Origin of the sequence: Halomonas sp. I1 (assembly GCF_032334135.1) — a bacterium.
Taxonomy (GTDB): domain Bacteria; phylum Pseudomonadota; class Gammaproteobacteria; order Pseudomonadales; family Halomonadaceae; genus Halomonas.
Window position 1 is genome coordinate 228,534 of the sequence record NZ_JAVXUS010000001.1, and the last position, 56,161, is coordinate 284,694.

General features: G+C 65.8%; 56 protein-coding genes, 1 tRNA gene and 1 pseudogene (2 of these 58 only partly in view). 28 read left to right on the top strand and 30 right to left on the bottom strand.

Annotated elements, in window-relative coordinates; genetic code table 11:
* The 3 genes in view from fliP to fliR are tightly spaced (at most 22 nt apart) and all read left to right on the top strand, a layout consistent with a single transcriptional unit that may run on beyond the window.
* Nucleotides 1-147, top strand: the 3' portion of a protein-coding gene (gene fliP, locus RSO41_RS01035; protein ID WP_315616915.1) for a flagellar type III secretion system pore protein FliP. 636 nt of this gene lie to the left of the window's left edge; only the last 147 of its 783 coding nucleotides appear in the window; the start codon falls outside the window, past its left edge; it ends in the stop codon at nt 145-147.
* A gap of 22 nt (nt 148-169) precedes the next feature.
* On the top strand, nt 170-439 hold the full coding sequence (fliQ, locus tag RSO41_RS01040; RefSeq protein WP_141319985.1) for a flagellar biosynthesis protein FliQ: 270 nt from the start codon (nt 170-172) through the stop codon (nt 437-439).
* A gap of 15 nt (nt 440-454) precedes the next feature.
* Complete coding sequence (fliR, locus tag RSO41_RS01045) at nt 455-1,255, top strand: flagellar biosynthetic protein FliR (RefSeq protein WP_315616920.1); 801 nt, start codon at nt 455-457, stop codon at nt 1,253-1,255.
* Between the two features lie 107 nt (nt 1,256-1,362).
* Here fliR and flgL read toward each other — a convergent pair whose 3' ends face one another.
* The 11 genes from flgL to flgB all read right to left on the bottom strand — a co-directional run bounded on the left by flgL (nt 1,363) and on the right by flgB (nt 11,690).
* Nucleotides 1,363-2,580, bottom strand: coding sequence for a flagellar hook-associated protein FlgL (gene flgL / locus RSO41_RS01050; RefSeq protein WP_315616922.1), 1,218 nt, complete (start codon nt 2,578-2,580; stop codon nt 1,363-1,365).
* 18 nt (nt 2,581-2,598) lie between these two features.
* Entirely contained in the window at nt 2,599-4,266 is a 1,668-nt protein-coding gene (gene flgK / locus RSO41_RS01055; protein ID WP_315616924.1) for a flagellar hook-associated protein FlgK, read from the bottom strand.
* 120 nt (nt 4,267-4,386) lie between these two features.
* Nucleotides 4,387-5,370 (bottom strand): flagellar assembly peptidoglycan hydrolase FlgJ, encoded by a 984-nt coding sequence (flgJ, locus tag RSO41_RS01060; RefSeq protein ID WP_315616926.1) that lies wholly within the window; start codon nt 5,368-5,370, stop codon nt 4,387-4,389.
* The gene (locus RSO41_RS01065; protein ID WP_315616928.1) at nt 5,370-6,500 is read right to left on the bottom strand and encodes a flagellar basal body P-ring protein FlgI; all 1,131 of its coding nucleotides are present in this window, start codon (nt 6,498-6,500) and stop codon (nt 5,370-5,372) included. The genes flgJ and RSO41_RS01065 overlap by 1 nt, the downstream gene beginning before the upstream one ends.
* A gap of 10 nt (nt 6,501-6,510) precedes the next feature.
* Nucleotides 6,511-7,200, bottom strand: a complete 690-nt coding sequence (locus RSO41_RS01070) for a flagellar basal body L-ring protein FlgH (protein WP_315616931.1) — start codon at nt 7,198-7,200, stop codon at nt 6,511-6,513.
* A gap of 49 nt (nt 7,201-7,249) precedes the next feature.
* Complete coding sequence (gene flgG, locus RSO41_RS01075) at nt 7,250-8,032, bottom strand: flagellar basal-body rod protein FlgG (protein ID WP_315616933.1); 783 nt, start codon at nt 8,030-8,032, stop codon at nt 7,250-7,252.
* Nucleotides 8,033-8,058: 26 nt separating this feature from the next.
* Nucleotides 8,059-8,820 carry a flagellar basal body rod protein FlgF gene (locus tag RSO41_RS01080; protein ID WP_315616934.1) on the bottom strand — a complete coding sequence of 254 codons (762 nt, stop codon included), beginning with the start codon at nt 8,818-8,820 and terminating at the stop codon, nt 8,059-8,061.
* A gap of 17 nt (nt 8,821-8,837) precedes the next feature.
* Complete coding sequence (flgE, locus tag RSO41_RS01085) at nt 8,838-10,106, bottom strand: flagellar hook protein FlgE (RefSeq protein WP_315616936.1); 1,269 nt, start codon at nt 10,104-10,106, stop codon at nt 8,838-8,840.
* Between the two features lie 44 nt (nt 10,107-10,150).
* Entirely contained in the window at nt 10,151-10,849 is a 699-nt protein-coding gene (flgD, locus tag RSO41_RS01090) for a flagellar hook assembly protein FlgD (protein ID WP_315616938.1), read from the bottom strand.
* A 4-nt stretch (nt 10,850-10,853) separates the two neighbouring features.
* On the bottom strand, nt 10,854-11,261 hold the full coding sequence (gene flgC / locus RSO41_RS01095; protein ID WP_315616940.1) for a flagellar basal body rod protein FlgC: 408 nt from the start codon (nt 11,259-11,261) through the stop codon (nt 10,854-10,856).
* A gap of 15 nt (nt 11,262-11,276) precedes the next feature.
* Nucleotides 11,277-11,690, bottom strand: coding sequence for a flagellar basal body rod protein FlgB (flgB, locus tag RSO41_RS01100; RefSeq protein WP_315616942.1), 414 nt, complete (start codon nt 11,688-11,690; stop codon nt 11,277-11,279).
* Nucleotides 11,691-11,822: 132 nt separating this feature from the next.
* Here flgB and flgA point away from each other — a divergent pair, with 132 nt between their 5' ends.
* The 3 genes from flgA (at nt 11,823) to RSO41_RS01115 (ending at nt 13,439) form a co-directional block, all read left to right on the top strand.
* Entirely contained in the window at nt 11,823-12,560 is a 738-nt protein-coding gene (flgA, locus tag RSO41_RS01105) for a flagellar basal body P-ring formation chaperone FlgA (RefSeq protein ID WP_315616944.1), read from the top strand.
* A 142-nt stretch (nt 12,561-12,702) separates the two neighbouring features.
* Nucleotides 12,703-12,993 carry a flagellar biosynthesis anti-sigma factor FlgM gene (flgM, locus tag RSO41_RS01110; protein ID WP_315616946.1) on the top strand — a complete coding sequence of 97 codons (291 nt, stop codon included), beginning with the start codon at nt 12,703-12,705 and terminating at the stop codon, nt 12,991-12,993.
* Nucleotides 12,990-13,439 (top strand): flagellar protein FlgN, encoded by a 450-nt coding sequence (locus RSO41_RS01115; RefSeq protein ID WP_315616948.1) that lies wholly within the window; start codon nt 12,990-12,992, stop codon nt 13,437-13,439. Before flgM ends, RSO41_RS01115 begins: the two co-directional genes overlap by 4 nt.
* Here RSO41_RS01115 and RSO41_RS01120 read toward each other — a convergent pair whose 3' ends face one another.
* From RSO41_RS01120 to RSO41_RS01140, 5 genes are all read right to left on the bottom strand, one after another.
* A complete protein-coding gene (locus tag RSO41_RS01120) occupies nt 13,440-15,179 on the bottom strand; it encodes a GGDEF domain-containing phosphodiesterase (protein WP_315616950.1) in 1,740 nt (579 codons plus the stop codon). It abuts the gene before it with no gap.
* A 102-nt stretch (nt 15,180-15,281) separates the two neighbouring features.
* The gene (locus tag RSO41_RS01125; protein WP_315616952.1) at nt 15,282-15,713 is read right to left on the bottom strand and encodes a hypothetical protein; all 432 of its coding nucleotides are present in this window, start codon (nt 15,711-15,713) and stop codon (nt 15,282-15,284) included.
* Between the two features lie 135 nt (nt 15,714-15,848).
* Nucleotides 15,849-16,565: an anti-sigma factor domain-containing protein gene (locus RSO41_RS01130; protein WP_315616954.1), complete on the bottom strand. Its 717-nt coding sequence runs from the start codon at nt 16,563-16,565 to the stop codon at nt 15,849-15,851.
* Nucleotides 16,562-17,161 (bottom strand): sigma-70 family RNA polymerase sigma factor, encoded by a 600-nt coding sequence (locus tag RSO41_RS01135; RefSeq protein WP_315616956.1) that lies wholly within the window; start codon nt 17,159-17,161, stop codon nt 16,562-16,564. Before RSO41_RS01135 ends, RSO41_RS01130 begins: the two co-directional genes overlap by 4 nt.
* Nucleotides 17,162-17,406: 245 nt before the next feature.
* Nucleotides 17,407-17,550, bottom strand: a complete 144-nt coding sequence (locus RSO41_RS01140) for a hypothetical protein (RefSeq protein WP_315616957.1) — start codon at nt 17,548-17,550, stop codon at nt 17,407-17,409.
* A 255-nt stretch (nt 17,551-17,805) separates the two neighbouring features.
* Between RSO41_RS01140 and RSO41_RS01145 the strand changes: the two genes are divergently transcribed.
* Nucleotides 17,806-18,648 carry a LysR substrate-binding domain-containing protein gene (locus RSO41_RS01145; RefSeq protein ID WP_315616959.1) on the top strand — a complete coding sequence of 281 codons (843 nt, stop codon included), beginning with the start codon at nt 17,806-17,808 and terminating at the stop codon, nt 18,646-18,648.
* Nucleotides 18,649-19,091: 443 nt separating this feature from the next.
* On the opposite strand, the gene RSO41_RS01150 is transcribed toward RSO41_RS01145, so the two are convergent.
* Nucleotides 19,092-20,759: an alkaline phosphatase gene (locus RSO41_RS01150; RefSeq protein WP_315616961.1), complete on the bottom strand. Its 1,668-nt coding sequence runs from the start codon at nt 20,757-20,759 to the stop codon at nt 19,092-19,094.
* Nucleotides 20,760-20,839: 80 nt separating this feature from the next.
* Here RSO41_RS01150 and RSO41_RS01155 point away from each other — a divergent pair, with 80 nt between their 5' ends.
* Nucleotides 20,840-21,640 carry a creatininase family protein gene (locus tag RSO41_RS01155; protein ID WP_315616962.1) on the top strand — a complete coding sequence of 267 codons (801 nt, stop codon included), beginning with the start codon at nt 20,840-20,842 and terminating at the stop codon, nt 21,638-21,640.
* Here RSO41_RS01155 and ribA read toward each other — a convergent pair.
* Complete coding sequence (gene ribA / locus RSO41_RS01160) at nt 21,622-22,710, bottom strand: GTP cyclohydrolase II RibA (RefSeq protein ID WP_315616964.1); 1,089 nt, start codon at nt 22,708-22,710, stop codon at nt 21,622-21,624. The genes RSO41_RS01155 and ribA overlap by 19 nt on opposite strands.
* A gap of 202 nt (nt 22,711-22,912) precedes the next feature.
* Here ribA and RSO41_RS18450 point away from each other — a divergent pair, with 202 nt between their 5' ends.
* Entirely contained in the window at nt 22,913-23,659 is a 747-nt protein-coding gene (locus RSO41_RS18450) for a RibD family protein (protein WP_410000307.1), read from the top strand.
* Nucleotides 23,660-23,749: 90 nt separating this feature from the next.
* On the opposite strand, the pseudogene RSO41_RS18455 reads toward RSO41_RS18450, so the two are convergent.
* The 5 genes and pseudogenes from RSO41_RS18455 to RSO41_RS01185 all read right to left on the bottom strand — a co-directional run.
* Nucleotides 23,750-24,661, bottom strand: a pseudogene (locus RSO41_RS18455) (lysylphosphatidylglycerol synthase transmembrane domain-containing protein); the annotation flags it as partial.
* Nucleotides 24,658-25,545 carry a class I SAM-dependent methyltransferase gene (locus RSO41_RS01170; protein ID WP_315616968.1) on the bottom strand — a complete coding sequence of 296 codons (888 nt, stop codon included), beginning with the start codon at nt 25,543-25,545 and terminating at the stop codon, nt 24,658-24,660. The pseudogene RSO41_RS18455 and the gene RSO41_RS01170, both read right to left, overlap by 4 nt.
* Nucleotides 25,535-26,635 carry a glycosyltransferase family 4 protein gene (locus RSO41_RS01175; RefSeq protein WP_315616970.1) on the bottom strand — a complete coding sequence of 367 codons (1,101 nt, stop codon included), beginning with the start codon at nt 26,633-26,635 and terminating at the stop codon, nt 25,535-25,537. Before RSO41_RS01175 ends, RSO41_RS01170 begins: the two co-directional genes overlap by 11 nt.
* On the bottom strand, nt 26,632-27,042 hold the full coding sequence (locus RSO41_RS01180; RefSeq protein WP_315616972.1) for a 6-carboxytetrahydropterin synthase: 411 nt from the start codon (nt 27,040-27,042) through the stop codon (nt 26,632-26,634). Before RSO41_RS01180 ends, RSO41_RS01175 begins: the two co-directional genes overlap by 4 nt.
* The gene (locus RSO41_RS01185; RefSeq protein ID WP_315616974.1) at nt 27,042-28,058 is read right to left on the bottom strand and encodes a zinc-binding alcohol dehydrogenase; all 1,017 of its coding nucleotides are present in this window, start codon (nt 28,056-28,058) and stop codon (nt 27,042-27,044) included. Before RSO41_RS01185 ends, RSO41_RS01180 begins: the two co-directional genes overlap by 1 nt.
* Nucleotides 28,059-28,238: 180 nt before the next feature.
* Between RSO41_RS01185 and RSO41_RS01190 the strand changes: the two genes are divergently transcribed.
* From RSO41_RS01190 to RSO41_RS01200, 3 genes are all read left to right on the top strand, one after another.
* Nucleotides 28,239-29,030, top strand: coding sequence for a CDP-alcohol phosphatidyltransferase family protein (locus RSO41_RS01190; protein ID WP_315616976.1), 792 nt, complete (start codon nt 28,239-28,241; stop codon nt 29,028-29,030).
* A gap of 22 nt (nt 29,031-29,052) precedes the next feature.
* Nucleotides 29,053-29,694, top strand: coding sequence for a YceI family protein (locus RSO41_RS01195; RefSeq protein ID WP_315616978.1), 642 nt, complete (start codon nt 29,053-29,055; stop codon nt 29,692-29,694).
* A 124-nt stretch (nt 29,695-29,818) separates the two neighbouring features.
* Entirely contained in the window at nt 29,819-31,258 is a 1,440-nt protein-coding gene (locus RSO41_RS01200) for a mannose-1-phosphate guanylyltransferase/mannose-6-phosphate isomerase (protein WP_315616980.1), read from the top strand.
* 52 nt (nt 31,259-31,310) lie between these two features.
* On the opposite strand, the gene RSO41_RS01205 is transcribed toward RSO41_RS01200, so the two are convergent.
* Nucleotides 31,311-31,387 (bottom strand) — tRNA-Arg (locus RSO41_RS01205).
* Between the two features lie 438 nt (nt 31,388-31,825).
* Between RSO41_RS01205 and RSO41_RS01210 the strand changes: the two genes are divergently transcribed.
* Nucleotides 31,826-32,269: a c-type cytochrome gene (locus RSO41_RS01210; RefSeq protein WP_315616982.1), complete on the top strand. Its 444-nt coding sequence runs from the start codon at nt 31,826-31,828 to the stop codon at nt 32,267-32,269.
* 93 nt (nt 32,270-32,362) lie between these two features.
* Here the strand turns inward: RSO41_RS01210 and rep are convergent, their stop codons facing one another.
* The 3 genes from rep to pyrE are packed head-to-tail and all read right to left on the bottom strand — an operon-like array spanning nt 32,363 to nt 35,643.
* The gene (gene rep / locus RSO41_RS01215) at nt 32,363-34,420 is read right to left on the bottom strand and encodes a DNA helicase Rep (protein WP_315616983.1); all 2,058 of its coding nucleotides are present in this window, start codon (nt 34,418-34,420) and stop codon (nt 32,363-32,365) included.
* A complete protein-coding gene (trmL, locus tag RSO41_RS01220; RefSeq protein ID WP_315616985.1) occupies nt 34,417-34,905 on the bottom strand; it encodes a tRNA (uridine(34)/cytosine(34)/5-carboxymethylaminomethyluridine(34)-2'-O)-methyltransferase TrmL in 489 nt (162 codons plus the stop codon). Before trmL ends, rep begins: the two co-directional genes overlap by 4 nt.
* A gap of 45 nt (nt 34,906-34,950) precedes the next feature.
* Entirely contained in the window at nt 34,951-35,643 is a 693-nt protein-coding gene (gene pyrE / locus RSO41_RS01225) for an orotate phosphoribosyltransferase (protein ID WP_315616987.1), read from the bottom strand.
* 91 nt (nt 35,644-35,734) lie between these two features.
* Between pyrE and RSO41_RS01230 the strand changes: the two genes are divergently transcribed.
* Nucleotides 35,735-36,502 (top strand): exodeoxyribonuclease III, encoded by a 768-nt coding sequence (locus RSO41_RS01230; RefSeq protein ID WP_275287365.1) that lies wholly within the window; start codon nt 35,735-35,737, stop codon nt 36,500-36,502.
* Nucleotides 36,503-36,763: 261 nt separating this feature from the next.
* Here the strand turns inward: RSO41_RS01230 and rph are convergent, their stop codons facing one another.
* Entirely contained in the window at nt 36,764-37,501 is a 738-nt protein-coding gene (gene rph, locus RSO41_RS01235) for a ribonuclease PH (protein ID WP_315616990.1), read from the bottom strand.
* Between the two features lie 201 nt (nt 37,502-37,702).
* Here rph and RSO41_RS01240 point away from each other — a divergent pair, with 201 nt between their 5' ends.
* The 11 genes from RSO41_RS01240 to thpR all read left to right on the top strand — a co-directional run bounded on the left by RSO41_RS01240 (nt 37,703) and on the right by thpR (nt 50,330).
* Nucleotides 37,703-38,566, top strand: coding sequence for a YicC/YloC family endoribonuclease (locus tag RSO41_RS01240; RefSeq protein ID WP_315617581.1), 864 nt, complete (start codon nt 37,703-37,705; stop codon nt 38,564-38,566).
* 52 nt (nt 38,567-38,618) lie between these two features.
* Nucleotides 38,619-40,331: a transporter substrate-binding domain-containing protein gene (locus tag RSO41_RS01245; RefSeq protein WP_315616992.1), complete on the top strand. Its 1,713-nt coding sequence runs from the start codon at nt 38,619-38,621 to the stop codon at nt 40,329-40,331.
* Nucleotides 40,328-41,758: a sigma-54 dependent transcriptional regulator gene (locus RSO41_RS01250; protein ID WP_315616994.1), complete on the top strand. Its 1,431-nt coding sequence runs from the start codon at nt 40,328-40,330 to the stop codon at nt 41,756-41,758. Before RSO41_RS01245 ends, RSO41_RS01250 begins: the two co-directional genes overlap by 4 nt.
* A 334-nt stretch (nt 41,759-42,092) precedes the next feature.
* Nucleotides 42,093-43,559: an alanine/glycine:cation symporter family protein gene (locus RSO41_RS01255; RefSeq protein WP_315616996.1), complete on the top strand. Its 1,467-nt coding sequence runs from the start codon at nt 42,093-42,095 to the stop codon at nt 43,557-43,559.
* A 53-nt stretch (nt 43,560-43,612) separates the two neighbouring features.
* On the top strand, nt 43,613-44,620 hold the full coding sequence (gene glsB / locus RSO41_RS01260) for a glutaminase B (protein ID WP_315616998.1): 1,008 nt from the start codon (nt 43,613-43,615) through the stop codon (nt 44,618-44,620).
* Nucleotides 44,621-44,746: 126 nt separating this feature from the next.
* Nucleotides 44,747-45,937, top strand: coding sequence for an MFS transporter (locus RSO41_RS01265; protein WP_315617000.1), 1,191 nt, complete (start codon nt 44,747-44,749; stop codon nt 45,935-45,937).
* Between the two features lie 80 nt (nt 45,938-46,017).
* Nucleotides 46,018-46,650 carry a guanylate kinase gene (gmk, locus tag RSO41_RS01270; RefSeq protein ID WP_315617002.1) on the top strand — a complete coding sequence of 211 codons (633 nt, stop codon included), beginning with the start codon at nt 46,018-46,020 and terminating at the stop codon, nt 46,648-46,650.
* 82 nt (nt 46,651-46,732) lie between these two features.
* Nucleotides 46,733-46,999: a DNA-directed RNA polymerase subunit omega gene (gene rpoZ / locus RSO41_RS01275; RefSeq protein WP_315617004.1), complete on the top strand. Its 267-nt coding sequence runs from the start codon at nt 46,733-46,735 to the stop codon at nt 46,997-46,999.
* 66 nt (nt 47,000-47,065) lie between these two features.
* Entirely contained in the window at nt 47,066-49,201 is a 2,136-nt protein-coding gene (locus tag RSO41_RS01280; protein ID WP_315617006.1) for a bifunctional (p)ppGpp synthetase/guanosine-3',5'-bis(diphosphate) 3'-pyrophosphohydrolase, read from the top strand.
* 105 nt (nt 49,202-49,306) lie between these two features.
* Nucleotides 49,307-49,696, top strand: coding sequence for a RidA family protein (locus RSO41_RS01285; RefSeq protein ID WP_315617008.1), 390 nt, complete (start codon nt 49,307-49,309; stop codon nt 49,694-49,696).
* Between the two features lie 124 nt (nt 49,697-49,820).
* Entirely contained in the window at nt 49,821-50,330 is a 510-nt protein-coding gene (gene thpR, locus RSO41_RS01290) for an RNA 2',3'-cyclic phosphodiesterase (RefSeq protein WP_315617009.1), read from the top strand.
* A 33-nt stretch (nt 50,331-50,363) separates the two neighbouring features.
* Here the strand turns inward: thpR and RSO41_RS01295 are convergent, their stop codons facing one another.
* Nucleotides 50,364-51,242 carry an SDR family oxidoreductase gene (locus tag RSO41_RS01295; RefSeq protein ID WP_315617011.1) on the bottom strand — a complete coding sequence of 293 codons (879 nt, stop codon included), beginning with the start codon at nt 51,240-51,242 and terminating at the stop codon, nt 50,364-50,366.
* Between the two features lie 93 nt (nt 51,243-51,335).
* On the opposite strand from RSO41_RS01295, the gene RSO41_RS01300 reads away from it, so the two are divergent.
* Nucleotides 51,336-52,253, top strand: coding sequence for a hydrogen peroxide-inducible genes activator (locus tag RSO41_RS01300; RefSeq protein WP_315617013.1), 918 nt, complete (start codon nt 51,336-51,338; stop codon nt 52,251-52,253).
* A complete protein-coding gene (gene recG, locus RSO41_RS01305) occupies nt 52,223-54,331 on the top strand; it encodes an ATP-dependent DNA helicase RecG (protein WP_315617582.1) in 2,109 nt (702 codons plus the stop codon). Before RSO41_RS01300 ends, recG begins: the two co-directional genes overlap by 31 nt.
* A gap of 161 nt (nt 54,332-54,492) precedes the next feature.
* Here recG and RSO41_RS01310 read toward each other — a convergent pair whose 3' ends face one another.
* The gene (locus tag RSO41_RS01310; protein WP_315617015.1) at nt 54,493-55,374 is read right to left on the bottom strand and encodes a LysR family transcriptional regulator; all 882 of its coding nucleotides are present in this window, start codon (nt 55,372-55,374) and stop codon (nt 54,493-54,495) included.
* Between the two features lie 87 nt (nt 55,375-55,461).
* Between RSO41_RS01310 and RSO41_RS01315 the strand changes: the two genes are divergently transcribed.
* Nucleotides 55,462-56,161 carry the 5' portion of an NAD(P)H-dependent oxidoreductase gene (locus tag RSO41_RS01315; protein WP_315617017.1) on the top strand. The gene runs 110 nt beyond the window's last position, so 700 of the gene's 810 nt are visible here — the first part of the coding sequence; it begins with the start codon at nt 55,462-55,464; its stop codon lies off the right edge, out of view.

The following is a 56,161-nucleotide window of genomic DNA, read 5'->3' on the forward strand; positions in this document are numbered from 1 at the left end:
CTGGTGGTGGCCAGCACCTTGATGTCGCTGGGCATGATGATGGTGCCGCCGATCACCATCTCGTTGCCGTTCAAGCTGATGCTGTTCGTGCTGGTCGATGGCTGGCAGTTGCTGATCGGCTCGCTGGCGGAAAGCTTCTATCTCTGACGCCCGACCCGAGGAGGCACGCATGACACCCGAGACGGTTATGACCATTGCCTACCAGGGCATGCGCGTCACCCTCCTGCTGGCCGGCCCCTTGCTGCTGACGGCACTGCTCACCGGCCTGCTGGTGAGCCTGTTCCAGGCGGCCACCCAGATCAACGAAATGACGCTGTCGTTCATCCCCAAGATCCTGGCGGTCTTCGCCGTGCTGGTGCTGGCCGGTCCCTGGCTGCTCAAGCTGATCACCAACTTCACCCGGGAGCTGTTCAGCAACATCCCGACGCTCATTTCCTGACAGCGGACGCCCGGCATGGTCGAGGTCACCTTCGCCCAACTGCACGGCTGGCTGGTCGCCTTCCTGTGGCCCTTCGCCAGGATCACGGGCCTGATGCTCAGCTCGCCGTTGTGGGGGCACTCCGGCGTACCGCGCCAGGTCAAGATTGCGCTGGCCGGCGCGCTGACGGTGGTGATCGCGCCCATTCTGCCGCCGATGCCGGACGTGCCGATCGTCTCCTGGGAGGGGCTTGGCATCCTGGCGGAGCAGCTGTTGATCGGCGCGGCCATGGGCCTGGTCATGCGCGTGACCCTGGCGGTGGTGCAGGCCACCGGCGAGTTCATCGGCCTGCAGATGGGGCTGGCCTTCGCCACCTTCTTCGACCCTTCCAGCGGCACCAACATGATGGTGCTCTCGCGACTGCTCTACATGATCACGTTGCTGATGTTCCTGGCCTTCGACGTGCATCTGGTGGTGCTCGAGGTCCTGGCCAACAGCTTTCGCACCCTGCCCATCGGCATGGGGCGCTTCGACCCCGACGCCTTCATGATGCTGGCCCGCTACGGCGGCACCATCTTCACCTCGGGCATGCTGCTGGCCCTGCCGCTGGTGGCCTCGCTACTGATCATCAACCTCTCGCTGGGCATTCTCAATCGTGCGGCACCGCAGCTCACGGTGTTCAATATCGGCTTTCCCACCTCCCTGACGGTGGGCATCATCCTGTTGATGGTGCTGATGACCGACCTCGACCGTTTCCTCGAGCGACTCTTCGGCCAGGGCATCGATGCCTTGCGGGGGCTGCTCGATATCCTGGCGTCCCTCCCGCCGGCCGGCTGAGCCGGCATAAAAAAACCCAGGCCGGGAGGCCTGGGCGGGACAAGGGGCCATGGAGTCAAAACGTTCCACCATGGCCGACAGGGAAACTCCCCCTTAGGGATACTGGCTTAGAGATACTGGAACAACGACATCCCCTTCAGATCCGCGAACGTCTTCTGGGAGGCCTGCATGCCGACCTGGCGCATGCTGTACTCGGATATCGCCTCGGCGTAGTCCAGGTCGACCAGGTCCGAGAGGGTCTGCTCGTAGTTGAGCATGCGGTTGTCGCTCACCGAGTCGACCACATCGAGCTCGTTGAGTCGCGCGCCCATGGAGGCACGCACGGTCAGAACGTTGTCGAGGCTGTTGTCGAGCTCGCGCATCGAGGTATTCAGGGTGTTGCGGCGCGCCGCCTGTTCCTGAGAGGTCTCGGCGGGATTTTCCAGTACGCCGATCGCGTTCTCGAGGGTCTTGAAGAGATCGGTGTTCATGGTGTCGGCGGGGCCGACCGAGAGGCTGTCACCGTCCTCGGGTTCGCCCTGCAGCTCCATGCTCAGTCCGCCGAACTTCAGGGGCTCGCCTGACGAGTAGGCGACATCCTGCATGCCCGTCACGGGCTCGCCGTCGGCGCTGACCGAATAGGTCATGGCGTCGCCGTCCTCGGCAAAGCTGATCTCGAAACGCTTGCCGTAGTCGTCGGCCTCGGCATCGAGGATTTCCGGCCCGCTGAAGGTCAGGTCACCGGCATTGTCGGCGTCGGCCTCGGCCACGTAGCCGGCGCCGCTCGGCACGCTCTGGAAGATGTCCTGGCCACTGTCGCTCACTTCCATCAGGCGCGAGGCGTCGATGCGCTGTTGCCGCACCTCGGTACTGCCGACGTATTCGATATGGCCGTCGCCGTTCTCGACGAAGGGCTTGCTGCCGTCCTCATGACCGCCGAACAGATAACGTCCGTTGCCGTCGGTGGCGTTGGCCTGACCGACCAGGGTTTCATAGACCCCGCGCAGTTCACTGGCCACGGATTCGCGATCGGCATCGCTCAGGGTGTCGCTGGAGGCCTGGACCAGCAGCGTCTTGGCGCTGGTCACGGCATCGCTGACGCTGTTGAGCACGCTCTCGCCCTGGGAAAGCGCATTGCGCGCGCTGACTCGCGAGTCGGTGTACTGCTGGGTGATGGCCATGGACTGGTCGACCCCCACCGCCCGCGAGGCCGCCTGGGGGTCATCGGAGGGATTGACCACCCGACGACCGCTGGCGATCTGCTGACTGACATCGAGAAAGCCGCTCTGCTGCTGGTTCAGGGAGGAGACGCTCTGCTCGAACATGGTGACGGTGCTGATACGCATGTGAGATGACTCCCGAAATCAGGCGCGCAGGCCGAGAATGGTATCGATCATCGTCTTGCCGGTTTCGATGACCTTGGCGTTGGCCTGGTAGTACTGCTGGTAGCGGATCAGGTCGGCGGCCTCCTCGTCCAGGTTGACGCCGGACTCGGACTGCCGGGTGGCCTCCAGCTGTTCGGTGAGCCCCTGCCGGGCCTCCAGATTAACCTGGACGACATTGGTGCGATTGCCGACATCGCTGACCATGGCACCATAGGCCCCACTGAGCGAGGCCGAACCGCCGACCACGCTGGCGTCCTGCAGGTCCTGCATGGCCAGGGCGTTCTCGTTGTTGCCGGAACCCCCCGAGGCGCTCGCCGCGGCGATCCGATCCAGATCACCGATCGCCGTCTCCAGGCCACCCGCTGCATTACGCACCGGCTGGACCTCGAAGCTGTCATGCTCGGCCAGCTTGCCGGCGTCATCGAAGGTCAGGGTCACCCCACCGAAACTCAGGGTGGCATCGCGGCCGTCATTATTGGGGTCGTTGAAGGTCACCTCGTCGGCGCCCAGCACCTGGCCGGTGTCACGCCGCCTGACCTCGAAGGCGGGCGGATTGCTCTCGCTGTCGGTGACCTTGACGGTGTAATCGCTGGCACGCAGGCGGTCGATGTTCTCGGTATCGAAACTCGCACCGGTGATTTCGGCCCCGCCCGGATTGTCGGCGGCGGCATAGGTGCGCGGCTGCCCGATCTCGAAGAAGTCGCCGCCGGCCTCGCCATCCAGGTCGACGCCCTCGGCATGCTGCTCGTTGAAGGCCGTCGCCAGCGACACCGCCATCTGGCCGATCTGGTTCTGGGTCTTGTCCAGGGTCTCGGAGCGAAAGCTCATCAGGCCCCCCAGGCTGCCGCCGGTCACGGCGTCCTCTTCCATGGGCACGACATCGCCGCCCGAATTGCGGTACCCGAGCACGGTACGCTGCGGGTCATCGGGTGAGTCGATGGCCTGCAGCTCGAACGACTCGCTCCCGGCCACCAGGGGCTGGCCGTTGGGCAGGCTGACGTTATAGGCCTTGCCGTCCTGGATATCGAGGCGCACGCCCAGCCGCTCGTTGAGCTCGTTGACCAGCTGATCGCGCTGGTTGAGCAGACCATTGGCGGCCTCGCCATCGCGCGCTCGGGCCAGGGAAATTTCGCGATTGATCCCGGCCAGTTGCTCGGTAGTGTTATTGATCTGGGTGACCTCGTCACGGATCTGGCCGTTGACCCCTTCCTGCATGTCACGCAGATAACCGTCGAAGGAACGGAACTGGGCACTCAGGGTATCCGCGCTGCCCAGCACGCCCTGACGGGCGGCAGGGTCGGCGGGGGAACTGGCAAGATCCTCCAGCGAGGAGAAGAATCCCTGCATCAGGGGGGCCAGCCCCGCCTCGCGATCGGCCAGCAGGCTGTCGATCTGCTCCACCTGGTTGCGATAAGTATCCAGGGCACTGGACTCGGAGGTCGCCGCGTTGAGCTGGTCGGCGACATAGCGGTCGAACTGGCGCTGGATGTCGTTGACCTGTACCCCGCCCCCGGTGGACCTCTCGCCGAGGATCACTTCCTCGCGGTTGTAGCCCGGCGTGAAGACGTTGCTGATGTTGTTGCTGGTGGTGCTCAGGGCGTTCTGCGCGGCGTTGAGCCCACTGAGTCCGGTGGAGAAGATGCTCATGTCGGAGATTCCTTGTGCCGATGACACCCTTATCGGCCGATGGGCGTCCGGCTTGAGGCCTGTCTCGGCGTAAAAAGCCGGCTCGTCGTGGCAATCAGGTTCGGCGTGAACGTTGGGCGATCAGCGTTGTGCCAGTCGCGAGCCCCCCAGGGGCCCCAACGTATCCATCACCGCGACCAGCTTGTCGGCATAGGCCGGGTCGGTGGCATAGCCGCCACGCTGCAAGGCGTGGGCGGCCTGGTCAGCCGAGGCGGCCTCGGTGACCCCGGCATAGCGCGGGTTGTCGCCGATCAACCGGGCATAGTCGGTGAAGGCCGCCTCGAAGGAGTCGTAGACGCGGAAGCGATCACGCACCGCCCGGCGTTCGCCGTCGATGACTTCATGGGTGGCGATCTCGGTGGTATCGCCCTGCCAGCCCTCTCCCGCCTTGATGCCGAAGAGGTTATGGCTATTGCCGCCGTCATGCGTGGCGATCTCATGGCGACCCCAGCCGGTCTCCAGGGCGGCCTGGGCGAGGATGAGTTCGGCCGGCACGCCGGAAGCCTCGCTGGCCGCCTGTGCCGGTGCCGCCAGGCGGCCGACGAAATCACGCACATGGGCGGGGCGGTCATCGGCGACGGCGGGCGCCCTGTCCCCGGCGGAAACGGCCTTGACTTCATCGAGGAAGGTCTCGGGCATGCTGACCTCGGGGTCATCCTCCGGCACCAGCGCATCCTCCAGGGGACGCGGTGTGCCGCGTGGAATGCCGGCAATCAGTGCTTCGATGTCCTCGCCCTGGCGCGAGCGAGCGTTGTCGAGCCGGTCGCCCAGCTGGGCGAAGAGCTGCTCGGCCAGCCCGGTGCCACGCTCGGCGATATGCTGGGAGAGCTGCTTGTCCAGCATGGAGGTATAGAAGTCGGTGTCCCGGTCATCGAGCAGCCCCGAGCTCGGCACGGTATCGCGCATGCTCTTCATCATCATCTGCACGAACATCGCCTCGAACTTCCTGGCCGCCCCTTCCAGGCCCTCTTCCGGGGCACGACGAGCGGTATGCTTGAGCCGCTCCAGCCCCTGCACGTCCATGGCGAGGTGTTCGCCGATGTCTTGTCCACCACCCAGGCTCATCAGATGATCTCCAGTTCGGCACGCAACGACCCTGCCGACTTCAGGGCCTCGAGGATCGACATCAGGTCATTGGGCGTGGCGCCCAGGGAATTGAGGGCATCCACCACATCGAGCAGGTTGGCCCCTTCCACGACCTTGAGGGTGCCGGGCTGCTGCTCGATGCTGACCTCGGTATCCTGCACCACCACGGTCTCGCCCTCGGTGAAGGGATTCGGCTGGCTGACGCCATAGTCACTATCGATGACGATGGACAGGTTGCCATGGGCCACCGCGGCCTGATGCAGGGTAACGGCACCATTGAGCACGACGGCCCCGGTGCGCGAATTGAGCACCACCTTGGCCGGCGCCTCGGTGGGGGTGACTTCGAGGTTCTCGACCCGCGCCATGAAGTTGACCCGAGCGTTGGCGTCACCGGGACCGTCCAGGGAGATGATCCGGCCATTCTGCGCCGACGCCACCGAGTAGCCGAATGATCGGTTGATGGCCTCGACCACTCGCTGGGCCGTGCCGAAATCGCTCTGGTCGAGCTGCAGCTCCAGGCGGCCACCGTTGCGGCCCAATGCCAGCGGCACTTCCTTTTCCACCGTGGCGCCATTGGCGATGCGGCCGCCGGCCTGCTGGTTGATCTGTACGCTCGAGCCACCGGCGGAGGCGCCGGCACCACCGACCAGCAGATTGCCCTGGGCGATGGCATAGGTATCGCCATCGGCCCCCTTGAGCGGCGTCATCAACAAGGTGCCGCCACGCAGGCTGTCGGCGTTGCCCACCGAGGAGACCACCACGTCGAAGCGCTGCCCCTGCCGCGCGAAGGCCGGCAGATCGGCGGTCACCATCACCGCCGCCACGTTGCGCAATTGCATGTTGGTGCCGGCGGGCACGGTGATACCCAACTGCGAGAGCATGTTGGTCAGGCTCTGGCCGGTGAAGGGCGCCTGCATGGTCCGATCACCACTGCCATCCAGGCCGACCACCAGCCCATAGCCCACCAGGGCGTTGTCCCGCACGCCGGCGAAACTGGCGATCTCGCGAATGCGCTCCGCCTGGGCCGGCAGGGCGATCAGGCAGGTCAGCACCAGCACTCCCAGTCGGCGCCAACCGAAGAACGTCTTGCGCATGCTACCGAAGCTCATTCTGCCACCACTAGAAAGGCGAAATATTGAGGAAGAAGCGCTGCAACCAGCCCATGTGCTGCGCCTCGTTGATATAGCCATCGCCGACATATTCGATGCGGGCATCGGCCACCGAGGTGGATGGCACGGTATTGTTACCGGTGATCGAGCGCGGATTGACCACACCGCCGAAGCGAATGAACTCGGTGCCCTGATTGATGGCGATCTGTTTCTCGCCTCGGACCCGCAGGTTGCCGTTGGCCATCACCTCGATGACCGTCACCGTGATGGTGCCGGTGAAGGAATTGGTCGCCTCGGCACCACCGCCTCCCTCGAAATCGTTCTCGCCTTCGATGTCGAAGCCGTACTCGGCGAGGGTGTCGAGGGCATCGGGCAGCTCCTCCAGAGACAGGCTGGAGGAGCCGTTGCGGTCAGCGTTGGAACGGGCGTTCTTGCTGGCACTGACCTCCTCGTCCAGAACGATGGTCAGCACGTCACCGACCTGGCGTGGGCGACGGTCCTCGAACAGCGGCTGACTGCCACGGTGGGCCTGGTAGATGGAGCCGTTGGGTATCGGCTGCCGACTCTCGGGGATGTCGACCTTTTCCTGCTCGCCGACCACCGAGGCCCGGGGAATCTGGGCGCAACCGCCCAGCAGCAACGCCACCAACAGCGCCGCGCCCAGCAGCCGACATCCGGCACCCGCCTTCGTCCCCTTCATGTTCGCGCCTCCCGGCCATCGTGCCGCCTGGTCATGGTGTCGTTCTCCGTCACAGCTGGGTGAGACGCGCCAGCATTTCGTCGCTGGTCTGCACTGCCTTGCTGTTGATCTCGTAGGCACGCTGGGTCTGGATCATGCCGACCATTTCCTCGACCACATTGACGTTGGAGGTCTCGACATAGCCCTGGGAGAGACGTCCCGCACCATTCATGCCGGGAATGCCCTCGTTGCGCGGCCCCGAGGCGGTCGTCTCGCGGTAGAGATTGCCGCCGATGCTTTCGAGACCGGTGGGATTGACGAAGCTGGACACGGTGATCTGGCCGACCTCGTTGGTCTCGCTGCTGCCCGGTTCGGTGACCGAGACGATGCCATCCTCGCCGATGCTGACCGACAGGGCGTTCTGGGGAATGATGATCGCCGGCTCCAGCGGATAGCCGTTGGCGGTGACCATCTGGCCGTTTTCGTCCAGTTGAAAGCTGCCGTCGCGGGTATAGGCCGTGGTGCCATCCGGCATGCGAACCTGAAAGAAGCCCTTGCCGTTGATGGCCAGGTCACGGGAGTTCTCGGTGTTCTCGAGCCCGCCCTGGGTGTGCAGTCGCTCGGTGGCTACCGGGCGCACCCCGGTGCCGACCTGCATGCCGGAAGGCAGGCGGTTCTGCACGTCGTTCTGGGCTCCCGGCTGGCGCAGGTTCTGGTAGAGCAGGTCCTCGAACACCGCCCTCGAGCGCTTGAAGCCGTTGGTGTTGACGTTGGCCAGGTTGTTGGAAATGACATCCAGCTTGACCTGCTGGGATTCCAGGCCGGTCTTGGCCGTCCACAATGAGTTGATCATCTCGGGTTCCTCGTGATCCTGTCGCGTCAGCCCTGCAGGGCGAGCAGACTATTGGCGCGTTGGGCGTTCTCGTCGGCGGTTTCGATGGCCTTGGTCTGCAACTCGTAGCGGCGCGCCACGTCGATCATCGACACCATGGCGTCCACGGCACTGACATTGCTGCCCTCCAGGGCACCGCTGACCACACGGGCGCCCTCGTCGGCGGGCAGTGCCGCCACTGCCCCGTCCGCCCCGGGCGGCGTCCGGAAGAGACCATCGACGCCACGCGTCAGCCCATCGTCACCGGGCGTGACCAGCTTGATGCGCCCCACCGCCGCCAGGGCATCGGCCTGCTGCCCGGGCGCGATGGCACTGATCGTGCCGTCGCTGCCCATGGAAAGTTCCGAGCCGAGAGGCACCTGGATCGGGCCGCCGTTCTCGCCGATCACCGGGCGGCCGGCACTGCGCAGCAAGCCGTCACCATCCACCTGCAGGTCGCCGCGCCGCGTGTAGGCCTCGCTGCCATCCGATGCCTGGACGGCCAGCCAGGCATCATCCTGCATGGCGACATCCAGGGTGCGTCCGGTGCGGTTCATCGGCCCCGGCGAGAAGTCCGAGCCGGGGGTGGACGCCGCCACCGAGACCCGGGTGTCCAGTTGGCCATCGCCCTGAACCGGTACCGCGCGCATGGCGTGCAGCTGGGCGCGAAAGCCGGTGGTGGAAACATTCGACAGGTTGTGGCTGACCACCCCCTGCTGTTCCATGCTTTGCCGGGCCCCGCTCATGGCGGTATAGAGCATGCGATCCATGTGTCACTCCGGCGCGATCAGCGCAGGTTGATGGCGGTCTGGAGGACTTCGTCCTGGGTCTTGATGGTCTGGGAGTTGGCCTGATAGGAGCGCTGGGTGACGATCATGTCCACCAGTTCCTGGGCCATGTCCACGTTGGAACTCTCCACGGCACCGGACTGGATGCCGCCCAGCTGGCCGGTACCCGGTGCGCCGATCAGCTCCTGACCGGACGCCGCGGTGGCGGTCCAGGCGTTGTCGCCCACCGGGTCGAGGCCTTCGGGATTGCGGAAGCTGGCCAGGGAAATCTGGCCCGCCGGGCGCGACTGCTCGTTGGTGTAGTTGCGCACGATGGTGCCGTCATCCTCGATGCTGATCCCCACCAGGGAACCGGAGGTGTAGCCGTCCTGGGTCAGATCGCTGGCCCGGGAGGTATTGCCGAACTGGGTGGAGCCGGCAATATCGAGGCTGAAGGCCAACTCTTCGGGCTCACCACCCAGCGGGGTCGACTCTTCGCTTGGCACGGTAATGGTCGGCATGTTGGCCGGATCGCCGGCATCGTTGCCCTCGATGGTGGCGAGCTGCCCGCTATTGTTGAAGGTGAGGGTGAAATCGTTGGCGTCGTCGTAATGGCCGTCCATCGTCACCCGTCCGGTCCAGCTGTTGGCACCGGTCTTCTCATAGTAGACGGTGGCATTGCGCGGGTTGCCGAGGGAATCGTAGGCCGTGAAGTTGTTGGCGTAGTGGTAGTCCAGGGTCTGCTGGTTGTTGGCCGGGTCCGTCACGTCGGTGGTCACGTCGACCTGGTCGAGCTCCTCGCCGGCCGCTTCACGGGAGTCCAGGTTGAGGGTGGTGGCGACGTCCGTGGTGGCATTGGCTGCCATTTCCTCGGCCGACACCTGCAGCACCCCGGGCTGGCCGCCGGTCTGCACCTGGCCTGCGTCATTGACGCCGAAGCCCATCAGGCGCGCGCCCTGGGCATTCTGCAGGTATCCATCCGCGGTCATGGAAAGCTGACCGTTGCGCGAGTAGACCACCTCGCCATTCTGCTGAAAGCGCAGGAATCCCTCGCCGCTGATGCCCAGGTCAAGGTCGCGGCCGGTGGATTCCAGGTTGCCCTCGCCGAAGTCCTGAAGTACTCGAGAGACCTTGGTGCCGAGACCGACCCGAGAGTTGGCATAGACATCCGAGAACAGGGTATCGCTGCCCTTGAAGCCCACGGTCTGGGAGTTGGCGATGTTGTTGCCCAGCACGTCAAGGCTGGAAGAGGCCGCGTTGAGGCCGCTGAGTGCTTGTGAAAAGCCCATGTATGGTTCCCCTTGTCGCTCGCTTGCCGTTATAGAATCTGTCGTTACAGGATCTGCTTGATATCGGACAGGCCGACCCGACCGTAGACGGCCCCCAGGTCGAGCTGGATGTCGCCGTTGTCACCGGACGGCGTGACGCTGTTGACCACGGCATAATTGAGCGTCTCGACCGGTACCGACTCACCCTCGCGGCTGGCCTCGACCGAGACGTTGTAGGCTCCCTCGGCCGCGGTCTCGCCATCGCTGGTCTTGCCGTTCCAGCTGAAGGAATCCACGCCGCTGTCCACCGCACCGACGTCATAGCGATTGATGACCTGGCCGTCGCCGTTGGTAATGGTGACGGTGACGTTGTCGGCGGGGCTCTCCAGCTCGACACCGAAGGGCGTGGTGTTCGCCTCGCCTTCTTCGCCCTGGCTCAGCAGGACGCGGTCACCCGGCACCAGCACGCCCTTGCCGATCAGGCCGGACGCCTGCAGGGACTGGCCAGCGTCGATCTGGCCATTGATCTCGGAGAGGGAGTCGTTGAGCTTCTCGATCCCGCTGACGGTGTTGATCTGGGCAAGCTGGGAGGTGGTCTGATGGTTTTCCATCGGGTTGAGCGGGTCCTGATTCTGCAACTGCGTCACCAGCAGCGTCATGAAATTCTCGCGCAGTTCACCGGACTGGCTGTCGCTCAAGCCCCCGACGCCGGAGCCGCCACTATTGAGCGTATTGATCACGCCCGAGTCTATGGTATTGGCCATGCCGTCAGCCCTCGCCCATGCTCAGTGTCTTGAGCAGCAGTTGCTTGTTGGTATCCATGACCTCGACGTTGGCCTGGTAGGAGCGCGAAGCAGAGATCATGTTGACCATCTCCGCCGCCGGGTCGACGTTGGGCATGTCCACATAGCCCTGATCGTCGGCCAGCGGGTGCTCGGGACGATATTCGCGGCGCAGCGGCGAAGGGTCCTCGACCACCTCCCGCACGCCGACGCCGCCGACACCGGAGCGCGACTGGGCGCGTGTCTCGAACAGCACCTGCTTGGCGTGATAGGCCTCACCCTCGGGGCCGGCCACGCTGTCGGCATTGGCCAGGTTGCTGGCCGTCACGTTCATGCGTTGCGACTGGGCGCTCATCGCCGAGCCGGAAATATCAAATACGGAAAACATCGACATAATGGCCGCTCCTGGTCATTCGGGCTGCATGGCCGATTTCAGGCCCTGGATTCGGCGTCCGATAAAGGTCAGTGCCGCCTGGTAGCGCACGGAGTTGTCGGCGAACTGGGCACGCTCACGATCCATGTCCACGGTATTGCCATCGAGGCTGGGTTGATCGGGCACGCGATACAGCAGATCCCCGCGGGGCAGCGCCGACGCCTGGCCGGCCAGGTGCCGTGACGATGTCTGCTCCAGGGCAAGCCCTTCGCCGCTTCCACCACCCCGTTGCATGGCTCGCTCGAGTGCACTGGTGAAATCCATGTCGCGGGCCTTGTAGCCCGGCGTGTCGGCGTTGGCGATATTGCTGGCCAGGACCTGCTGGCGCTCATGGCGCAACGACAAGGCCTGCTGATGGAAGTTGAAGGCGGCATCGAGCTGATCGATCATCCGGCACTCTCCGGAAAAAGGAATTCGTCGACGTTGGAGAATAGCGACTCCCTTGTCTCTCCAAAGGCGTGAACAACCGACGTTACCGAGGCCATTTCCGCGATTCCCCCGGCGTGCCCGGCGCTAGACTCGATGACCAGGCTCACCGATCCCGACGACGACATGACCCGAACGACACCGGCGACAATGCATGCCTCGATAGCCCTGGCCATCGTCCTGATGGTCGCGAGCCTCGGCGTTCCCCAGGCGCGGGCCGCCGATGAGGCGATGCTGGACAGCGTCCGGCAATTCCTCGAGGCCCAGGCCGCCTCCCTGGGCGATGACATCGAGGTGACGCTGCACCCTCCCGCTGCCAGGTTTCCGGCCTGCCCCTCGCCGAGCCCTTTCCTGCCCAATGCGTCCCGTCCGCCGATCGGCCGTGTCTCGGTGGGCGTCAAGTGCGGCGAGCAGGGGCGACGCACCCGCTTCCTGCAGGCCGAGGTCTCGGTGATCGGCACGCACCTCGAGACCGCCCGGGGCATCGCCGCCGGCGAAACCATCACGCGCGACCACCTGGTGATTCGTCATGGCGACCTGGCACGCCTGCCGCGCCAGGCCCTGCGGGATGCCGAACAGGCCATCGGGCGCGTCGCCATGCGACCGCTGTCCGAGGGGCAGGTACTGCGGGGCTATCAGCTCCGCAAACCACGACTGGTGAATCGAGGGGAGGAGGTCACGCTCGAGGCCCGCGGCAGCGGCTTCCGCGTGACCCGATCGGCCGAAGCACTGGCGCCGGGCGGGCGCGGCGACCGCATCCGCGTACGCCTCGACAACCGCGAGGTCATCGATGCCCGGGTGATCGGCAAACGCCGCCTGGTCGTGGACAACTGATACTGACTTGCCCAGACTGAACGGCATCATCGAGGATGCGCTGAACACATCGGCGAGCGCAGACCGTTTTCAGTTAACGCCTAAAGTTCACGACTCACGCGCCGATAGCCTCCCTATCAGCACCGGTCACGAGGCAACCAGAGTGAAAGTCGACAACCACCAGCCACTGCGCCCCGATCAAACGACGCAGGGCGAACCGGCTCGCAAGGCACAGGATACGCCGCCCGCCCAACGCGCCGGCGACGATCCGGCCACCATGACGCACCTGCGCCATGCCGGCACCGATACGAGTCAGGACATCGATGCCGCCCGCGTGGACGAATTGCGCGATGCCATCCGCGAAGGCCGCCTCGAGATTCGCCCCGAGCGCATCGCCGATGGCCTGATCGCCAGCGTGCAGGATCTGCTGGTCGATGGAGACTCGGAGGCATGAGCCTGACCCGCCTGCTCGACGACCAGCGTGCGCGGCTCGAGACGCTCGCCACCTTTCTGGAAGAGGAACGCGCGCTGTTGCTGGACGGTCAGCCCGATGGCCGCGCCCTGCAGCGCCTGGCCGACGACAAGGCGCGCCTGCATGACACCCTCGAATCGACGGAGGCCAGGCGCGCCGAGGTACAGCAGCGGCTGGGCTATGTGGCGGGTCCCGCGGGGGCTCGGCAGGCCGCCGAGGATGCCGGCTGCCTGCCGCAGTGGGAGGCAACGCTTGACGCGGCGAGGCGGGTCTCACGCCTCAATACCGGTAACGGCCACCTGCTGTCGGTGCGCATGACGCACAACCAGCACACCCTGGATTATATCCACCGCCTCGCCGACCCCGACGTCTATGCCGCCGACGGCCGCGCCGGCTTGCAGACACGCCGCCTGAACGCGCAGGCCTGATCAGGCACGCGCCGCCAACCAGGCCTCCAGTGCCTCGGCCGCCAGCGCTTCACACACCCAATCCCCCTGAACCAGGCCGTTCGCCAGACAACCGGCGACCTCGCATTGCGTCTCGGTCGAAACGCCTGTCACCACGCCTTCGATTCCCAATGTTTCCAGACAGCGTGCCAGCGCTTCGAAGCCACGAGCGGCCGGGGTGTCATGCCGGCGGAGGGCGGCCGCGACGCTCGGCCCGAACGTCACGCGGGACACCGGCAAACTGGCGAGCCGCATGATATCCACAGCCCCCTGACCGACATGACCCACGGCCAGACGCACGCCCAGGGCCGACAGGCGGCGAAAGAGATGCGCGTGTTCGGCGGCCTGGTCGATGAAGGCCCGCTCCTCCAGCTCGAGGCTCAGCCAGCCAAGGTCTGTGGATAAATCACGCAGGGCGACATCCAGCGGGCGATGATCGGTCACCGATTGGTCCAGCGTGGCCGCATCGACGTCGAGCGATACACCGAGGGCCGCCAGCTCGCCCCCCTGGGCTTGCCAGGCCGTGCGCTGCGCCGCCAGGCGATCGAGGGTCCAGCGATCCAGCCATACCGCCTGCCCCATTTCCGCCACGACCGGCAGGAATTCACTCGGCAGCAGCTCGCCCCACTCGGGATGCAGGAGGCGCAACTGGGCCTCGACATCCCGACAGCGGCCCTCATGGGGGGTCAGGCGTGGCTGATAGACGATCCGGAAATACTGCGTCGGCTGGAGAAGAGCGTCCTGCACGAATTCCCGAAACGTCAGGCGTCGTGCCAGCACCGCCCTGAGGGAAGGGTCGAAGAAGGTGTGACTCGCCGGCATCGCGCGCAGCAGCGCGGCCTCGGCACTTTCCAGCAGCCGCTCGATCATGTCGCCATCCTGGGGGTAGATGGCGATACCCGAGGAGAGCGTCAGCAAGGGCGCCTCATGTTCGGCCCGGAAGGGCGCCTCCATGGCCTCCTGGCAGCGCAGCGCGACCATCTGCAGCCCCTCGGGAGACACCGGCTGTTCGATGAGGATGCCCCAGTGGCCCTGACCCAGCCGCGTCAGGCTGTCTTCGCCGCGCAGGGTCTGCACCAGGCGTCGACCGACCTGCTGCTGCAGGGCATCGAAGCCGGCCTCGCCGAACCGCGCGCGCAGCGCCTCGCGATCATCGAGCCGAGAGAGCAATAGCCCGACGCTCTGGTCGAGTCGATCGGCACGCTCCAGCGCATGTTGAAGGCGGTCCTCGAACAGCCAGACACTGGCCATTCCATCGAGGGGGTCATGAAAGCGGTGCGACGCCCCGGAGGCAGAGTGCGGTGCCTCATCACGCGGGTCGATGAAGGTCCACAGGGTCGCTGCACCCTCCCGACGCGATGACAGGCGTGTCTCGGACATCAAGACGCCTCGCCTGCCCCCTGCTTCAGGGTCGCCGATCTGAACTCGCTGCCAGGCGCCGGCCCGGGACTCGGGGGTGAACCATGAAGGCTCCAGTGCCTGACGATGCACGAGGGTCGTACCGACATGGCCCGTCACCTGGTCGAGCGACCAGCCTGACAGCACGCAAAAGCCTGCGTTGGCCCACAGCACGCGATATCGCCCGTCCAGCAGGACAATGCCCGCCGCCGTGTCGGACGCCGCCAGCATCGGCCATCGAACGGCCGGATGGTGGACCACCTCGGCACCGAGGCCCTTGTCCACGACGCCGTCCTGCGCCGCGTCATCCCTTTCGTCCGCCATGGCATCCGTCCCGAAGTCCCTGTCACCCTCACTGTAAGATCTTTCGGCCGAATGCGCCGTATCTTGAGGCGGGGACGCATGACGACGCCCCCGCCCACTCCCTTACTGAGCGGTGATGATGGCTGTCACCAGATCGCCATCCATCTTGACCGGGCCGTCTTCCTTGGCACCGAGGGTGTACTCGAAAACGCCTGTCTGCATGCCACCCGCTTCGCCATGAAGCATCAGCATCAACTGCTCTCCGGCCTTGACCTCTTCGGTCAGGATCGCGGTGACGTCCATGTTTTCGCCTTCCTTGAGGGGGGCATGGCCGACGACACGACCCGGCTTCTGGCTATCATCGGTGCGATGAACGACCAGCCAGCCGTTGCTGTCCGCCACGATCTTTTCCGCCGATACCGTGCCGCCGGAAACCGATTGATCGTCGGCCCAGACACCGGGATGCATGTCACCGTGCATATCGGCCTGAACCGCGGAGGCGGCCGCGAACAGCGAGACGGATACGAATGCGCTTGCCACGAGTTGTTTCATCATCATTCTCTCCTTGCTATCGGACACGACCCATCAAGAATGCAGTGCGTGTGATGGTCGTGCCCCTAGCTACGAGAGACGAGACGGAAGGTTTCAGCCCGATGCGAAAAATCGTCTCGCCGACGCCTCGACGAATGCCTAAAGATGATGCTCCGTGGGATAGAGATACCCGTGGATCGCCGGTCCCGTGGGCTGCCCGGTGGGAGAGCCGCCGGCAGGCTCGACACTGATGCCAAAGGTCGCGTTCTTGAGAAGCTCGGGCTCATAGTGGCTCAAGGCACCAGGATCCAGGCTGAGGTCATCATTCAACACGCCCACGGACCGAGGGTCGGGCCCGAGCGGGTCGGCCTTGATCCAGAGCTGGTAGGACTTGTCCGGTAGAGGTTCGGCCGCTACCGGCTGGACATTCAGTCGCTGACTGGCGAGATCGACGGTCAACATGAAGGCAGGCTGTTGATCATCCTGATGGAAGACGGCGACGAACGGTGGCGCCGTGGCTTCCCGCCCGAGGGGTGTCACCAGCAGGAGCGCCATGACCAGCGCCGCGGCGGTCGCCAGTCCGGTACCCCATTGCCAGTACCTGAGGCGCCGGCGAAGCCTGACCACCCTTGCCTCCTCCGTGTCGGCCTCCATCTGCTCGATTCGACGCTCGATTCTGGCCAGCAAATCCGGGCCGGGCGTGATGGCCTGCACCTCATCGCCCAGGGGAGCCAGACGCGACTCCCAGGCACGAATCAGCGCATCCAGTTCAGTGTCGTGCTGTCGACGATACGCCACGGATTCGCGCTCATGGGCGTCCAGCGTCCCCAGGACGAACTCCGCGGCCCGCATGTCGAGATCGTCATGGTCGGTCATGATGACAGACACCCCTTGAGTTGCTTGAGGGCACGATGCAGCCAGGTCTTGACGGTATTCACCGGTTGATCGAAATGCGTCGCCAGGTCGGCCCGCGACCAGCCATCCAGATAGGCGAGCCGGACCATATCGCGGCGCCCCTTCTCCAGCTCGTCCAGGCATGCATGGAGGCGCCGGGCGTCCTGCTCGGTTTCCAGCCGGGCCTGAGCCGTCGGCTCGACGGAAGCCACATCGTCGAGCGCCTCCTCTCGCTCCACCCGACGGGCCGGGTGCCGGCGCAATTCGTCGATGGCACCGTTACGGGCGATGGTCACCATCCAGGTGATCGATGATGCCTTCGCGGCATCGAACTGCCCTGCCTTCTGCCAGATACGGACGTAGGCGTCCTGCACCACATCGTCGGTCCACCCCCTGTGCCGGAGGATACGCAGCACCGTGCCGTAGAGTTTCGAGGAGGTCGCTGCATAGAGTTGCGCAAAGGCCTCACGATCCTTGAGTGCCACACGCTGCAGCAGACCATTGAGCCGGTCGGAGGGCGACGAGGCAGAACTCGAGGCGTCGTCACGAGCCGTGGACGAACGAAAGGCATCAGACATGCAGAGGTCTCTGGTTGTTACCTGAAACATCAATCAGCAAAGACTGTCGCCTCGGGGCAAGCCGGTCAAGCGTCCATCAGGATTATCGCGAATAACGATATCGTGCGTGAGCACACGGCATCGAGGAAGCAAAGGGAAGACAAGCAGGCGCGCACGACGCCCGACGGTGCCTGAAAGCATCACCGGACAGTGCGCGGCAGCGGGCCGACGCTCACCCGAGAGCGCGATGAGCCGGACCGGTCGAATCAGATATAGGAGTAGGGCATGCGAGACTGGAAGCTACGATAGGCGTTCTCGGTCATGGCTTCCAGCACACGGTAGGCCATCTTGCCGAAACGCTTGAGCAGGGGCAGACGGTCGGTACGTTCAACAACGGTGGTAGTTGTCATGGCATTCGAACCTGTGCGTCGATGGGTGTGCCGTGAATTATACCTTGGTCTATAAACTTTAGTCTAATTTCTGTGCATGCCCGTCGCCGGGCCCGCGTCCCGACCGGCAACCGGACGGGCGCCATTCGACAGCGTCACGTTCACCAGGGCAGCGCCCGAACGGCTCGTCTTCTATCATGGAAGCGAATTCATATAACGAAGCCATCAAGATACATGATGAACAGCCCGCCCCCTCACAGGCCTCTGGACCTTGTCGTGCTCAATACCTTTGTCAGCGTCGTGGACAAGGGAGGGTTTACCGCTGCAGCCGAGCAGTTGAACATGGCGCAATCCACCGTCAGTGCTCACATGAGGCGCCTGGAGGACACCCTGAACTGTCGGCTGCTGCAGCGAGGGCAAAAGGCCGCGACCCCCACACCATCCGGTGAACGACTTCTCGCTCATGCGCGTCAGATGCTGCGTCAGAATGCCCTGGCATGGCAGGACCTGCACGAGCGTCGACTCGGAGGGGCCGTACGTCTCGGTATTCCGGATGACTACGTCGTCTACCTGCCCGACGCACTGTCGGAGTTCGAGGCCCTGTTTCCCGGGGTCGAGCTGGAAGTACGCTGCGGCCTGAGTATCGACCTGGTGCAGGACGTCAAGACAGGGGCCCTGGACCTGGCCATCGCGACACGCCAACCCAGCAGCCCGGGCGGGGAAGTGCTGCGCCGCGAACCGATGGTGTGGGCAGGTGCCGCCGGCTACGATACCCACCACCGTTCGCCCTTGCCGCTCGCGGTTTCCAGGGAGGGCGTATGCATCTTCAGGGAGCGTGCCATTGCAGCCCTCGATGCGGCCGGTATCGACTGGCGGATTGCCTATGCCAGCCCCAGTCTCTCGGGCCTTTCCGCCGCCGTTCGGGCAGGCCTGGCCATAACAGTGCTGACACCCTCCATGCTGGGGCCAGAACTACGCGTGCTGGGCACGAACGAGGGATTGCCCGACCTTCAGGACATCGAAATCACGCTGCACCGAAGTCCGGGACGACCCAGTGAGGCAACGCAACAGCTTGCTCACCAGCTTCAAGCGCATATCAAAGGGAATCAGCCTCGTTAGGGCAACGCTGAACAAATCGCCGAGCATAGTGAAGGCAAGGCCCGTTCCCTTGTTGACGGGGCTGTCAAGGTGGGTGAGAATATGAAGACGACTCAGCCCTGTACGCAGCGATTCAGTTCACTGGCAGTCGGGGTGAAGAAACCGGCCATCGTGCCGGTTTCTTCGTTTTCAAGGACTCGATCCCGTGCAGACTGTCTTCTTCATCGACGGGTACAACGTATTCTATGGGCTACTGGCAGGCACGCCGTACAAGTGGCTCGACCTCCCGTCCTTGCTCAGTGCCATCCTTCACGAGCACGACCCCCGCGGTCGAGTGGCAGGCGTCCACTACTTCACCTCTCCCGTGCAGCCGGCTCTGGCCACACGCGGCCTTTACCTGAGCGCGTACACACGCGCAAGAAACCAGCCGACAAACCTGATTACTGGTAGATTGCAAGCCATGGTCATTCACCTGGCTGCCACTGGCAAGCCGGCAGGGTGCCATGACGCGGCATAGCGGCAACCTCTGCATCACCCTCACCATCGGCGAAGTGCCGCTGGAGCCAGTGCCGCCAGCAGGCCATGGTCGAGGAAGCGGGTGTCGCGGCAGGGATCAGGCCATCGCGAAACCCGTGCTCCAGGAAAGGAGCGACGAACTCGGTATCACGGCTGAACAGGTGCACGGGAACGTCCGGGCTGGCGCCGGTTCCCGTCACCACCGGCGCCGCGGGGTGGTCGCCCATCACCATGACCAGACCGTCATCGTCGAGGTAGCGTTCGACCCACGCCAGCGTCACCCTGAGGGAGTAACGGACCGCTTCGGCGTAATGACGCCGCACCTCGTTCATGTCCTGCCACAGGACCTCGGGCTCGGGCCCCGCGTCCGCCCAGCGCCGAAAGCCACTGCCATCGCCGATGGCCGCCCAGTCGCGCACGGGCAGGATCGGCGTCCAGGGAGCATGGCTGCTGATCAGCGCCACCTGGGCGAAGACAGGCGCATCCTGATTGTCGAGCCAGCGTGTCGCCAGCGTCTTCAGGCTGTATTGATCGGGCATGGTGACCCAGTGCAGCGAAGGCCCCGCATAGCCCATGCCCTCGGCATCGACCAGGGTATCGAAACCATAGGCCCGCCCCTCCGGCCAGGCCTGGGTAATCGCCGGCATCAGCGCCAGGGTATGGTGCCCCGTCGCGGCGAAGTCCTGCACCAGGGAGCCTCGCCGACTCTTCAACAACAGCCGGTAATCCAGGCCATCATCGATGGTCAGCCCGCTGAGCACGCTGGCATGGGCCAGCCAGGACTGCCCGCCCCGCACGGGCGAACGCAAGCGGCCGGAGGCGCTGGCGATGCCCTGGTCGGCCAGCGCGTGCGATGCCTGCTTCAGGGTATCCCGCAGCGAGGCCGCGTCCTCCTCGAGCAGCGACATGCCGTAGGACTCGATGAAGATCAGCACCACATCTCGCCCCTGTAGCCCCGGCAGGGCCGTTACTTCCGGCTGCCGACGGCGCTGGCGCTGCTCGAAGCGCCGTCGCGCCGCGAGGGTTCGAGGCAGCTGCTCGACCTGCTCGACCACCACGGATGCCAGGGGGAAATCGATTCCCGGCCGAGGGGCGTCGCGCAGATAGCCCGCACCCAGCGCGGCACCTGCCAGGCCCACCATGCCGGCGGAGCGCCAGAGCCGGCGCAAGCGAGATGTCCGCGCACTCGCCGAACAGGCCCCGCCCAGCAACCGCGCCACGACCCAGACGAGCCCCGCCAACCCCGCTAACATCATGGCCACGACCAACAGGGCCGGCAGATTCCCCAGGTTGGAGGCCAACAGCTGATAGCCCGCCGACAACAGGGAGGCATCCAGCCAGACGTTCAGTTCACGCCCGAAGATGGCGAAGGTCGCTCCTTCGGCAAGACACAGGGTCACCGCCAGCGTCAGCATGGCCGCGATGCTGCCCATCAGAGCTCGCCGCGGCGGCAGCCAGAGCAGCAATACCGCCAGCAGCACGACATCCAGGGGCACGCGCAGCAGCCCGTCGACACCCGCCCCGATGCCGTTCTCGCCAGCCATGACCGCCAGCATCAGCAGGCCGCCAAGACGCGCCAGCAGCCACAGCAGCATCACGATACCCAGCCACTTCATGCCTGATGCACCTCGCCACGGCCCACTCCCGGCGAGTAGAGTCGGCATTCACGATCACCGCCAAGGGAGTTGCGACCACCATGGCCATCCATCACTGGACATCGCTCCATGCCCCCGATGTGCCCTCCCTGACGGGAGCCGACAGTGTCGCCGTGATGGTGCTCGGTGCCATCGAGCAGCATGGCGCTCACCTGCCGCTGTCGACGGACCTGGATATCGGCGAGGGGCTGCTCGACGAGGCGCTGCGTCACGTCGCGCCCGACCGTTCGGTGTTCGTCCTGCCGCCCCTGAGTGTGGGCGCCAGCGAGGAGCACAGCGACTTCCCGGGCACGCTGTCGCTGCCCGCACCAGTGGCCCAGTCCATCCTCGAGGCGATGGGCGACAACCTCGCGTGCAGCGGCATCCGTCGCCTGATGCTGATCAACAGCCATGGCGGCAACCAGGCCATCATGCAGCAGGCCGCCCTGACACTGCGTCGACGTCACGGCATGCTGGTGGTCAAGGCCCCCTACATGACGCTCGCCCCGCCGGATGACTGTCTGCCCCGGGAGGAGCTGGTTCACGGGCTGCACGGCGGGGCACTGGAAACGGCGATGATGCTGCACCTCCACCCCGACCGGGTGCGACGAGACGCCCTCGGTCACCCGCCTTCCGTGGGCGAGCGACTGGCCGCCCGCCAGGCGCGCCTCGGACCCGAAGGCGACGCCTCCTTCGCCTGGCTGGCACAGGACCTCCACCCCGGTGGCGTAGTAGGCAATGCCGCCCTGGCTACCGACGCGCTTGGGCAACAACTGGTATCTCACTTCGGCCGAGCCCTGGCGGAGGTTCTCGATGACACGGCACGGTTCGATATCACGGACTTTCACGCCGAATCGTCCTGATCGAGGATGTGTTCGAGCCAATGGCCGGCACGGCCGGCCTTGGCGGCGAGATAGGCCCGGTTCTGCGGGGTGACCCGCCCATAGATGCCCTGGCGCTTCGTCACCTCGATGCCGGCCTCCATCAACGCCGCCATCTTGCGCGGGTTGTTGGTCAGCAGCTGGACACGCCCGACCCCCAGGTCCCGGAGCATGGCCACGGCCGCCCCGTAACGGCGTTCGTCATGACCGAAGCCCAGGCAGCCATCCGCGTCCAGGGTATCCAGTCCGGTATCCTGCAGGCCGATGGCACGCAGCTTGTTGGCCAGCCCGATGCCCCGCCCTTCCTGATCCAGGTACAGCAACACCCCGCCGCCCAGCTCGCGAATGCCGGTCACCGCATTGCGCAGCTGCTCGCCGCAGTCACAGAGCAGGCTGGCGAACAGGTCGCCTGTCAGGCACGCCGAGTGCAGGCGGATCGGCACCGCCTCGGGCCAGTCGTCGGGTTGGCCGATGACGATCGCCAGGTGCTCGCGCATGCCATCCATCTCGCGGAACAGGATGAACCGGGTGACCTCGGCATCGGCCAGGGGCACCGAGGCGTCGCTGACCCGTACCACCTCATGACTCAGCCGACCCAGCGTCCGCTGTGCCTCGGCGGCATCGAGCGTCAGCAGCGTGCCGGATGCCACCAACCGGGCGATCTCGTCACGGCGCCCGTGGCGAGGGGCGGCGACCACGGCCGCCGGCACCAGCAAGCCCCGGCGCATCATGTCCAGGGCGACGCATTCCGCCGATGTCGCGGGTACCGCTGCGTCATGGGCTGGCAGCTCATCACGCCCAGGATCCAGGCGCTCGCCGGACTCGGTCAGTACCAGCGACACCGTATCGCTCGGGGCCTCGAGCCCCGATGCTTCCAGACGGTGGCGCGTAACCACCAGCCTCGGTCCCTCGCCACAGCACTCGAGCAGGGTCGACAGCTCACCCTCATGATGCCCCTCGACAGGGCGCACCAGACGGTCACCCTCGGCGGCGGTCAGCAACACGGGAACGCCTCGCCGTAGATCGAAGATGGCTCTTTCCAGCTGATACATGGCGCTATCCTCTCGCAGTCGTACTGGCCCGGTTGCCCTTGGCGGGCGATCCCCGCATGATGGTTCGGCCCCCTCGGAAGGAGCCCTGATGACCTGTTCCACGCCCCGTGTCGACGCCTGCTGGCAGGCCCTGCTGAGCGCGCGTGATCACGACTGGTCGTCGGGCCCCCTGGCCGTGGATCTCGCCCCGGGCCGCCTGACGATGACGGGCGATGCGACCTGGCGCGCCGACCCCGAACTCGATGCCGACAGTGCCGACCTGCTCGATGCCCTGCTGCCCATCCTGTGTGCCCCGGCGGGCTGCGTCATCGGCCAGCTGGGACAGAGCCTGGATGGACGCATCGCGACCCGGACCGGGCATTCCCACTACATCAACGGCATCGCAGCGCGCACGCATCTGCATCGGTTGCGGGCCCTGGCCGACGCCGTGGTGGTCGGCGCCGGTACCGTCGCCGCGGACGACCCGGCGTTGACCGTGCGGCATGTCCCGGGCCCCCATCCGCTGCGCGTGGTGATCGACCCCAAGGGGCGGCTCGCCGAGCATCATCGTCTGTTCACCGATGGCGAGGCCCGAACCCTTCACCTGGTGGCGCCCGGCGCTCTCCCCGATGGCGGTGCGGCACACCGGCATGCGGCACACCTGCAACGAGAGGAGCTGGCCGTCGCTCCCGATGGCGCCCTGGCCCGGGCGGTCATCGTCCGGTTGCGCGAGGCGGGATTTCGACGCGTCCTGATCGAGGGCGGCAGTACCACCCTGTCGCACTTTCTGGCGGCGGATGGCCTGGACCGCCTGCACCTGCTCGTCGCCCCCTTGTTGATCGGCTCGGGCAAGACCGGCCTGAACCTGCCGCCCATCGATACCCTGGGCGACGCGCGACGTCCGACCTGCCGCCGCTTTTCGCTGGGGGCCGACACCCTCTTCGACCTCGCGCTTCGCGGAGAACGATGAGAAGGCCGGCGAGCCGGTACCTGAAGATCGATCGGTCCGCGGCGTCATGACCACGACCAGCAGCACCAGGGCACCGGGCAGGCTCGACAGCAGCACCAGCAACCCGTACGCCAGCGACACCGCCACGCCATCGGCGCTGGACAGGCCGACCAGCGGCCAGACCAGGGCCGCGGCGCCTTCCCGCCACCCCCAGCCGGCGAGGCTCAACGGCATCACCATGGCCAGCAACAGCAAGGGGGCCAACGCCAGCAGGGTACTCGTCGGTGTCGCTATCCCGATGGCACGCGCGGCACAGACCATCACCAGGCCATAGCTGAGAACCGTGGCGCTCGAGACCAGGAGGTGAAGGCTCAATGGCCGGGGAGTCAGCAGGCTGCGTCGAAGATCCTGCCATGCCCCGGCAACGATGGCGGGCCATGGCCGCTCCCGCCGCAGCCCGGCGCCGGAGCGCCAGACCAGCAAACCACCACCGACGACGGCGCACGCCACGACGGCGGCCCAGCCGAGACCGCCGGCGGAGATCGCCAGCTGGCTTCGCCAGGGTTGCCATGACGGCAGCAGCCCCAGACTCGCTACCACCAGCATGGCCAGCGCGACCTGTCCCGAGACCCGTTCGATGAACACTGCCCGAAGCGCCTGCTGACGGCGCCGATCGCCCCAGGCCGGCCCCGCCTGCCGGGCATGGCGCCAGGCGCGGGTCGCATCGCCAGCCATGCCACCCGGGAGAATCTGGTTGAGAAAGGACGCCAGATAGTACTCCTGAAGGGCCTGCCAACCACCCATGCGCAGCCCCAGGCAACGCAGGGTGTACCACCAGCGCCAGGCGGACATGGCCACCTGGGGCACGGAGATCGCCAGTCCCGCCGCGACCCAGGCGAACTGGACATCCTCGAAGCGCACGCCGACCCGGTCACCATCGACGAGATGATAGACCAGCGCGACCGCTGCCAGCACGATGGCCCAGCGCGCCCCGAGCGCCGCCCATGACAGGCCCCGGATCATCGGCGCGCCACCCCGGTGGGCGTGATGGGCCCCGGCAGGGCCAACAGATCCCGATGCCCGACCCGTATTGTCAGTTCTCCCCGACGCCAGCACGCCAGCCGCGCCGCATGCCAGTCCCGGATGGCATCGGCGGCCTCGGGTGCCTGCTCGCATGCGGCCGAGCGCCAGCCGTCGAGCAGCGCTTCCCCGAGGGCCCGATCATCGGGCCCCTGCAGCACCCAGGGGCTGTCGGCCAGGTACAGCCGATAGCCGCATGCCTCGAGCGCCGACGCCATCACGGCCGGCGCCTGTCCGCCCAGTGCCTGCCCCACGCCCTTGTCGGTGGCTTGATGGTCGCGATAGACACGACGCACCCGTTGATCCTCGCGCGTCCATTCCCGGGAGGCGGGGCCGTGGATGTCCAGCCGCCAGTCCCCGTTCACGCTCAATGCCATCAGCACCGCGACCCGGTGCCGGCTCGCGGCCTCCGCCAGCGTCGTGACCCAGGGATGCGACATCAGATCGAGCAATGCCGACGCGGTCAGCAGGTCCGTCCCATCGAGCCATGCCGCCAGCTCGCCGGGCCGGCCCCCCCAGCGGCCCATGTCGACGCAGCGTGCCTCCGCCTCGTATGGCGCGACGTCCGCCATCGCAATATCCAGCAGCGCCGCATCCTGGTCGACCAGCGTCCAGTGCTGAGGCATCGCCAGACGGGGGCCGAGATAGCGCAGGTTGCTGCCGCTCCCCGTCCCGAGGTCGAGCACCTTCAGCGGCCGCCGAGTCGCGGCCCGGCGCTCCGCCAGCCAGGCTACCGCCAGCTCGTTGAGCCGCTCGGCACGGGAACGCGCATCGACGGGCTCGCGAAGCGCCAGCCATGACGCGGCAAAACGGGCATCATCGCTCATCGACGACTCCCGCCGGCGCCCCGGGCGAGCCGGCAAGGCTCTCGGCAAAGCGTTCCACCGTTCGCTCCCAGCCAGCCAGCGCCAGCCGGCCGTGGGCCGCACCGCGCCGCCTGGCGTCTCGCTCGTCGTTCGACCACCATTGCGCGATGGCCGCGGCAAATGCCTCGCTGCAGCCGGGTTCGACACGCCAGGCAGCCTCCGGGGGAACCGTATCGCGCAGTGCCCCGCCGAGGGTCGAGACCAGCGGCAGCCCCCGGGCCAACGCCTCCGTCACGACCATGCCATAGCCTTCGTAGAGCGACGGCACCAGCACCAGGTCCGCCTCGTGGTAACACCGCGCCAGCGCCGTCTCGTTCACGCACCCTGCCATTCTCACTCTGTCCTGCAGGCCGAGCGCCACGATATCCCGCCGGATTGCCTGGCTTTCCTCGGGCGCACGGCGATCATCGCCGACGCATTCGAGCCGCCAGGGGCGATGACGCAGCATCGCCAAGGCTTCCAGCATGACGCGATGGCCCTTGCGCGGAGTCAGCGTCGCCACACACAGCAACCTCGGCGTCTCGGCAGCCCTCGACGGCCAGGCGCCTCGAGCCAGGGGGGCCGGCGCCACACCGGGCTCCACCACCTCGATGGGCTTACGGGTGACGCCCAGCTCGACGAGGCGGCGCGCGGTGAATCGGCTCGTCACGACAAGGCGGTGCACTCGCGCCAGCACATCGACCTCGTGCCTGTGCAGGCGTCGACGTGCCGCCTCGTCGAGGCCGGTTTCGTCGCCGAGCGGATGATGCACCAGGGCCGTGATACGCAGTCGCCCGAGGTGCGGTGTCACCACGTCCCCCAGGTTGCCCAGGGCGAGGCCGTCGATCACCACCTCGTCGCCATCCTGCCGAGCCTCGAGGGCCGCCTGCAGGGCCTCCCGGGCCGGCCGATCACCCTCGGGAAAGGTCCCCTCGAGCTCGTCGACGGCAACATCCCATCCGATCGCCCGCAGCCCATCGACGATGCGGGCATCATAGCGATAGCCGCCCGTCGCCTGACGCAGCGGCCCGGGCACGATGACGGCCAGCCGAGGCGCGCCGGAAAGGCTCACGTCTCCCAATCGAGTGACCCCTCGTAGCTGGCCCAGGCGATATGCGATTCATGGAGCGTCACCTTCATGTCACTCAACCCCTTGGCCCCCTCGCCCAGGCGTCCGTCCGTGATGGCCCAGGCCATGCGCTGAAAGACCGCCTGCGCCATGAACTCGGTCGTGGTATTGCGCCCTTGAAACGCCTCGTGATCGTCCAGATTGGACAGGGTGAACTCCTTCAACACGGTGCTCAGCGTCTCGCTGGCGAGCCCGATATCCACCACCAGGTCGTGCTCATCGAGCGCCGGTCGAAAAAAGCTGACGTCTACCACGTAGGTGGCGCCATGAAGCTTCCGTGCCGGTCCGAATACGTCGTCATGAAAGCTGTGGGCGATCATCATGTGATCGCGTACGGTCAGGCTGAACATCAAGCGCTCCTTTCGGAATGGCCATCGTCTTCATCTTGGGCGCCGTAGCGCACGACCTGGCAGAGGGTCTCGCTGTGCGGTGAAGTGACGCTCGCCATTACCCACGGCAGATCCTCGAACGCACAGGAAGGTTCCAGCAACGCCTCGAATCGTGGATCGGCGAGCAGCTCCATGGCCAGGGCAAGGCGACGCTGGCCGCCCCACCTGGCGGCACGATCGGCGCGCGGATGGCCGACCTGCGAGGCCAGCAGCGAGAGCCGCCGGGAGTGAAAGGCCTGGCCCAGCGGGAGTTCGACGTCGCGTGTGCCGTACCAGCTCATCTCGATGACCCGCGCCTCATTGCCGGCCAGGACCAGGGCCTGACGCAGGCCCGCGGCGCTGCCGCTGGTGTGGAAGACCAGGTCGCAGTTTTCCGGCGCGTCGTCCGGCAGGCGGAACCTTACCCCGAGCTGTCGGGCCAGCCGCTCACGCGCCGGGTTGATGTCCACCAGGGTGACGTCGGCGCCCGGGATATCGACCGCCAGGGCAGCGACCAGGGCCCCCACCACCCCGGCGCCGAGCACGCAGATGCGATCACCGATGACCGGCGCCGCATCCCAGAGCGCATTGACGGCCGTCTCCATGTTGGCACCGAGCACGCCCCGACGCGCCGGCACCCCGTCGGGAAGGGGCAGGACCGACGCCTCGGGGACGACATAACGATCCTGATGAGGAAAGAGGCAGAACACCTCGCGCCCCAGCAGAGGCGATGGCCCCTGCACTACCCGTCCCACGCTCGCATAGCCGTACTTGAGCGCGTCATTGAACTCGCCTTCCTGGAAGGGCGCGCGCATCCGCTGATATTCGGTCTCGGGTATCCGGCCATGGAACACCAGCGATTCCGTCCCACGGCTGATCGCGCTGTATAGCGACTCGACCAGCACCTCGCCCTCACCGGGCTCGGTCAGCGACTCCTGCCGCAGTTCGCCTCGCGGCCCCGGGACTCGCCAGAATGCCCTGGCCTGCATCACTGCCATGGATTCCCTCGCCTCTCTGCTCGTTCCGATCGATTCGGCCTGCTGATTGCCATCCTCTCACAGGCTTGGACTAAAACTATACAGATCATGTACAAAATCTACACACAGGAATAGCGCATCGACGCATTCATTGCCACACTCACAGGGTAGGCGCTCAACGCTCAGGAGCCGCATAGCGTGATGAAAGACACCGCAAGTGACGGTCGCGACGTACAAGGCTGGTGCAAGGAACGTCGCGGCATTCGCATCGAACAGGGAGCCGACACGAGGCGAATCTGGCCGGATCTCGCCATCGGCTTGGTGCTGGCCGTCGGCATCAGCCTCGCGCTCTGGCCGAGACACGAGGCGCCCGGCGCGCTGGGAGCGGCACTCGTGGCGCAACTCGCGCTCAGTGCCTTGGTCGTTGTGGCCTGGACACGCGAGCTGCCCGGTTTCGGCTGGGCCAACCGCGTCACCCTGCTGCGTGGCGCCCTCATTACCGCCCTGACCGGCATGGCCCTGGCCCCCCTGTTCCGTTCCGGCGCCGAGACCGAGACGCTATGGCCGCTGAGCGCTCTCGCCCTGCTCGCTCTCCTTCTCGATGGGCTGGACGGCTGGGTGGCCCGTCGCACGCAGACCATGACGCACTTCGGGGCACGCTTCGACATGGAGCTGGATGCCTTCCTGATCCTGCTGCTGTGCATTGCCTTGATCACCCACGACAAGATGGGACCCTGGGTACTGGCGCTCGGCGGCATGCGCTACGCCTTCGTCGTCTCGGGCAGGCTGTGGCCCTGGCTGGCCGCCCCCCTGCCGGAGAGCCGACGGCGCAAGGCGATCTGCGTGATACAGGTCGGCGCCCTGCTCGTCGCCTGCAGCCCTTTCGCCGGCCCCTTGATGACCCCGTTCCTGCTGGCCCTTGCCATGACCCTGCTGGGTGCCTCTTTCCTGCGCGACATTCACTGGCTCTGGCAACGGCATCGCAGCCCTTGACCCATCCATGAGGAGGCCTCCCATGCGAATTCCCCTACGAACACCGTCCCCTGCCATGGTCGTCATTCCCTTCAAGAGGACCCTGTTCTGGCTGCTGGTCCCCATGATGCTCGCGCTGCCGACCCTCGGCGCGGCGGAGCCACGCACCTACCACATCGATCCGGCACATTTTTCGGTGAGCTTCTCCGTGGATCACGTCGACTATGCCGACGTGATCGGCCTGTTTCTCGAGGCAGAAGGCGAGTTCGTCTATGACGAGCAGCGCCAGACACTGACGTCGGGCTCGGCCACCATCCAGGCCGACAGCCTCTTTACCAACCACCAGCGCCGCGACGAGCACGTCAAGGACGATGATTTCCTGGACGTCGACCGCTACCCCACCATCGAATTCGTGGCCGACGAGCTCACCGACGTCGAGGACAATCGCGGCACCCTGACCGGCAACCTGACGATGCTTGGCGAGACACACCCGGTAACGCTCGACGTGCGGCTCAACAAGGCGGATCGCTACCCCTTCGGGCATGAAGAACACACCCTGGGCATCTCGGCCACCACCGAGTTGAACCGCAGCGAATGGGGCATGGACTACGCGGTGGACAACGGCCTGGTGGGCGATACGGTGGCAGTGAGACTGGAGTTCGAGGCCATACGGCAACCCGAGTGATGGACACACTTCGTGGCCCGGGCCTCGATGGATCGAGACACGCCGAGTGATGCCCGGCTGGCCCGCTTGCCGGCAGGGCGATACAGTGCCGCTTGAAGTCAGGCGTCCGCCAAAGGGTCCCTACATGCATATCGTCATCATCGCCGGGGGAACCGGCTCGCGCCTATGGCCGCTCTCCCGAGAGGCCCACCCCAAACCCTTTCTCAAGGTGGACGGCGATGCTTCGCTGCTGCAGAAAACCTTCCTCAGGGGGCAGTCCGCCGGTCCGGTGGAGAGCGTCACCACGGTTACCCATCGCGAGTTGTTCTTTCGTACCGACGAGGAGTACCGGGCACTATCGCCTCGCCAGCCCCTGCACTATCTGCTGGAACCCTTCGGCCGCAATACCGCTCCCGCCATTTGCGGCGCGGCACTGGAGCTGCAACATCGCTACGGCGACGACGCCCGGATGCTGGTACTGCCGGCCGACCAACTGGTGCAGGACGAGGCCGCCTTCCGCCGCGCGGTCGCCGATGCCATGGAGGCCGCCAAGAGGGGCCGGCTGGTGACCTTCGGCATCCAGCCGACACGGGCGGAAACCGGCTTCGGCTACATCGAGACGGGAGCCCCCCTGCCCTCGACCGCTGGCACGGCTCTCGAGGTCGTGCGCTTCATCGAAAAACCCGATCGCGCAACGGCCGAATACTACCTGGCCGGTGGCCGACACTTGTGGAACTCGGGCATGTTCTGCTTTCGGGTCGACAGCCTGTTGGCAGAGCTGGACACGCATGCCCCGGCGCTGCTCCGGGCAACGCAAGCGGCTCTGGCGTCGGCACGCCGCAGCGAAGGCGAGGCGCACAGCCTGGCGCACCTGGATGCCGAACATTTTGACGCCGTGGTGGGCGAGTCGATCGACCACGCCCTCATGGAGAAATCCTCCCGGGTGGCCGTGGTACCTTGCGAACCGGGTTGGCGCGATGTCGGTTCCTGGCAGGCCATGGCCGAGCTCGCGGAACCCGATGAGCAGGGCAACAGCGTACTGGGCGATGCGGAACTGGAGGATACGCAAAACTGCTATATCCACAGCCGGCATGGCCTGACCGCCACCCTCGGCGTGCGGGACCTGGTGATCGTGGATACGCCCGATGCGTTGCTGGTCGCCCACAAGGACCGCAGCCAGGATGTGAAGACCATCACCGAGCGCCTCGAAGCAAGGGACAAGGGGTGGCAACGGTGCCATGGCAAGGTGCATCGCCCCTGGGGCACCTACACGGTGCTGGAAGAAGGGAGCCGCTTCAAGATCAAGCGCATCGAAGTCAAACCCGGCGCCTCACTGTCCCTGCAGATGCATTACCACCGCAATGAGCACTGGATCGTGGTCAGCGGTACTGCCAGGGTGATCCATGAGGACGAGGACGCGCTGTTGCGCACCAACGAATCCACTTACATTCCCGCGGGTCACCGGCACCGCCTCGAGAACCCGGGCCTCGTTCCCCTGGTGATGATCGAGGTACAGAGCGGTGACTACCTGGGCGAGGACGACATCCTGCGCTTCGAGGACGATTACGGGCGCTGTGGGCCGTAACGAAAAACGGCCACCGCTGCCAAGAGCCAGGTGACCGTTTTTACTACCATTCTGGCGCGCCCTAAAGGATTCGAACCTTTGACCTTCGCCTCCGGAGGGCGACGCTCTATCCAGCTGAGCTAAGGGCGCGAATTTTCCAACTTGTCGGAGCCCAGGTGGCTCCGCTCGCCGGCAGTGCTTTGCACTGCTGACGCTCCCCTCAGGCGTTGCCTTCGGGTCCTGCCGATCGCCTTGCATGGCGCTCGGCGCTTCGCCGGGCAGAAGCCTTGCTTCTGCAGTTCCGGCTACGCCCAGCTGAGCTAAGGGCGCGAATTTCCCCAACTCTCGCTGACAGTGCTTGATGTCAGTCGGCGATTGCGCTGAGGCGGGCATTATCCTACCTTGCCGCCTGTCGGCTGTCCACCCGGGCGGACGCGATGCGTCTCGGCGTCGTTGCGTTTTTCCGCTTTTGCCGATGCTGGTTATACTGACCACCATCGCATGGCAGTTCCGAGTCGCTCCGCGCGGCCTGAATGCCGACCGTGACGCCGTCCGGCAATGCCGTCCAATAACAAGAGAGGTGGCACAGTGAATTCCAGCAAGTTGATCGTGGGGTGCCTGGCCACCCTCGGCCTGACGGGCCTGACCTTTGCCCAGGAAGATGCAAGTCACGAAGCCATCGCCAAGCGCCTGGCACCGGTGGGGGAGCTCTGCCTCCAGGGACAGGATTGCGGTACCAGCACAGCATCCGCCGGAGGCGGTGCAGCGGGCTCATCGAACGGGGGCGGAGACGCCGATGGCCAGGCCATCTATGACGCCGTTTGCATGGCCTGCCACAACACGGGCGTGGCCAATGCCCCGAAGATAGGCGATACCGAAGCCTGGTCGACCCGCCTGGAGAAGGGGACCGATACGCTCTATACCCACGTCATCGACGGTTTCAACGCCATGCCGCCCAAGGGGGGCGACCCCAGCCTCTCCGACGCCGAGGTCAAGGCGGCCGTCGACTATCTGCTCGAAGAATCGCAATAGCCGAACACATCGTCACGGGTGTGCCTTGGGCACTTCGCAGTGGGGAGGGCTTGTCCGAGGGCAAGCCCTCGCTGAGCGTTCTGTCCGTCGCCCTCAACCCAACAGCGAGCGAATTCCCGCCAGGGCATCCTGGCCCCGGGCCTGTTTCTTCTCCGGGTCTTCCCGGTCGGCCCGACCTTCCCATTCCAACGCATCCTCGGGCAACTCGTCGAGGAAACGACTGGGCGTGCAGTCCATCAGCTCGCCATACGCCTTGCGCTGTCGGGCCAGCGTCAGCGTCAGGGTGCGCCGCGCTCGGGTGATGCCCACATACGCCAGGCGGCGTTCCTCCTCCACGGTGCCAACCTCGATGGCGTTGCGGTGCGGCAGCAGTTCCTCCTCGAGACCCATCAGGTAGACATGCGGGAACTCGAGCCCCTTGGAGGCGTGCATGGTCAGAAGCTGGACGCGGTCGGAGTCGTCCTCCTCGGCCTGCTGCTCGAGGATATCGCGCAGTACCAGTCGCGAGATCGCCGCTTCCACGCCGTCGGTCTCGGTGGCCGTGCTGGCGGTGTCCTCGTCGGGATCGGCACCCATCGACTTCTCGAGCTGGTCGACCAGGGTCCAGACATTGGCCATGCGCCGCTCGGCGATGGTCGGCGCGCTGGCGTTCTGGTAGAGCCAGGCCTCGTAGTCCATCTCGTGCAGCATTCCGCGAATGGCGGCGATGGCATCGCCACCATCCATGCGACGCCGAACGCCGTCGATGAAGTGCGTGAAACGCCCCAGGCGCTCGACTGCCCGCGCCGGCAACTGCTCGGCCAGCCCCATCTCATGACAGGCGGCGAACAGCGATGTCCCTCGATCAGTGGCGTAGTTGGCCAACTTTTCCAGGGTACCGGGGCCAATCTCCCGACGAGGCACATTGACGATACGCAGGAAGGCGTTGTCGTCGGCCGGGTTGATCAACAGCCTCAGGTAGGCCATGGCGTCCTTGATCTCGTTGCGCGAGAAGAAGGACGTCCCGCCGGAGAGCTTGTAGGGAATCTGGTAGTGCTGCAGCTTGAGCTCCAGCAGCCGCGCCTGGAAGTTGCCGCGATAGAGCACCGCGAAGTCGCGCCATTCGGCACGCTCCTTGATGCGCCGGGTGAGGATCTCGCTGGCCACTCGCTCGGCTTCCGCTTCCTCGTGACGATTGACCACCACACGGATCGACTCGCCCTGCCCCATGTCCGACCACAGGGTCTTCTCGTAGACGTGGGGGTTGTTGCTGATCAGGGTGTTGGCGGCACGCAGGATGGTCCCGGTGGAGCGATAGTTCTGCTCGAGCTTGATGACATTGAGGCGCGGAAAGTCCTCGCCCAGGGTCACCAGATTTTCGGGCCGCGCCCCACGCCAGGCATAGATCGACTGGTCGTCGTCGCCAACCACGGTGAAGGTCTGCCGCTCCCCCATCAGCATGCGCACCAGCTGGTACTGGCTGACGTTGGTGTCCTGGTACTCGTCCACCAGCATGTAGTGGATTTTGCGCCGCCAGCGCGCCAGCGCCTCGGGGTCATCACGCAGCAGGGTCACCGGCAGCAGGATCAGGTCGTCGAAATCGACGGCGTTATAGGCCTTGAGATGGCGAACGTAGGCCTCGTAGACCCGCGCCGCGAACAGCTCGTCTTCATCAGCGGCATGGGACAGCGCCTGCCCGGGCAGCACCAGATCGTTCTTCCAGTTGGAGATCACCGACTGGACCCGATTGATCTGGTCGGCATCGACCTGGGCGTCCTTGTTCATCAGGTCACGCAGCAAGGCCTTGGCGTCTTCGGGGTCGAACAGCGAGAAACCCGGCTTGTAGCCCAGCGCCTTGAGCTCGCCGCGGATGATGTTGAGCCCCAGGGTGTGAAAAGTGGAGACGCGCAGTCCGTGGGCTTCCTTGCCCTTGAGCATCTGCCCCACCCGCTCCTTCATCTCCCGGGCCGCCTTGTTGGTGAAGGTCACCGCCGCGATGCGCCGAGCACTCATGCCACACTCCTGCACCAGATAGGCGATCTTGGTGGTGATCACGCTGGTCTTGCCGGAACCGGCACCGGCCAGCACCAGGCAGGGCCCGTCGATGGCCTTTACGGCCTCGCGCTGGCTGGGGTTGAGCTTGGCGATGCGGCTGGCAATGCTGGTCGTCATGGTGCACTCCCGGTCGAGGGCGCCAGGGCGCCCTCGAAATCGAGCTGTCGCCACGCCTCATAGACCAGGATGGCGCAGGCGTTGGAGAGGTTCAGGCTGCGGCTCTCGGGGAGCATGGGGATGCGCAGCCGCTGTGCCTCGGGGAGGGCATCGAGCATCGCCTGGGGCAGGCCGCGAGTCTCGGGGCCGAACACCAGGGCATCGCCCGGACCATAGGCCGGCTCATGATAGCCGGTGCGACCACGCGTGGAGACAGCGAAGATCCGCCGGGGCGAAACCGTCTCGATGAAGGTATTCCAGTCTTGGTGCACACGGACCCTGGCCCACTCGTGATAATCCAGCCCAGCGCGGCGCAGGCGCTTGTCATCGAGTTCGAAACCCAGCGGCTCGATCAGGTGAAGGCGGAATCCGGTATTGGCGCACAGCCTGATCAGGTTGCCCGTATTGGGCGGAATCTCGGGCTGGAAGAGCACCACATCGAGCATAGTCGGCTACCTGGGTCGAACACCGACGAGGCAAGGCAACCTCGTTCAGCGGGCGGTCACGCCGTAGCGATCACGGTAATCGCGGATGGCCTCGGCATGGCCCCGCAGCGCCTCGCCGGCGTGGACTTCGAGATATTCGAGCACCATGTCCAGATTGACGATACTGACCACCGGCATATCGTAGGCCGCTTCGACCTGCTGGATGGCGCTGCGGGCATCGCCGTCATCCCCGCCGCGCTCCTGGCGATCCAGCGCCACCACGACGCCGGCCGCCTCGGCGCCGGCGTTCTCGATCAGGCCCATCACCTCGCGGATGGCGGTGCCGGCGGTGATGACATCATCGACGATCAGGATGCGGCCGGCGAGTTCGGCGCCGACGATATTGCCGCCCTCGCCATGCGCCTTCGCTTCCTTGCGATTGAACGCATAGGGCAAGTCGCGGTCATGATGATCGGCCAGGGCCACGGCGGTAGTCGCCGCCAATGGGATACCCTTGTAGGCAGGGCCGAACAGGACATCGGTCTCCAGCCCACTGTCGGCGATGGCCTGGGCGTAGAAACGGCCCAGTTGGGCCAGGGCGGCACCGGACTTGAACAGGCCGGCGTTGAAAAAATAGGGGCTGACCCGGCCGGACTTGAGGGTGAACTCGCCGAAGCGCAGCACGCCCTGCTCGATGGCGAACGCGATGAACGCTTGTTGATACGGTTGCAGGGACGATGCGACTCGATGATCCGCCACGGGGCCTCCTATCACGTTCATGGACCGATGCCATTTACCCAAACGTCGAAACGTCGGGTATCATACACGCGCGACGCAAAAGGGACCATGTATGAAAATCGCCACCATCAATGTCAACGGCATTCGCGAGGCGGTCGGTCGAGGCTTTCTCGACTGGCTGGCCAACCAGGACGCCGACGTCGTCTGCGTGCAGAACCTCAAGGCCAAGAGTTTCGAGCTCGACGACAGCATCCTCTTTCCGGAAGGCTACGAGGGCTATTTCCTCGACGCCGAGCAGGACGGTTTCTCCGGTGTCGGCCTTTACTGCCGCAAGATTCCCAAGGCGATCATGTACGGCCTGGGCTTTCCCCAGTGCGACCATGAAGCGCGCTTCCTGCAGGCCGACTACGACCGCTTCAGCATCGCCTCCTTCCTGATGCCCGACGGCAGCGACCCCGCCGCCAAGCAGAACTTCATGGCACAGTATCAGGAGTACCTGACCAAGATGGCTCGCAAACGCCGCGAGTACATCATCTGCGGTACCTGGCACATCGCCCACAAGACCATCGACCTGGAGAACTGGGCGGACAACCAGACCACCCCGGGCTTCAAGCCCGAGGAACGCGCCTGGATGGATCAGGTCTTCGGCCCGACAGGTTTCATCGACACCTTCCGCGAGATCAACCGCGATGCCGGTGAATACACCTGGTGGCCAGCGCTGGACCAGGATCAGCCGCGGGAGCGCCAGGAGGGCTGGCGTATCGATTATCAGATCGTCGGCCCCAACTTCCGCCGCCATGTGGTGGATGCCTGGATCGACTACGACGCCACCTTCTCCGAGTACGCGCCGCTGATCATCGAGTACGACCTGACCCTCTGACGCGCCTCCCTACGTCGCCATCGCGCTTCGGCGCGATGCAATACGCCGGCCATGGGCCGGCGTGTTGCGCCAAGGGAACACTGATTTATTGCTGCGCTCGATATCCTGACCGCCGGCGGTGCCGAAGCGTCGGACCGGCGCAATCCTCATTGAGCAAACTGTCAACTCCAGTTGCTGTGCTCCGGCGGCAGCCAGCCTATCTTCGCTCGCGACATAAATCAGCATTCCCACCAAGTGCGGGGATCACCCCATCTCGAATACTCAGTCGCGGATGCCCAGCGCCTCACGCTGATGGTCGAACAGCTCACCGCCGGCCTTCTCGGCCAGATCGAGCATGGCATTGAGTTCGGCGCGGCTGTAGGTGCCCGATTCGGCAGTGCCCTGCACCTCGATCAACTCGCCGTTCTCCGCCATCACCACGTTCATGTCGGTACCGGCACGGCTGTCCTCCGGATAATCCAGGTCGACCACCGGCGTCCCCTGGTAGATGCCCACCGACACCGAACTGATCAACTGGTGGAAGGGATCGCCCTTGATCAACTTCTCGCGCTGCAGATAGCGAACGGCATCCACCAGCGCCACACAGCCGCCGGTGATGGCCGCGGTGCGGGTGCCGCCGTCGGCCTGGATGACATCGCAGTCCACAGTGATGGTGTACTCACCGAGTTTCTTGAGATTGATCGAGGCGCGCAGCGAGCGGCCGATCAAGCGCTGAATCTCCACCGTGCGTCCGCCCTGCTTGCCGCGGCTGGCCTCGCGACCACCCCGGGTATGCGTGGCCCGCGGCAGCATGCCGTACTCGGCGGTCACCCAGCCCTGCTTCTTGCCACGCAGCCAGCGCGGCACGCCGGCCTCGACACTGGCATTGCACAACACACGCGTATCACCGAACTCCACCAGCACCGAACCCTCGGCATGGCGGGTGTAGTCGCGGGTCAGGCGAATGTCGCGGGTCTGATCGGTCGCGCGTCCACTGGGACGCCGGATGTCCGAGGACATGGCACCTCTCTTGCTGTTGGCTGTAAAGAAAATGGCGGTAAAGGAAACCGGGAATGAATGGGACCGGCGCTATTCTACACGCTCCACCACAAGAATCGTGGCCGCTCCAGCAAAACGCTCGTCCTCGACGACGCACAGGCATTCGCCCCGCGCATCCTTTACACTGCTGGTTCCATCGATCACCACCAGCAGGAGTCCGATATGGTCCACAGCATGACGGCCTTTTCACGGCAGGACCTGGATGCCGACTGGGGGTACCTGCAACTGGAGCTGCGCTCGGTCAACCAGCGCTATCTCGAACCGCATTTCCGACTGCCCGAAACACTGCGCGACCTCGAGCCCGACTTTCGCGAGGCCCTGCGCGGTCGCCTGGCTCGCGGCAAGGTCGAGTGTCATCTGCGCTTCACGCCCGCCGACGCCGACACTCGGCTGAGCGTCAACCGCAAACGCCTCGAGACGCTGGCCAATGCCCTGGGCGACGTGCGCGACAGCGTGCCCCAGGCCGCCATGCCCGACGCCCTGGCGCTGCTCAACCACCCCGGCGTGCTGGACATCCCCGGCCCCGACATGGACCTCGTCAAGGCGGAAGCGCGTACCCTCTTTCGGACCGCCCTGGACGACCTGGAGGCCGGCCGAGCCCGCGAAGGCGACAAGCTCGCTGCCTTGATCGACGCGCGCCTCGACGGCATCCTCGAACAGATCGTCGAAGTCCGCCGCCTGCTGCCCGACATCCTGGCGCGTCAACGCGACCAGCTCCTCGAACGGCTGGAAAGCGCCAGAACCGAGCTCGACCCGCAGCGACTCGAAGCCGAGATGGTCCTCGTGGCCCAGAAGGCCGACGTCGCCGAAGAACTCGACCGCCTGGACACCCATGTCGCCGAGGTCAGGCGCCAACTCAAGCAAAAGGGCCCGATCGGCCGGCGCCTGGACTTCCTGATGCAGGAGCTCAACCGCGAAGCCAATACCCTGTCGTCCAAATCCGTCGTCGCCGACACCACCCGCTGCGCGGTGGAGCTCAAGGTGTTGATCGAACAAATGCGCGAGCAGATCCAGAATATCGAGTAGCCTCGCGATGCCCGTGCTGTCGAACGTTCCCCACCTTGCGACGGGCCTCAGAGTGGCCCTGCTGATCGCGTTCTGCCTCGTCACCTGGCCGGCCGTCAGCCAGACCACGCCGGATGTGGCAGGAGATCCGCGTGGCACCGAGGAGGCGATCGTGGTCGGCGGCGACCACTACCACCCGCCCTATGAATTCCTCGACGAGGAAGGCCGTCCCGCCGGCTATGCCGTCGAGCTGACCCGAGCCATCGCCGAGGTGATGGGCATCGAGGTGCGCATCGAGCTGGGCCCCTGGAGCGAGATGCGCCGCAAGCTGGAAAGCGGCGAGATCGACGTCCTGGAAGGCATGTCCTACTCCGAGGGCCGTGACGCCAGCTTCGACTTCGCCCCGCCCCACGCCATCGTCCACCAGTCGATCTTCGCCCGTCGCGGCACGCCCCCCGTGGAACGCCTGGAGGAACTGCGTGGCCGGGAGGTCATCGTCCAGCGCGGCGACATCATGCAGGATCTGCTGATCGAGCAGGACGTGGGAGCCGAGCTGTTCACCACCGACACCCATGCCGACGCCCTGCGCGCCCTCGCCGCCGGCCAGCACGACTACGCCCTGGTGGCCAATCTTCCGGCGCTGTACCTGAGCCGCGAGCTGGGGCTGACCAACCTGGTGCCGGTCGCCCGTCCCTTCTCGCTGCGCTACGGCTATGCGGTCAAGGAGGGCAACGCCGATGTCCTCGCCCAGTTCAGCGAGGGCCTGGCCATCCTCAAGAACACCGGCCGCCATCAGGCCATCTACGACAAGTGGCTGGGCCCCCTGGTGCAGGGGCAAGGCCTGCCATGGAAGCGCCTGGGCCTGATCGGTGCCATCGCCTCGGCGCTGCTGCTGCTGATCCTGGGCGGCATCGTGGTCTGGAATCGCATGCTCAAGCGCGAGGTGGCGAGCCGCACCGAGGAACTCCAGCGCCAGCAGCAGCAGTTGATTCAGGCCGACAAGATGTCCTCGTTGGGCGTCCTGGTCTCCGGCGTGGCCCACGAGATCAACAACCCCAGCGGCCTGCTGCTGCTGAACCTGCCGGTGCTGCGGGATGCCCACGACGACGTCCGGCCCATTCTCGAGGCCCACTATCGCGAGCACGGCGACTTCCCGTTCGGCGGCCTGCCCTACTCGCGCATGCGCGACGAGGTGCCCTCGATGCTCGATGAGATGCTGGAAGGCACCCAGCGCATCAAGCGTATCGTCGGCGATCTCAAGGACTTCGCCCGCCAGGGCAGCCACGATCTCGGTGAGCGCCTCGACCTCGACGAGGTAACCAGGACCGCGGTACGCCTGGTCGATAACTCGATCCGTCAGGCCACCGACCGCTTCGAGGCGCACTATGCGGGCGACCTGCCCGCCGTGCGGGGCAATGCCCAGCGCATCGAACAGGTGGTGATCAACCTAGTGCTGAACGCCTGCCAGGCTCTCGAGGATCGCGCTCAGGGCATCCACCTGGCGACTCGTTTTCTCCCTGGCAACGGGACCGTGACCCTGGAAGTGCACGACGAGGGGCGAGGCATCGATCCGACGGCACTCTCCCGTCTGACCGACCCCTTCTTCACCACCCGGCGTGAGTCCGGCGGCACCGGCCTGGGGCTGTCGGTCTCCGCCGGCATCGTCCGCGAGCATGACGGCGACCTGGCCTTCGCCTCGCGCCCCGGCGAGGGCACCACCGTCACCCTGACGCTGCCCGTGGCCCCGACCGACGATGATGACTCCTCCCCTCAGGACGAGCGATGAGCATGAACCTCTATCCTGCCTTCGGCCTGCTGCTGGTCGACGACGAGCCTTCCTTCCTGCGCAGCCTGAGCATCGCCCTAGAGCGCAGCGGCGGCATCAATCACCTCCATCGCTGCGAGGACAGCCGCCAGGTGATGGACATCCTGGCGCGGGAGAACATCGGCCTGGTGACCCTGGACCTGACCATGCCCCACCTGTCGGGCGAGGAGCTGCTGCGGCGCATCGTCGAGGAGCACCCCGACGTCGGTGTGATCGTGATCAGCGGCCTCAACCAGGTGGAGACCGCGGTCGATTGCATCAAGCACGGCGCCTTCGACTACTTCGTCAAGACCGACGAGCAGGACCGACTGATCGAGGGCATCAAGCGAGCCATCCGTCTGCAGGAGCTGCGCCAGGAAAACCAGGAGCTGCGGCGTCGCTTCCTCAACGACACCCTGGAACACCCCGAGGCCTTCGCCGACATCGTCACCGACGACAAGGGCATGCGCTCGGTCTTCCAGTACCTCGAGTCGGTGGCACCGAGCGGCCAGCCGCTGCTGATCGGCGGGGAGAGTGGCGTCGGCAAGGAACTGATCGCTCGGGCGGCCCATGAGTTGAGTGGTCGCCGCGGCCCGCTGGTCTGCGTCAACGCGGCGGGGCTCGACGACGGCGTCTTCGCCGATACGCTCTTCGGTCACGAGAAGGGCGCCTTCACCGGGGCCGACCGCCCCCGCGACGGGATGATCGAACAGGCCGCGGACGGCACCCTGTTCCTCGACGAGATCGGCGACCTGAGCCCGGCGTCACAGGTCAAGCTACTGCGCCTGCTGCAGGAGGGGGAGTACTACCCGCTGGGCAGCGACCGGCCCAAACGGGCGCGGGCGCGCATCGTGGTAGCCACTCACCATGACCTCGAAGCGCGCCAGCGGGAAGGCGACTTCCGCAAGGACCTCTTCTACCGGCTGCGCACCCACCAGGTGTGGATCCCGCCGCTGCGCCGTCGCCGCGACGACATTCCGCTGCTGCTGGACCACTTTCTCGCCGAGGCCGCCGACGCGCTCGGCAAGCCCCGGCCGACTTACCCCCCCGAGCTGCCGGTGCTGCTGGCCAACCACGCCTTTCCCGGCAACGTGCGCGAACTGCGCGCCATGGCCTATGACGCCATGAGCGTCCACCGCGCGCGAACGCTGTCCATGGAGGTATTCCGGCGTGCCATCGAGCCGGGGCGCACGCCTCCCGAGCCGTCGCAGGCCTGCGTCGAACGTCACGTCTTCGCCCCCGACGAGTCCCTGCCGACGCTGCACGAGGTCGCCGACCTGCTGGTCCGCGAGGCCATGCACCGGGCCGAGGGCAACCAGTCGATCGCCTCGCGACTACTGGGCATCTCCCAGCCGGCGCTCAGCAAGCGCCTGAAGAAGCTGCGCGAGGTCGGCTCGGAACCCCTATAACCCGGACGCCGCTATAACCCGGGTTATAGCGCCATCTATCCTTTTTATTTCAACAACCTACATGGTAGTCATGACGTCGGGGGGTCGTGAGGTTATACCCCTTCGCGACCGCGTGCCGACCCGCAACTCATGAAGAAAAGCCAATAAAACAACACGTTAACGGAAAACTCACCATCTGGCATGCGCCTTGCTCCATGGAAAGTGGCTCCGCGACGAGAGCCACCACATTCCAAGAGCAAGAGGTTCGACGACCGATGCCAACAACAACGAAGGCGGCCATACCGGCCGCGACCGCCTCCCCCGCCATGACGATCGCCAGCACGGGAGGTGCCGCATGCTCGCTCTGATCAACGACCTACTGTGGGGCAAGGTACTGATCGCCCTGCTGATCGCCGTGGGGGTCGGCTTCACCCTGGCCTCGCGCTGCGTGCAATTCCGCTACTTCGGCCGCATGTTCCGCATCCTCAGCGCCAGCCAGGCCTTCAAGCGCGACCAGCACGGCCACCTGAGCTCCTTCCAGGCGTTGCTGATGTCGGTGGCCGGCCGGGTCGGCGGCGGCAACATCGCCGGCGTGGCCGTGGCCATCACCCTCGGCGGCCCGGGTGCCGTGTTCTGGATGTGGGTGGTCGGCCTGATGGGCATGGCCACCAGCTTCCTCGAGTGCACCCTGGCCCAGGCCTACAAGACCGCCGAGCCCGACGGCACCTATCGCGGCGGCCCGGCCCGCTACATCGCCCGCGGCCTCGGCCGCCGCTGGGCCTGGCTGGCCGGCCTCTACTCGTTGCTGCTGCTGGCCACCTTCGGCTTCGCCTTCACCGCCCTGCAATCCTATGCCGTGGCCACTTCCTTCGACGATGCCTTCGGCATCCCGGCCCACGTCACCGGCCTCGGCCTGGCCCTGCTGGTAGGCCTGATCGTCTTCGGCGGCGTCAAGCGCATCGCGCGGGTCACCGAGGTGCTGGTCCCGGTGATGGCGGGCGGCTATCTGCTGATCGCCCTGGTGGTGCTGGCGCTGAATGTGACGCAACTGCCCGACGTCATCGGCTTGATCGTGAAGAGCGCCTTCGGCCTGGAGCCGGCCATCGGCGGCGGCATCGGCGCGGCCATCATGATGGGCGTCAAGCGCGGCCTGTTCTCCAACGAGGCCGGCCTCGGCAGTGCACCCAACGTCGCCGCCGTCGCCTATGTGCCGCACCCGGTCAACCAGGGCATCGTGCAGGCCTTCTCGGTGTTCATCGACACCATGATCATCTGTTCCGCCACCGCCTTCATCATCCTGCTCGGCGGGGCCTATGACCCGGCCGCCGGCGCCGGGATCGACGGCATCGCCCTGACCCAGGCCTCCCTGGCCGACCATATAGGGGAATGGGGCCGCAGCTTCGTCAGCGTTGCGCTGCTGCTGTTCGGTTTCAGCACCATCCTCTACAACTACTACCTGGGCGAGAACAGCCTCGACTTCTTCAGCCGTGGCAACCGAGCCCTGTTCAACATCTTCCGCCTGGCCATCATCGGCCTGTGCACCTGGGGGGCGATGACCGACCTGGGTACCGTCTTCGCCTTCGCCGACACCACCATGGGGCTACTGGCCCTGGCCAACCTCGTCGCCCTGATAATGCTGTTCAAGCCGGGGCTACGCATCCTGCGCGACTTCGACGGCCAGATCCGGGACGGAGTGAAGCAGCCGATCTTCGACGCCGCCAGGTTCGACGACCTGAATGTGGACCCGACCGCCTGGGAGATCGAGCCCGAGGACCGCGAGCGGGCCCAGCGAGCCGCGGCGGCCGCACCGGCCACCCGATGAACCCACCCGGGCCCGGCTCAACCGGGCCCTCCCCCGCCTGTCGAGGCCTCAGGATGACCACGCCTTCCCGCGCCGCCCGCCCGCAGCCCGGACGCTCGCCGACGCTGCAGGCCTGGGTGGAAGATATCGACCGTCAAGCCCGAACGAAGCTCGGCATGGGACGGGTCGCCGATTACATTCCGGCCCTGGCGAACCAGGCCCCCGAGCGGTTCGGCCTCGCCATTTGCACCAACGACGGGCAGCTGTATACGGCCGGTGACGCCGAGATGCCCTTCTCGATCCAGAGCCTGTCGAAGGTCCTGCTGCTCAGCCTGGCTCTGCGTCGCCATGGGGGCGCCCTCTGGCAACGGGTCGGCCTCAACCCCTCAGGCATGCCATTCAACTCCCTGATGCAACTCGAGACCGAGCATGGCAAGCCCCGCAACCCCTTCATCAATGCCGGTGCCATCGTGGTCGCCGACCACCTGGTTGGCGCCTTCGCCACGCCGCCGAAGCATCTCCAGGACGTCGCCAGGACGCTTTCCGGCAACGCCAGCCTCCTGATCGACCGGCAGGTCCTGGCCTCGGAATGGGAGCATCGCTCTCGCAACGCCGCGGCAGCCTATCTGATGAAGGCCTTCGGCAACCTCGACAATGAGGTCGACGAGGTCCTGAACACCTACTTCGCCTGTTGTGCGCTGCGCATGAGTTGTGCCGACCTTGCCGTCGCCCTGAACTACCTGGCAGCAGACGGACGCGCTCTGACCACGGGCGACCGCTTCGTCCCACCGGCCATGGCGCAGCGCATCAACGCCCTGATGTTCACCTCCGGCATGTACGATGCCGCGGGGGACTTCGCCTATCGCGTGGGACTGCCGGCCAAGAGCGGCGTCGGCGGCGGGATCGTCGCCATCGTGCCCGGCCGCTTCTCGGTCTGCGCCTGGTCGCCGGCGCTGGATGAACGCGGCAACTCGGTGGCCGCCCAGTACGCCCTCGAATTGCTCGCCGACGATCTGGGCCGCTGGTCCGGCACCCTCCCCGCCGGATGGCCTCCGGGGCGCCAGGCGGCCCCCGCCATGTAGTTTTATTACTGTTATAAAGACAAAAATCCGCATACCCGGCGCCAAAATTTAGACTTTGGTCGCAAATAGAGCGTAAAATTCCTGGCTTCACTCGTACTAGATCGGGCGCTGCCCAGGAGAATCGCCATGTCGACCGACACCAAGGCGCACAACCCCCGCCTGGCCGAGCTGGCGCTGGCCCTGGGCGGTTTCGGTATAGGCACCAGCGAGTTCGTGATCATGGGCTTGCTCGAGCGGGTCGCCGTCGATCTGCAGGTCGCCACCGCCGAGGTGGGCTATGCCATCTCCAGCTACGCCCTGGGTGTGGTGGTCGGCGCCCCGCTGATTTCGGCGCTGGCGGCTCGCGTGCCGCGGCGCCTGCTGCTGATCGCCCTGATGCTGGTATTCGCCGTCGGCAACATCGCCAGTGCCCTGGCCACGTCCTTCTGGCCCTTCGTCGGCCTGCGTTTCCTGGCCGGCCTGCCGCATGGCGCCTATTTCGGCGTTGCCGCGCTGGTGGCGGCCGCCGCCGTCCCCGTCGAACAGCGCGCTCGAGCGGTCAGTCGTGTCATGCTGGGCCTGACCACGGCCATCGTGATCGGCGCCCCCCTGGCGACCTGGACCGGTCAGTGGCTCGGCTGGCACAGCGCCTTCCTGGGGGTAGGCATCATCGCTCTGGCCACCGCCGTGATGATTCGCCTCTGGGTGCCGAGCCAGCCACACGACCCCAACGCCAGCCCCAGGCGCGAGCTCTCGGCGCTGGTCAAGCAACGCGTGCTGTTCACCCTGGGCGTGGCCAGCATCGGCTTCGGCGGCATGTTCTCGGTATTCAGCTATGTGGTGCCCACCCTGTCGAATCAGGCCGGCATGTCCGAAACGGTGGGCCCCTGGGTGCTGACGGTCTTCGGCGTCGGGACCATCATCGGCAACCTGGTCGGGGCCCGCGCAGCCGACAAGAACCTGATCAAGGCGATTCCCTGCATTCTGGTCTGGTGCCTGCTGGTGCAGGGCGGCTTCTTCTTCGCCGCCAACCATCTTGTCACCGGGCTGATCTTCGTCGGCCTGGTGGGCACCAGCATGGCGCTGGGGCCGGCGCTGCAGACCCGCCTGATGGATGTCGCCGGCGATGCCCAGACCATGGCCGCCTCGATGAATCATGCGGCCTTCAACTGCGCCAACGCCCTGGGCGCCTGGCTGGCGGCGGTGGTCATCAAGGCCGGCGCCACCTGGTCGTCCTCCGGCCTGGTAGGCGCCGGTCTCGCCTGCGGCGGCCTGGTGGTCTTTGCCATCGGGCTCTGGCAGGAGCGCCGCCGATACGGCACACCGAACGCGGCCTGACCACGGGGTAGGGCGACAGGGGTGAATGTGCGATACTGCGCCCCTTTCCACGAGCCGCCCATTGCTTAGGATCTCCGCCCATGCCCCAAGGTACGCTGTTCATCGTTTCCGCTCCCTCCGGCGCCGGCAAGACCAGCCTGGTGCGTGAGCTGATCGAGAGCCTCGACGGCCTCAAGGTATCGGTCTCACACACGACGCGTCCGCGCCGCGAGGGCGAGGTCGATGGCGTGAACTATCACTTTGTCGACCATGCGACTTTCGAGTCGATGATCGAGCGTGGCGAATTCTTCGAGTACGCTCGGGTCTTCGACAACCTGTACGGCACCTCCCGCGCCGCCGTGGCGCACTTGCTGGACGCCGGGCAGGATGTGATCCTCGAGATCGACTGGCAGGGCGCTCGTCAGGTACGGGCCCTTTTCCCCGATGCCGTCTCGGTGTTCATCCTGCCGCCCTCTCGGGAGGAGCTGGAGCGCCGCCTGGCCGGCCGCGGCACCGACCAGCACGCCGTGATCGCCTCGCGCATGCACGAGGCGATCAGCGAGATGTCGCATCATCATGAATACGATTACCTGGTGATCAACGACGACTTCACCACCGCCCTGCGCGAACTGCAGTCGCTGGTGACCGCCCACCGCCTGAGCCAGGCGCGGGCCGGCGAGCGTCTGGCGCCTCTGCTGGATGCGCTCTTGTCAGAGAAGCCGGGGGTCGAGTAATCTATCCCGTCTATCCACTGGAATCCCCGGGGCGCCAAGACGCCGGCCGGGGCTTTTCCCGTCAGCTCTCAGGAAGGCATCCATGGCGCGAGTCACTGTCGAAGATTGTCTGGAAAACGTCGAAAACCGCTTCAAGCTGGTCATGATTTCCACCCAGCGGGCGCGTCAGCTGTCCCGCGGCTCCCGCGACGCCCTGCTGCCGTGGGAAAACGACAAGCCCACCGTGATGGCGTTGCGCGAGATTGCCGACGGCCTGGTGGACGCCAGCGTGCTGGACGAGCCCCTGGAGGCCACGACACCGCCGGTTCGGCCCGACAATACCGAGCAGGGCGCCCCCATCGAGGAGTAATCCCGGTACCCCGGTTTTCCGACGACGTCTCCTCGGGGCCATCACGAAGCATTCAGGGCGCGCCGCATGTTCACCATCGATGACCTGGCCGACCGTCTCGGCGGCTATCTACCCCAGGACGAGATCCAGCAGGTCAAGCGTGCCTTCTATTATGCCGAGCAGGCACACGATGGTCAGCGCCGCCGCTCCGGCGAGCCCTATGTGACCCACCCCCTGGCAGTCGCCAATATCCTCGCCAACATGCACATGGACCACCAGAGCCTGATGGCGGCCATGCTGCACGACGTGATCGAAGACACCGGGGTCGACAAGGAAGCCCTGGGCGAGCAATTCGGCAAGCCGGTGGCCGAACTCGTCGATGGCGTTTCCAAGCTGACCCAGATCACCTTCGAGGACAAGGCGGTCGCCCAGGCCGAGAATTTCCAGAAGATGGTCCTGGCGATGTCCCGCGATATCCGGGTGATCATCGTCAAGCTCGCCGACCGATTGCACAACATGCGCACCCTCGGTGCGCTGCGTCCCGAGAAGAAGCGTCGCATCGCCCGCGAGACGCTGGAGATCTACGCCCGCGTCGCCAGCCGGCTGGGCATCAACACCATCCGCGTGGAGCTCGAGGATCTCTCCTTCCAGGCCCTGCACCCGATGCGTTCCGAGCGCATCAAGCGTGCCGTGGCGAGCGCCCGGGGCCAGCGCCGCGCCTCGATTCGCCAGATACAGAACAGCCTGCAGAAGAGTCTCGACGACGAGGGCCTGAAGGGCTCGGTGATCGGCCGTCAGAAGCACCTGCTGTCGATCTACCGCAAGATGCGCGACCAGCGGAAATCGTTCGCCGAGATCATGGATGTCTTCGGCTTTCGCATCATCACTCAGGATGTGGATACCTGCTATCGCATCCTCGGTGTGGTGCACAATCTCTACAAGCCGGTACCGGGGCGCTTCAAGGATTATATCGCCATCCCCAAGGCCAATGGTTACCAGAGCCTGCATACCACCCTGTTCGGGGCCGGTGGCATGCCCATCGAGGTGCAGATCCGCACCCGCGAGATGGAGGCCATGGCCAACAACGGCATCGCCGCCCACTGGCTGTACAAGGCCGGCCAGACCGAGCATCCCATTGCCGAGGGCAGCCACGCCCGAGCCAGGGCCTGGGTCAAGGGGCTGCTCGAGATGCAGCGTCATGCCGGGGACTCGCTGGAATTCATCGAGCACGTCAAGAACGACCTTTTCCCCGACGATATCTACGTGTTCACCCCCAAGGGCGACATCATGGAGCTGCCCCAGGGTGCCACGGTGATCGATTTTGCCTATAGCGTGCATACCGACATCGGCAATAGTTGCATCGCCTGCCGCATCGATCGCCACCTGGCGCCGCTCTCGACGCGCCTGGAAAGCGGCCAGACACTGGAGATCATTACTGCCCCCGGTGCACGCCCCAACCTGGCGTGGCTCAATGTGGTGGTCACCGCCAAGGCGCGCTCGGCGATTCGCCATGCGCTCAAGCACCAGCAGCACACCGAGGCCGTCCAGCTCGGTCGACGCCTGCTCAACAAGGCACTGGCCACCTTCGAGACCAGCCTCGAGGAGCTGCCTTCCGGGCCCCTGGAGGCTCTGTTGGCAGAGAATGATCTGACGAACGAGGAGGGGCTGCTGACTTCCATCGGGCTCGGCACTCGGGTCGCGCATGTGGTGGCACGTCGCCTCGTCGACCTGCAGCACGGTGACCATGCATCGACACCCGAGGTCGAGAGCCAGGCCCATGGGCCCATCATGATCAGCGGTGCCGAAGGCATGGTCATCAAGTTCGCTCGCTGCTGCCATCCGCTGCCCGGTGATCCAGTGATCGGCCACCTCTCGGCAGGCAAGGGCATCGTCGTCCACCGGGTGGAGTGTCGCAATCTCGCCGAACTCCGCAGCGACCCGGACAAGCTCTTCCCATTGAACTGGTCCGATCAGACCGATGAGGATTTCCCGGTCCCATTGCGCCTCGAAGTGGAGAGCCGACGCGGCCTGGTGGCAGAGCTGGCCAGCCTGATCACCGACGCGGATGCCAATATCGAGCGTATCGACATCGAAGAGCGCGATGCCCGACTGTCGATCGTCAGCCTGACCCTGGCCGTGCGCAACCGTGTACATCTGGCCCGTATCATCAAGCGACTGCGCAACCTCTCGCACGTCGGCAAGATCACCCGACTCAGCAATTGATTCGTTTCGCCCACGCCCGTCGCGGCCGCGGCGGGCGTGGTAGTCCTTTTTATTGGTTCATCGCACTTTGCCGCGTTTCATCACAGCCACCACACGGAGAACACCATGAGCAACAAGGCTGTCATCAATACCGACCTGGCGCCCGCCGCCATCGGCCCCTACTCCCAGGCCATCAAGGCCGGCAACACCGTCTATCTGTCCGGGCAGATTCCCCTGGACCCGGCGACCATGGAGATCGTCTCCGACGACTTCGAGACTCAGGCGCGCCAGGTCTTCGCCAACCTCAAGGCTGTCTGCGAGGAAGCCGCCGGCGGCCTCAAGGATGTCGTCAAGCTCAACCTCTACCTGGTGGACCTGGACAACTTCGCCATCGTCAACCAGATCATGGAAGAAGTCTTCGACACGCCCTATCCGGCGCGTGCCGCCGTCGGCGTCAAGGCACTGCCCAAGGGCAGCCAGGTCGAGGCGGAGGCGGTGTTGGTCATTGGTGACTGAGCGATGCTCGACCGGGCGGCGGCAAGCATTCGCGAGGGCGCTGTGAACCCTTCCTTGGGCGCTACCTTTGCCATCCATGGGCAAAGGACCCTCGCTCACGCTTGTCGCCTCGCTCACTAACACCATGCGACTCTTTCTCGCCCTGGTCCCGCCGCCGGAACTTCGGCGGCGTTTCGGTGAACTCGCCGACGCCGCCCATGAGCATTGCGGTGGGCGGCGTGTTGCCGATGACAATCTGCACCTCACCCTGGCCTTTCTCGGCGAGCAGCCCAAGCATCGGGCCGAGGAGCTCGCCGACTGGCTGAGCGGCATGCACATTGCCCCGGGGCAATGGCGGCTCGATCGCTGGGGGCACTTCACCGGCCCGGGCATCGTCTGGATCGGCGGCACATCGGAAACCGGTTTGATACGCCTTCGGCAATCGCTGCGGGAGGATCTGGAGGGTCTCGGCATCGACGTCCGTCCCAGGCGCTTCACGCCGCACATCACCCTGCTGAGACGAGTCGAACAGCCGCCCGCAACGTCATTGCCAGAGGTCGCACTGGACTGGTCGTATTCACGAGCGGCCCTGGTGCTCTCGGAACCCACCCACCGCGGAAGTCGCTATACTCCCCTCGCCTGGTCCCGGGCATAAGCCCGGACATGGGCCCCGACGAGAGGTCGGATATCAGCCCATGGCCGGATCAGGCAAGTGCCCCCCTGCCCGCAGCACCTGAGCATAGCCTTCCCGATAGCTGGGGTAGCGGAAACGGTAGCCGCTCTCCAGCAGGCGGGTATTGTCACAACGCTTGCTGGCACGCCGCCGCAGGGGCGACTGGATGGTCTCGCTGGATTCGACCTTGAGTTGCCTGGCCAGCCAGGTCATCACCTCATGGATGGGCGCCGGCTCGCAATCGCTGGCGAGATACAGCTCGTGCAGCGTCTCGCCGGCCAGGGCGCGATCGATGAGATGGGCCAGTACGCCGCCGCAGTCATCGCGGTGAATGCGATTGGAATACATGGTCGGTGTGGCGGCGGCGATGCGCCCCTCCCCGACCTGCCGGATCAGACGGTCGCGCCCCGGTCCATAGATGCCCGAGAAGCGCACCACGCTGCCGGGCAGCCGGTGCTCTATCAGGGCCTGTTCGGCCTCGCGCATCAGTATGCCGGAAAATCCCTTGGGCTCGGTCGGACTCCCCTCGTCGACGACCTCGCCATCCTGCTGGGCATAAACACTGGTGGAGGAGACGAAGAAGATGTGGCGAGGAGCCCGTCGGCGCTCGGCGAACTCGGCGAGTACCGTCTTCAGGCCATTCGGGTAAGCGGCACGATAAGCCTCTTCCTCGAAGCGATCGGCGCTGACCACATAGACCAGTATGTCGGCATCCGGCAGCGCGGCTAGTGCCTCGGCATCACCGAGGTCCGCCGAGACGCCCTCGATGCCGGTATCGGCCAGCTCCCGGGCGTCCCGACGCACGCCGACGACCCGATGACCGACCCCATGAAGCTCTTTCCCCAGGGTCGTTCCGATATCACCGCAACCAAGAATAAGCGTTGTCTTCTTCACCTTTGCTTCGCCCCCTGATAAAAAGTCCCTATCATATGAGCCTACCCTGACGGCGGGGCCCACTACGTATATGAGAGGATGCCCGGCACCACGATGACTCTAACAGAACTCCGTTATATCGTAACCTTGGCCCAGGAGCGCCACTTCGGACGCGCCGCCGAGCATTGCTTCGTTTCCCAGCCGACCCTGTCGGTCGCGGTGAAGAAGCTCGAGGAAGAGCTCGGCGTGGCCCTTTTCGAGCGCTCGAAATCCACCGTCCAGGTGACGCCGCTGGGCGAGCGCATCGTCGAACAGGCCCAGCGCGTGCTCGAGCAGAGCAGCGTGATCAAGGAACTGGCCACCGCCGGCCGTGATCAGCTGGCCAGTCCGCTGCGCATCGGCGCCATCTATACCATCGGGCCCTATCTGTTCCCGCACCTGGTGCCGGAATTGAGCCAGCAAGCGCCGCAGATGCCGCTCTACATCGAAGAGGGCTTCACGGGCGACCTGCGTCGCAAGCTGCGCAGCGGCGAGCTGGATGCCATTATCGTGGCGCTGCCCTTCACCGAGACCGATGTGGTGACCAAGCCGCTCTACGAGGAAGCCTTCGAGGTGCTGATGCCCGCCGATCATGCCTGGGCAGACCGCGACAGCATCGCCAAGGAAGACCTGCTCCAGGAGCGCCTGCTGCTGCTCGGCGAAGGCCACTGTTTCCGCGATCAGATCCTCGAAGCCTGCCCGGCCATCAGCCACAAGCTCAACAGCCCCAACAACACCCTCACCGCCGAGGGCGGCTCGCTGGAGACCATTCGCCATATGGTCGCCTCGCGGCTCGGCATCACGGTGCTGCCCCGCTCGGCCATTGGCAGCCACTATGAGCGGGGACTGCTGACCAGCCGACCCTTCGAGCCACCGGCCCCCGGACGCACCGTGGCCATCGCCTGGCGCGCCAGCTTTCCACGGCCCCAGGCCATCGACGCAGTGACCAACGCCATCGCGCACTGTCGAGAGCAGGAACCGGCACTGCCATGAGCGAGCTCGACGCCCCCGTCACGCACCTCAAGGGCGTCGGCGAGGCGCTGGCACTGAAACTGGCCCGCTTGCGGATCGATACCGTGGCCGACCTGCTGTTTCACTTGCCGCTGCGCTATCAGGATCGTACCCGGGTGACGCCCATCGCCACCCTGCGCGGCGGCAGCGAGGCGGTGGTGGAAGGCGACGTGGCGGCCGCAGAGGTGGTTCGTGGCCGTCGTCGCAGCCTGCTGGTCCGCCTGCGCGATGGTTCCGGCATCCTCAGCCTGCGCTTCTTCCACTTTTCTCCGGCCCAGCAGCAGCAGTTCCGCGCCGGCACCCGGGTGCGCGCCTTCGGCGAGGCGCGCGCCGGCGCCACGGGGCTCGAGATCTATCATCCCGAGTATCGACTGCTCAACGATACCACCGCCCCGGTGGAGGATCACCTGACGCCCATCTACCCCACCACCGAGGGACTCCACCAGACCCGCCTGCGCGCTCTGATCGGCCAGGCACTGTCTCGCCTCGAGGCAGCGCCCGACGAACTGCCAGAATGGCTGCCGGATACCCTGCGCCAGCGCTTCGATCTGCCCGCATTGCACGAATGCCTCTGGACGCTACATCGTCCACCGCCGGACACCGATCCCCAGGCATTGGCCGAGGGCCAGCACCCTGCCTCCCGACGCCTGGCCCTGGAAGAGCTGCTTGCCCATCAGTTGAGTCTGCGCGAGGTGCGCCTGCGCATCCAGCGTGACGGCGCGCCACCATTGCCCGATGGGCGCGGGCTCCAGGCACGCTTCCTCACCCAGTTGCCCTTCTCGTTGACCGGCGCGCAGCGCCGCGTCCTCGACGAGGTCCGGGCCGACCTGGCCGGCGAAATGCCCATGCTGCGCCTGGTGCAGGGCGACGTCGGATCAGGCAAGACGGTGGTGGCCGCCATGGCAGCGCTTTCGGCCATCGCCGGCGGCTGCCAGGCGGCCATCATGGCGCCGACCGAGCTCCTGGCCGAACAGCATTACCGTGCCTTCCGGGCCTGGTTCGAGCCCCTCGGCATCGAGGTGGCCTGGCTGTCCGGCAAGCTCAAGGGCAAGGCGAGACTCGACACCAAGGCGGCGATTCACGACGGCCGGGCACGAATGGTGGTCGGTACCCATGCACTCTTCCAGGGCGATGTGCACTTCCAGCGCCTGGGACTGGCGATCATCGACGAGCAGCACCGCTTCGGGGTCCACCAGCGCCTGGCGCTGCGCGAAAAGGGCGAGGCCGGCGGACTCACGCCGCACCAGCTAGTGATGACCGCCACCCCCATCCCGCGCACCCTGGCGATGAGCGCCTACGCCGACCTGGATGTCTCGGTGATCGACGAACTGCCTCCCGGACGAACTCCGGTCAAGACCGCCGTAGTGCCGGACGAACGCCGCCCGGACGTGGTCGAGCGAATTCGCCACGCCTGCGCCGAGGGGCGCCAGGCCTACTGGGTCTGCACCCTGATCGAGGAATCCGAGGCCTTGCAGTGCCAGGCCGCCGAGGCCACCCGGGACGAACTGGTGGAGGCGCTACCGGGCCTGAACATCGGCCTGGTTCATGGCCGCATGAAGGCCGGCGAAAAGGCCGAGGTCATGGAAGCCTTCAAGGAAGGCGAACTGGACCTGCTGGTGGCCACCACGGTGATCGAAGTCGGTGTCGACGTGCCCAATGCCAGCCTGATGATCATCGAGAACCCCGAGCGACTGGGCCTGTCACAGCTTCACCAGTTGCGCGGCCGAGTCGGCCGCGGTTCCACCGAGAGCTACTGTCTGCTGCTCTATCATCCGCCGCTCTCCGACACCTCGCGACAACGCCTGACGGTGATGCGCGAGACCACCGACGGCTTCCGCATCGCCGAGCGGGACCTGGAGATTCGCGGGCCCGGCGAAGTGCTCGGCACCCGGCAGACCGGCCTGGCACAGATGAAGATCGCCGACCTGGAACACGATGCCGACCTGCTGCCGCACGTCTCGCCCCTGGCAGAAGCCCTGCTGGCCACCCACCCGGAAGCCAGCCAGCCACTGATCCGACGCTGGCTCGGCGAAACCGCCGACCGCTACGGGCAGGTCTAGAAGCGGGAAGAACGCCGGGAACTCCGTCCCGGACTGGAAGGCTCGAAGCTCGAAACCCAAAGCATACGAGCGGCGAGATGCGAGATACGAACCCCGAAAACCGCCTCCGGAGCTGAAGCTCCCTGCTCGAAGCTCGTGGCTCGTGGCTCGTGGCTCGTGGCTTACAGCTCCGAACGCAGTTCGGGCATCGCTTCCAGCGCCGTGGCGACGAAGCGCATGAAGGTGGTGACGCGCGCGACTCGCCGCAGGTCGGGATGGGTCAGCCCCCACAGCGAGGTGGCCAATGCCGGTACCGTCTCGCCGATTCGCGTCAGGCGGGCATCGCCATCGCCCAGGTAGCAGGGCAGTACCGCCCGCCCCATGCCGTCGCGTACCGCGATGTACATGCCCATCAGGCTGTCGGCTCGGTAGTGGCAATGGCGCTCGACATCCTGCTCGGCCATCCAGCGCTCCAGCGCGCGGTACGTCATGCCCTCGTCAGGCCCCACCCAGGCCGGTGCGTCCCCTTCCTCATCGACCGCATTCCGCGGTGCGTAGACCGCCTGCTCGATACGCCCCAGGCACCGTCCCACCAGGTGTTCGGGCGGCGTGTTCGACGGACGGATCGCCACATCGGCCTCGCGACGCGAGAGGTCGAATAGCTGGTTGGAAACCGAAACCTCCAGGGCAATCGCCGGGTATTCGCGGCGAAACGCGACCAGAATCGGCGACAGCAGTCCGGCCAGCAGGGTGTCGGTGGTGGTCAGTCGCAGCGAACCGGAGGGGCGCAGGTCCCGCCCCACGACGCGTCGCTCGGCCTCCAGAATTTCCGTTTCCATGCGGCCGGCCACCACCACCAGGTCTTCGCCCGCCGGGGTCGGCGCATAACCGCCAGCCGATCTCTCGAAGAGTCGAACCCCCAGGCGTCGCTCGATGTCCCGCAGGCGCCGGAACACCGTGGCATGGCTCACGCCCAGCGTTCGCGCCGCACCCGACAGGCTTCCCGAACGGCCCACCGCCAGCATGATCCGGAGGTCGTCCCATTGCAGCGCCTGTTCATTCATGCAAGCCCCATTTTCATCCCAAGGGAATACCTGTTCATCATCGCAATGGGCAGTATGGCGCCACAACCATCATCGAGGGGAGTCACCATGCGGATTCTGATCGTGCACTGCCATCCCGACCCGCATTCCTTCAACGCGGGCCTGACGACCTTGGCGGCCTCGACGCTCCGAGCACACGGCCACGATATCGAGATTTCCGATCTCTACGCCGAGGGTTTCGATCCGGTCGAGGGTCCCGCCCATTATCCACTGCGGGCACGGGCGGACGCCTTCTCGCCACTGACCGAGCAGCGTCACGCCAGCGATACCGGCCGGCTGCCCACCGACGTGCAGCGCGAGATCGCACGGCTCGAGCGGGCCGAACTGGTGATCTTCCAGTTTCCGCTCTGGTGGCACGCCCAACCTGCCATGCTCAAGGGCTGGATGGATCGCGTTTTCATCTACGGCGGGCTCTACACCAGCCGGCGGCGCTACGATGAGGGGTACTTCCGCGGCCGACGCGCCCTCTGCTCGGTTACCACCGGAGGGCCGGCTACCACCTTCGGCCAGGGCGGACGCGGCGGCAACATCGACTGGCTGCTGTGGCCAATACACTATTCGCTCTACTACATGGGCTTCGATGTCCTGCCGCCCTTCCTGGCACACGGCATCCAGGGCGGTGGCCCCACCTACCAGAACAGCGAGCGTTTCGCGGCTCAACTGGAAGGCGACAAGGCCCGTTGGGTCCAGCGCCTGGCCGGCCTGGACGAGGGTCGGCCACTGCCGTTCACCGGCTGGAATGACTGGG

Bases quoted from the DNA above. Each gene is read 5' to 3' on its own strand.
- fliQ (WP_141319985.1), top strand. From the start codon at position 170: ATGACACCCGAGACGGTTATGACCATTGCCTACCAGGGCATGCGCGTC.
- fliR (WP_315616920.1), top strand. From the start codon at position 455: ATGGTCGAGGTCACCTTCGCCCAACTGCACGGCTGGCTGGTCGCCTTC.
- flgL (WP_315616922.1), bottom strand. From the start codon at position 2,580: ATGCGTATCAGCACCGTCACCATGTTCGAGCAGAGCGTCTCCTCCCTG.
- flgK (WP_315616924.1), bottom strand. From the start codon at position 4,266: ATGAGCATCTTCTCCACCGGACTCAGTGGGCTCAACGCCGCGCAGAAC.
- flgJ (WP_315616926.1), bottom strand. From the start codon at position 5,370: ATGAGCCTGGGTGGTGGACAAGACATCGGCGAACACCTCGCCATGGAC.
- RSO41_RS01065 (WP_315616928.1), bottom strand. From the start codon at position 6,500: ATGAGCTTCGGTAGCATGCGCAAGACGTTCTTCGGTTGGCGCCGACTG.
- RSO41_RS01070 (WP_315616931.1), bottom strand. From the start codon at position 7,200: ATGAAGGGGACGAAGGCGGGTGCCGGATGTCGGCTGCTGGGCGCGGCG.
- flgG (WP_315616933.1), bottom strand. From the start codon at position 8,032: ATGATCAACTCATTGTGGACGGCCAAGACCGGCCTGGAATCCCAGCAG.
- RSO41_RS01080 (WP_315616934.1), bottom strand. From the start codon at position 8,820: ATGGATCGCATGCTCTATACCGCCATGAGCGGGGCCCGGCAAAGCATG.
- flgE (WP_315616936.1), bottom strand. From the start codon at position 10,106: ATGGGCTTTTCACAAGCACTCAGCGGCCTCAACGCGGCCTCTTCCAGC.
- flgD (WP_315616938.1), bottom strand. From the start codon at position 10,849: ATGGCCAATACCATAGACTCGGGCGTGATCAATACGCTCAATAGTGGC.
- flgC (WP_315616940.1), bottom strand. From the start codon at position 11,261: ATGTCGATGTTTTCCGTATTTGATATTTCCGGCTCGGCGATGAGCGCC.
- flgB (WP_315616942.1), bottom strand. From the start codon at position 11,690: ATGATCGATCAGCTCGATGCCGCCTTCAACTTCCATCAGCAGGCCTTG.
- flgA (WP_315616944.1), top strand. From the start codon at position 11,823: ATGACCAGGCTCACCGATCCCGACGACGACATGACCCGAACGACACCG.
- RSO41_RS01115 (WP_315616948.1), top strand. From the start codon at position 12,990: ATGAGCCTGACCCGCCTGCTCGACGACCAGCGTGCGCGGCTCGAGACG.
- RSO41_RS01120 (WP_315616950.1), bottom strand. From the start codon at position 15,179: ATGGCGGACGAAAGGGATGACGCGGCGCAGGACGGCGTCGTGGACAAG.
- RSO41_RS01125 (WP_315616952.1), bottom strand. From the start codon at position 15,713: ATGATGAAACAACTCGTGGCAAGCGCATTCGTATCCGTCTCGCTGTTC.
- RSO41_RS01130 (WP_315616954.1), bottom strand. From the start codon at position 16,565: ATGACCGACCATGACGATCTCGACATGCGGGCCGCGGAGTTCGTCCTG.
- RSO41_RS01135 (WP_315616956.1), bottom strand. From the start codon at position 17,161: ATGTCTGATGCCTTTCGTTCGTCCACGGCTCGTGACGACGCCTCGAGT.
- RSO41_RS01140 (WP_315616957.1), bottom strand. From the start codon at position 17,550: ATGACAACTACCACCGTTGTTGAACGTACCGACCGTCTGCCCCTGCTC.
- RSO41_RS01150 (WP_315616961.1), bottom strand. From the start codon at position 20,759: ATGAAGTGGCTGGGTATCGTGATGCTGCTGTGGCTGCTGGCGCGTCTT.
- RSO41_RS01155 (WP_315616962.1), top strand. From the start codon at position 20,840: ATGGCCATCCATCACTGGACATCGCTCCATGCCCCCGATGTGCCCTCC.
- ribA (WP_315616964.1), bottom strand. From the start codon at position 22,710: ATGTATCAGCTGGAAAGAGCCATCTTCGATCTACGGCGAGGCGTTCCC.
- RSO41_RS18450 (WP_410000307.1), top strand. From the start codon at position 22,913: ATGACGGGCGATGCGACCTGGCGCGCCGACCCCGAACTCGATGCCGAC.
- RSO41_RS01170 (WP_315616968.1), bottom strand. From the start codon at position 25,545: ATGAGCGATGATGCCCGTTTTGCCGCGTCATGGCTGGCGCTTCGCGAG.
- RSO41_RS01180 (WP_315616972.1), bottom strand. From the start codon at position 27,042: ATGTTCAGCCTGACCGTACGCGATCACATGATGATCGCCCACAGCTTT.
- RSO41_RS01185 (WP_315616974.1), bottom strand. From the start codon at position 28,058: ATGGCAGTGATGCAGGCCAGGGCATTCTGGCGAGTCCCGGGGCCGCGA.
- RSO41_RS01190 (WP_315616976.1), top strand. From the start codon at position 28,239: ATGAAAGACACCGCAAGTGACGGTCGCGACGTACAAGGCTGGTGCAAG.
- RSO41_RS01195 (WP_315616978.1), top strand. From the start codon at position 29,053: ATGCGAATTCCCCTACGAACACCGTCCCCTGCCATGGTCGTCATTCCC.
- RSO41_RS01200 (WP_315616980.1), top strand. From the start codon at position 29,819: ATGCATATCGTCATCATCGCCGGGGGAACCGGCTCGCGCCTATGGCCG.
- rep (WP_315616983.1), bottom strand. From the start codon at position 34,420: ATGACGACCAGCATTGCCAGCCGCATCGCCAAGCTCAACCCCAGCCAG.
- trmL (WP_315616985.1), bottom strand. From the start codon at position 34,905: ATGCTCGATGTGGTGCTCTTCCAGCCCGAGATTCCGCCCAATACGGGC.
- RSO41_RS01230 (WP_275287365.1), top strand. From the start codon at position 35,735: ATGAAAATCGCCACCATCAATGTCAACGGCATTCGCGAGGCGGTCGGT.
- rph (WP_315616990.1), bottom strand. From the start codon at position 37,501: ATGTCCTCGGACATCCGGCGTCCCAGTGGACGCGCGACCGATCAGACC.
- RSO41_RS01240 (WP_315617581.1), top strand. From the start codon at position 37,703: ATGGTCCACAGCATGACGGCCTTTTCACGGCAGGACCTGGATGCCGAC.
- RSO41_RS01250 (WP_315616994.1), top strand. From the start codon at position 40,328: ATGAGCATGAACCTCTATCCTGCCTTCGGCCTGCTGCTGGTCGACGAC.
- RSO41_RS01255 (WP_315616996.1), top strand. From the start codon at position 42,093: ATGCTCGCTCTGATCAACGACCTACTGTGGGGCAAGGTACTGATCGCC.
- glsB (WP_315616998.1), top strand. From the start codon at position 43,613: ATGACCACGCCTTCCCGCGCCGCCCGCCCGCAGCCCGGACGCTCGCCG.
- RSO41_RS01265 (WP_315617000.1), top strand. From the start codon at position 44,747: ATGTCGACCGACACCAAGGCGCACAACCCCCGCCTGGCCGAGCTGGCG.
- gmk (WP_315617002.1), top strand. From the start codon at position 46,018: ATGCCCCAAGGTACGCTGTTCATCGTTTCCGCTCCCTCCGGCGCCGGC.
- rpoZ (WP_315617004.1), top strand. From the start codon at position 46,733: ATGGCGCGAGTCACTGTCGAAGATTGTCTGGAAAACGTCGAAAACCGC.
- RSO41_RS01280 (WP_315617006.1), top strand. From the start codon at position 47,066: ATGTTCACCATCGATGACCTGGCCGACCGTCTCGGCGGCTATCTACCC.
- RSO41_RS01285 (WP_315617008.1), top strand. From the start codon at position 49,307: ATGAGCAACAAGGCTGTCATCAATACCGACCTGGCGCCCGCCGCCATC.
- thpR (WP_315617009.1), top strand. From the start codon at position 49,821: ATGCGACTCTTTCTCGCCCTGGTCCCGCCGCCGGAACTTCGGCGGCGT.
- RSO41_RS01300 (WP_315617013.1), top strand. From the start codon at position 51,336: ATGACTCTAACAGAACTCCGTTATATCGTAACCTTGGCCCAGGAGCGC.
- RSO41_RS01310 (WP_315617015.1), bottom strand. From the start codon at position 55,374: ATGAATGAACAGGCGCTGCAATGGGACGACCTCCGGATCATGCTGGCG.